Origin of the sequence: Paenibacillus sp. LHD-38, from assembly GCF_031157315.1 — a bacterium.
In the GTDB taxonomy this organism is placed as follows: domain Bacteria; phylum Bacillota; class Bacilli; order Paenibacillales; family Paenibacillaceae; genus Pristimantibacillus.
The window spans coordinates 1-57,671 of record NZ_JAVIFU010000043.1; the positions used below are offsets into that span (position 1 = coordinate 1).

Genomic DNA, 57,671 nt, shown 5'->3' on the forward strand with positions numbered 1-57,671 from the left:
GGTAACCAACCCACGGATAGCAGCGTGCCGACCGTCGCTCGCTTATTTGCCCCCGCGCCTAGTGTTTCGGTTAATGCAAGTACGAGGTATTGACAAAAACGTTCATAGCAACGTACCCGTTCAAGTGATGTAGCTAAACAGAAATAACTTCGCTTTTTCCAAATCTAATTTTTTAGTCGGTTGATTGCTTTTTGAAATTGTTTTTCATATTTCGCAGATTCATTCATATTTCCATGTGCCCAATAAAATACCATCATATTTTTTGCTTCATAAATACGAGGAAGCGTCATATCATATTTTTCTTTTTGTTTATTAAAGTCTTCCAAACCTTTTTTGCGTGCGTTTTCTGATTCAAAAACATAAATTGAAACTCTCTCTAGTTTAGTTGGATCTATATTTTCGGCAGGACTACCCACGGTAAACTTATTCGGTTTATTGTTGTTCAATATCCAATTATTAGGTTCTTCTACAACTGGCATTAATTCAAGTCCTTCTACCTGCAATGCTTTTTTGAAGTCTTCCAATGTCAGTTTCTCTATAATTCCTTTACCTTCATTATGTTCTTCACCTACCGGTTGACTAGTTTCGTTTTCTATAGAATCATTAAAACATCCTGTCAATGCAATTAACATTACACATGCCAGCAAAATGAATTTCAGTTTCAATCTCCCCCCCCCCCCTTTCATCTTTCCTACTGACGCTTATCTTGATTTATTAGTTACAATTTCTGTACAGGTATTTTATGGATATAGTGAATTTTCGATAAACTAACCTGCCCGTTAGCCATCCATGCCGCTCACGCGACACCACAGATTATGGAAGTAATTGCGTTCTTCCATGGGCCTATCAGTACATCTGTACAAAAATCCTTATTTTGTGAGCATGATGCCTCGGAGACGTCAAAACGCATTAAACAAGCAGAAAGGCCCTATTTTACCATTTTCCCTTTGTATTCGAAGTATTAAATTCGACCAATAAAAAGAAAATGGCTTATAGGGCCTTTTATATGTCTCTGGAGAGGTTTCACTTATGTATGCAGGCTTTTAAGGTAGCTGTTTTGTGTGCATGTCTTATTAAGCTAATGTACCCGTTAGCTCAACCTCGAGCTGATAATCAGCATTAAATTTATTGCATCAAACGTTTTGTGAAACCTCTTTTGTCAGTAGAATAACCAATTGATTCGTAAAATTTATGTGCTGATTCACGTTTGCTTGAGGATACGAGCATGACATAGCTGCACATGTTCTTTTGTCCAAAATCCTCAAGAGCTTTCATTAGCAGCTTCCCCACACCCTGACCTTGATATTCAGATGAAACAACTACGTTCTCAATCAACATAAACGGTTTACAATTGCCAACCAAATCATAGCAAACTATCCCCATCGATGTACCGATGACTCGATTACTATCACTAGCAACTGCAACGTAATAGTTAGGATTATTAGATATTATTTCAACCTGATTTTTCATAGCAGTTAAATTAGACTTTTCACCAATAAATTCAACGAACAATTCGGAAAGCCCAGTAACATCATCAATTTTTGCTTTTCTAATCGTTATATGATCCATAGATGCACCTCCTATGAGAAATATGGGTGATAACTTTTACCATTATATTTTATATAATAGTTAAATTATCCCGCCCGTTAGCCAACCATGCCACTCACGCGACACCGCAAATTATGGAAGTAATTACGTTCTTCCATGGGAGCGTAACAAAAGGCCATTGTAATTTATTGAATTTTGGCGTTTTTTTGTGCTGGGTTTAATCCATCAAGTTCTTTAGTAACGAAGTAACCATTTTCTCTTATTAGGACATCATCAAGCCATATTTGCCCACCGCCGTATTCTTCACGTTGGTTATAGACAATATCCCAATGTATAGAAGACATGTTTGAATCCTGACATTGAACGGCAGCACTGCCAATTGCCAAGTGAATACTACCCCAAATTTTTTCATCAAACAAAATATCGTTCATTGGCTCCCATATATATGGGTTTAGACCAATACCAAATTCACCTATATATCTTGCCCCCTCATCTATCTCTAATATCTCCAAGAACTTTGCCGCGTTATTTGCTTTTGCATCAACAATTTTTCCATGTTCAAAGGTTAAAACGATATTATCGAATGTAGTTCCTCTAAAGTTGACGGGAGTATTGAAAGATATCACTCCATTAATGGAATGTTTTATAGGAACGCTATAAACCTCACCGTCAGGCAGATTTTGTAGGCCAGCATCTTTTCTGACGGGCATTCCTTTAATTGACATCGTCAGATCAGTCCCTTCCCCCTTGATCCTCACTTTATCTGTTTTACTTAGAAGACTAACCAAAACATCCATTTGCTCTGACAATTTTGAATAATCTAGATTACACACGCTAAAGTAAAGATTCTCAAATTTTTCCGTTGACATCTTAGCGCGTTGTGCCGCAGCGGCGTTAGGGTAACTCAGAATACACCATTTTGTTTTTGCCCATCTAGGTTCATGAACATGGTGATAATATACCTTCCAGTATTGATCAATTTTTTCTGAAGGAACATCGGATAGTTCACTGTCGTTGGCATCTGCTCTAATTAGCACATAGGCATCCATATCATTCATGCGGACAAAATCATATGATGCTAATCGTTCTAATTGTTCCGATGAACTATGGATCAATTGTGTTCGAAGAATATCCTTATCTGTGAATACTACAAAAGGATAAGCGCCTGCGTTATAAGCTTCTAAGACAATTGCTTTAGCTAATAAGGTATCATGGCCCTCTACTTCAATTAACAACTTCTCTCCCTTTTGAAGATTTACAGAGTATGTAACAACGTTCCTTGCAAGTTGTTCTATTCTTAGGTCCTTCATGATATCCCTCCTGGAGTTGAATAATTCATATTACACATCAGATGGTTAAAGAGCCACATTATGAGTATTAGGGATATAGAATGAAAAAAGGAGCACTAATCCCTTTTTTTAAATAGAGGATTAAAAATGTGTTTCCCTTACCATTACTGAGGGCCAAAAACATTACTATTTGTTTCTTACATACTCAACCCATTGCTCATGCAGCTCTGACTCAGAACATTGAAAAATTTCATTAAAACCGTTGGGATTTCTAATTACTTTATTTAATGCATCTAATCCATATTTATCAACAATGAACTCCACAATTAAATAAGAAAATTGAAATCCTTTCATCGTTTCAAAATCCCAAGTATCATTATTTAACTCTTGAAAAGACGGGATAACAATATTATGAATGGTATCTAAAGTGCTGTTCTTGATGAATTCTTCGCTCATTCCTTTTGACTCATATCCTCCAATACCTTGACGCGCCCATTTTGGAGCACGCGGATTAATGTCAGTGATTAACCACATTGTGAACAAGTGTACGGTGGATTTAAGAATGGATTGATACGTATGCTCTGGTCCAGGATTCAAAGGAGAAACAATTTTTAAATAATTCTCCTCAAAGGTACCCATGAACCAATTGGGAGCATTTTCTTCTCCCACAGCTTGATGGAAGGTCGGAAGATCTGGATAAATTTCAATGATAATTTTTCTGGATGGCTGGTGTTTATATTTCAGTGAAATTCTTTCAACATTATCCTTAAGCTCATTAAATAAGTCTTGATGAACCTTCTTCAGACTATCAGTCATGTCATTTGTTTCACTTTTATTTACTATTGATATCATATCTAGAATAGACATTATGGCAATGTCACCCCATTCTTTTAATTCTCTTCTTAATTTCTCTAATGATCGGTACAACCTGTTCTTTACTGCACTCTCACGCATTCCAACGATCTTGGAAATTTCCGACAAGGTGCAGTCAACAAAAAAACGCAATGAAATAATCTGTTGGTCTAGTTCATTTAGATTTTTTAACGCTGAACTAATATCAATACGGATTTCAACATACTTAGCAAAATCAAGAGAGATAGACTGTGATTCGTAACCTGTAAAATCATATGGGATATCTTTTTTTCGTGATAAACTTCGAAATTCATTTTTCACTGTATTCTGAGCAATTTTGAAAATCCAAGTGAATAAACTGGAATTTTCTTTAAAAGTATGAATGTTTTCTATTGCCTTTAAGAAAACTTGTTGTGTTAGGTCATCCGCAACCATAGGATTTACTTTCAACGAGAGATATTTGCAGATTCTTTTGCGATATTGATCATAGGTGATTTCAAATTTTTTGATGTTTCCCTGTTCATCCGGATAAACAGGGCTTTTGTCATGAGCTCCAGACATTGTAAAGAACCTCCTCTTGACCTTACATTCAATTAGACACCGCAGGGAGATAAAAAGCCACAAATACAAGTAGAAATTTTTTTGGATTGATCTTGTCCCCCAAGGGAGGTCTAAAGACAAACTTTTAGACAGACCCAGGAAAGTAATAGTGAATTGAATACTATCGAGGAACCTTGGTTTTATAATCATCATTTAAAGTGGATGAATTTGCTTACGGGGGCATTGTTTTTAATGATGCTGGTGAAGTATTGATGAGAAGTCCTAGTGGATATTGGGGAGGCTATGTTTGGACTTTTGCCAAAGGGGGAAGAGATCCACAAGATCAATCTACTGAATTCACAGCATTGAGAGAAGTTAGAGAAGAAACTGGATATGTTTGTAAAGTTATTGCACCGATCCTAGGGGCGTTTGAATCAGATACATGCGTCACAAAATTTTAGTAAGACCCGACAGGATTAGTACATAATTTTGATCATGAAACACAGGAAGTTCGATGGCTTAGCAAGGCAGAGGCATTCGAGTTAATAAGTCTTACTTTGACAGAAAAAGGTCGATTGAGGGATATCAACGCACTTAAAAGTGACATAGAAGTATTGCAAACATTGTAGAGAGTGCAAGAACCAAAAACAGGCTGCCGGTTATTTGCCGGCAGCCTCGTCGTGTTGCATTATTGCGCTAACGTTAGTTCAACAGAGGATCATATCAAAATTAGTCTTGATTGTTTCATTATTCTAAGTGTCCTTGACTAATATCTCGTTTAGCTAAATCTAAAGCCACTGCGATTTTAATCTGATTCCATTTGCTGAGCCCCTTACTCGCAAGGGTAACCGATGGCATCGCGAAGCGGCATGACTCGTCTAAGCGACAAAGACCATCTTCAACGTGAAAATAACAGGAAGAGGAAGGCACCGGGCCTTCCTCTTCCTGTTGCTTATTATTTTCCAGACTGATTATGAGGCACAGTGACGGTAACAGATACAGCCGTTTGGTTGCCCGCTTTGTCGGTTGCCGTATACGTGATGGTATAGATGCGCGATTTTTCCGCACGCAAGCTGAACGAATCGACTGCTGTGCCGAATTCGGCCTGAATGTCGCCTTTATCGATGTCGGGTATATTGCACGTAATGGAAGTTAACACCACCGGTTCAATGCCCGATCCGGCATCGCTCGCATTCAGCGCGGCATGGACCGTCACCATTTTATGGTTCGCCGGCCAAATTGAATACTTATCCAGCTGAACGGATAGCACCGGCGCGATCTTATCAATGTTGCTGACCGTATAACTGGCTACCTTCGATACATTTCCTGCAGCATCCGTTGCTCTTGCATACACGGTCTCATTATCGGAAACAACGATCGGGGTGGTGTATGGCGTCCATTCCCCTTCTGCGCCCTTTTTGTACTCATTGACCACAGCATCATCGGGATATCTGACCGTTAAGGTAACGTCGCCGTTAGTCGGCGTTGTAACGTCCGCCGCGATGGAGGGATCGGCAGGGGCAGTCTTGTCCACATGAACCGTAACCGTATGCGGCTGTTCCACATTACCTGCAAAGTCCACGCTCCAATACACCAAAGTATGCGTCCCCTCTTCGGTCAAATTAACCGAGCTGCCGGTTTGCTGTGCGCCCCCGTTTACTGTGAAATAGGTAGCCGCTACCCCGGAACCGGTATCGACGGCATCGAAGCTTACCAACGCATCCTTGTTAACGGATCCGTTCGGCGCGTCATCCGATGTCACCGGCGGTATCAGGTCTGCCTCTTTCACTTTCCCATGCAGTCTCAATTCCGCCATATTGCCAAACCACGCATTCGGATTATAAATGCGGATATAACGGTAAGCTTCCGTCCCGCTGATCGCGTGCGATTGCCAATCCGCCGTTACAGCCGCTGGCTTCGAGATCGTTGTCCAATTCGTAAGATCGTTAGATCCCTGAATCTCCGTCCCCCTAATCCGGGCGTATAAATTATTATCCTGTCTCGCAAGCAGTTCTACACTCGATAATACGGCTTGATTGCCTTCCTTGAAATCGAACGTAATGAAGCCTCCCGCTCCGCCGCCGTTCATCCGGAAATCGGAGTTCGTAAGCGGATTGTTATCGAATAGACAATTTACCTGCTTTAATGTTTCTGCTGCTGATCTTCCGGAAGTAGAATCGATTAAATGGGCGATGCCGGTCACATTGCCGATCAAATCCGACTCGTCAGCGAGATACAGCTTGGTGTTATCGGTCGTAGTATACGTCGTGTCTCCTTCCGTTCCGTCGTTCGCCTTATAGTCAATCGCAAATTTGACCGAGCCCGTCTGGACGTCTCCGTTCAACGTCGCCGCGGCCGTCCAATAGATATTGTCCTGCGTACTCACGATTGCATCCCGGCCTTGGATCGTGACCTTTATGTTCTGGATCGGTTCTTTTGCTTTGATCGTTAATTTTGCCGTATTGCCCAGCACGATCCGGCCATTAACGCTCTGGTCCGAGCTAAGCGACACGGACTCCAGCTTGTTATTCGTCTCATGACGCTCGCCAAAGATTTTAAGCTCGGCCAACTCTAGCATATTCTGAACTTGACCGCGGAGAGCATCCGGCTGTGGATCAATCATTTGGATTTTAATATACCGGAATTGGGCATTTTTGTACGCATCGTCCACGTCAAGCGTTGCGATCCCGTCGGTATACGCCGTTTGTCCTGGTGTCAGCCGCGTCCAGTTTTCTCTGTCATTGGAACCGAATACCGTCGAGCCTGCCATCCGATCCACAAAATTCATTCGCCCCTCAAAAGCAAACGCATCGGCCGAAATCTTATAATCAGGTCCAAAATCGATGATATGATACAAATTCGGATACGGCGCCAGCGAATAAGCCGGGAACGTATTATCGTTGCCATCCGTTAGGAGTGAAATCGCGTTTCCAAAGGTGGATGTCACGAGGCCCGTATAATTCATACTTCCGTTAGCCGCGAATAAAGGAGTCAACAATTGAAGACCTTCGGCCGCTTTTCGCATGGCTAATAATTGCTGATAGAAAGCTTCATTCGTCGCAGCTTCCAGCTGACTCATCGTATCCTCGTATACGGCTTTAAACTGATTAAGAGATGCCGTCACATAAAGAGTACTCGGATTATAAAGCGCTGTAGCTGCTTGTACGGCAGAAGAGCGGTCTTGGCTTACAACGATATTGACATTTTTAGTTGAAAGCGTTGTGCCGTCGGAAGCCTGGACGATAAAAGAATACGTTCCGGCTTGCGTCGGCTGCCAGGCAAATGCGCCGGTGCCCGCATTAAATTCCGCGCCTTGCGGCATATTCGCAATCTCATATGCGAGGACATCCTCTTGACCGGAATCGTCAGCGGAAAAGTCCAGCTTCACAGGAGCGTCAACAAAAGCATAACTATTCACATTTGAAGCTCCGTCTTTAAACACAGGAGGGGTCAGTTGTTCGCCTGCTTTTACATTCAGGTGGTCAATATCAACTGTTGTGCCTGTTCCTTTCACCTTTACATAAAGGAGGCTGTAGTCGCCGTCAAGCTGACCGTAGGTAACTTTGTTAATGCCCATGTCATAGGTCATGTATTTCCACTGACCCTTCGTATCCGGCAGCGTCAGCGTATGGTAAGGCGTCGAACCGATTTCTTTGCTCAGCTCTAAGACAGCTGTGCCGTTCGTACGAAACTTGATGCCAATAAGCCGGGAATTCGTGCGATTGGCATATGACAAATTAAGAAGGACAAATTTGCTTCCATCTTCCGTTGCTTTTGTCTGCACATAAGAGGCAGCTCCTTCATGGACGGTAGCCGTATGCTGATCAAATACCGTGTACCGGTCTTCTACTTCGACCAGCGCATCGCTTGTCTGCTCTTTGGGAACATACTTCCCGCCTTCCGACTCCGCTTCCTTCGGAATGTAGATCCAGAAGTCTCCGCCTCCGTCCGGACTTTCCCATGCTTGCCTGAACGTCCCTTGATAATAATAATTGGACGGAATTTTCCTGGTGAAAGCTTCATAGAAATACGGAGCTTTCTCCGCTACGTTGATCCCTTTCTCGTAGGTGTAATAGTAGTACATGTCCCAAAACAAAGCCGTATTCATTCTTCCTCTATACGAGTCCGAGAACTTTTGGTAGATGCCTTTCACCGTTCCATCAGGAAAAATAGAAAAAGGAACCGGTACCCAAGGCGTGTCATAACCAAGCATGTATTTCCAGAAAAAGTCGGCCGCCGCTAAAACCCGATCATTCAGAAATTCATAATAGCCTACGGCATTATCCTTTGTGGATACGGTGCCCTCCACCGGGTCGATCTTGGTTCCCTGAGCAATAAACATACGCGACAGAATCGCCGCATTTGTTAAGTCTCCGGCTCCATGCGCCTGGTCCCGGCCCATCTCCACCTGCTGGACGACCGGCGTGTCCAATTTCTCCCCTGTCTCCGCATTGGTGTCGACCAATCGGAACAATTGCTTAATGGAGCCATTGAAGCCTTGATTGCTGGCCGTCTTATTCACAGTGGCCCATTCTACAGCCTCATTATACCTCTCTCGGTTATCGGTAAAAATATACCCCGCCATCGCTCCGAGCAGCGGATAGTTATGCTGGTTCATAAATTGGTTGTTATCATGCTGAAAGGTTTCGATAACCGGATTGATCAGATTATTCGTAAAATCAGCGGTATCCTTGTCGGTCCATTTCAGCTCTTCCGATTGATAGCTGGAGTACCTTAAAATTTCTGCCGCAGTGACCATCCTGTTGAGCGGAATGCCCGTATGGATATGAGCATCAGTAAAATACCTGTATTTCGCAGGATCCATCCGGGACCAAATACGGATAATGCTCATAGCATTCGCCCGGTACACCTCATCGCCGGTTATAAAATACATAAGCGATTGTGTATACGCTTTCAGACCATCTGCTATAAATCTCGAATTAAAGCCCTGACTGTCAAAAGCATTGATTGCCGGCATCGTCGGATCCTCAGCACTCTGGTTGCTCGATGTAACCGTCTTTGACGCCATCCCGGAGACGGTCATGGCCTTATAGTAGGAATACCAAGGCTCCTTTTGCGCTAGTACCTGATCTCTCATGTTTTCAAGTATTGCTTTGGTTACTCCGACACCTGGATGCGTAAACCCATTGGTAACGGTTTCATTTATTTCGACAGTAAAACCTGTGCTGGCGGCCCCGCCGTCATCCGCAGCCGAAGCCGTGCCGATCGGCACAAGCGCAGCAACAATGCTCACAGCAACAATAACCGCCAACAGTCGCCTCCATGAATCTCTGAAATGTAATGCAGCCTTGCGAGTCATCATGTTCCTCCTCGTTTGATAGAAATAGAATACATGCTTTTGAACGATCCCTATTTGGCATAAACGAATCATTCTGCTTCTTATTATAAATATCTGCTCAAAAACGAAAAGGAAGTTTTTTAAGGCATTACCGATGCTTTTTGCAGAACTTCATCCATAGATTCTATAAACTGCTGCAAGTCTTGGCGCAAAACAAAACGGCAGGTCAAGGCTTGAACCTTGACCTGCCGTGCTTTCCCGGGCATGAGCCCGGATCTATATTTCAACTTCGAGTATTGCTCCATACTGACCAGTCCAAACCGGTCTTGTTTAATATTCAGTAACCCAATGAAATCGGATCGGGAATTTAGAGTTCTATCATTTATTTAACGAATCACAAATATCCTCTAACTTTAGACCTCGTGATCCTTTAACTAATATGACATCATTTTTCTTTAATATTCGGTTACATTCAGATACAAGATCTTCTTTTGAGGTAAAATGCTTCACTACTCCTTCTAATTTTGAACCACTAAGTGTATCAGATATAATTCTGCTTAAATTACCAATAGTAAATACGGAGTGTATTTTCGATGTATCAATACTTTTAGCTATTTCTTCATGAAATTCATTTTCTTTATCTCCCAATTCCAACATATCACCTAAAACCAAAATCTTTTTATTAAAACCATCTAGATTTGAAACTGTCTCTATTGCTGCTTTCATCGAAACAGGGCTTGCATTCCATGCATCGTTAATAATTAAGAATCCTTTTGGGGCAGGGATCCGTTCCATTCTCATTCCAGTGACCTCTAAATTAGAAAGTCCAGACTGAATATCCTGTTGAGTTATTTGAAAACGATCTGCCAAGGCAATCGCAGCAAGTACGTTTAATACGTTATGCCTTCCAAGTAAAGGCACAGAAAATTCATCACTATACCTGTTCAATGTAAAAGAAATGCTGGATTGATTATGGTCAATTGTTAGTAGAAAGTAATCATTGGTATGAGATTCTCCAAATCGAATAACCGACAGTGTTTCTGGGAGTTTTATTTCCGTGAGTGCCTGTGTGAGTAATGGTTCATCCCCATTGATAATAATGGCCCCACTAGGGTTTAAACCTTCAAGTAATTCTAACTTGGCTAAAGCAATTCCCTCTCTCGATCCAAGACTCGACAGGTGTGATAAACCAATCATTGTAATTACTCCGAAATCGGGCTTCGCAATCTCCGATAGGGCTTTCATTTCACCGGCATTACTCATTCCCATTTCTAAAACAACAATCTCAGTATCTTCTTCAACTTCTAATAAAGATAAGGGGAGGCCATACTCTCCATTTAAGTTCCCATAAGTTTTTTGAACTTTATATTTTGTACTTAATATCGAAGTTACAATATCTTTAACTGTGGTTTTTCCATTACTCCCTGTTACCCCAATTACTTTACAGTTTAATTGTCCTCGATAGGATTGCGCGATATTTTGTAAAGCCTTTAACGTATCATCTACAATTATGAGTGGTAAACCTTCTGGGGGTGGAAAATGGTCTGCTTGCCACAAGGAAGCGACTGCTCCATTTTCAAAAGCCGGCTTTACATATTTGTGTCCATCATCAATTCTCACTATTGGGACAAATAAATTACCTTCTTTTAGTGTTCTCGAATCGATTGATACTCCCTGGATGTTTATGATTTCAGAAGATTTAAAAGACGCAGTTACTTCATTTCCTTCAACCATTGATAATATTTCTTCAATTGAACGTTTGATCACATAATCCCCCCTTAGGTCCTACACATATATTATGGCACAAAACTCTGTAAAATTTCACCAAGCTAGTTGTCGACTTTATTGCGCTAAACTGCCCGTTAACGGTTTGTTCGAGCTGACTCTACTCGTTAGCGAATTTTTGGTTCTATAAATGCTAAATAGTGTTCTTTAAGCGAAGCTAATTCAGATTTATTCACTGGGAGATTAGCTTTTTCACAGAATTGAATAAACTCACCACAAGCTCGACCAACCTCTTCTTCAAAAATGTCTTTAGGAATAATGGCACTCAATACTTCTCGTGTAGTCGAAGAGATTACATAATCATTTGCATCTACTACAAGGTCTAGCTCAAACGTCATTAATTGGTATCCTTCCTCTACTGGTAGTATATAAAAATCCACAACCATATCTAAAAAGGTAATCTGCGCTTTACCTTCTGATAGCCGCTCTTTAAAACAGGTAAAATCCTCCCAAGTCAATAATAATGAGGATGTGCCTAACCGACCACCCACAAATAGTTGACCATTGATATTGAGGTCAATGACACCATCAAAATATGTATCATCAGCTTGAGCTGCTAAGTTAGCTTGAGCCGTTTCAATTATACCCTCGTCGCTTAAATTTTTTGGGCGTTCATAATAAATTCCATTTTCATCATAAGTATTTATAAAAGTTGTCATATGGAATTGCAATTTAATCACTCCAACTAAAATCCTGACGTACTCTTCGAAATATTACCATAGCTTGAACAGTGTTGTTGCTATCTGCCCGTTAGCCATTCATGCCGCTCACGCGACACCACAGATTAAACTTGCAATTATTTATGGTACGGCTCGCCATGCTGTCTATAAGGACAAGTATAAAAACCTTTTAAATGCCTGCACTCAAAAAAGAAAAAGGCCCCCTAAGGAGTACCTTTTTCAAATTCAACGATTTAGCGCGATTTTCCATTAGGCATTACCTGCCTTAGAAGGTTTGTTGCTGGGTGCAAACCACCCAAGAAGGGCTATCACCACCAATACAACATAGAAGACGGAAGTCCAAGCCGTGCTATGGGGAAAATGATGATCCAAAACCCCAATATCCTCATGGGCAAGCGTAATGACGGCAAGCTTTACCCCAACCCAGGCAACAATCGCGTAAGCCGTTGTCTCAAGTGCTGGGCGTTGGCCAAGCAGTTTTACAAACCAAGTAGCTGCATATTTGATTAAGACTAAGCCGGCGATTCCGCCAAGCACCACTACAATAAATTGTCCACCGTCCATACCGCCGAAATCTCCAAGCGGCGAGTCTGGCAGTCCAAGCGCAAGCGCAACCGCAGCTAGAATGGAATCAATCGCAAAGGCGAGGTCTGCCAGCGCAATTTTTCCAACCGTAGGCCAAAAGCCTTTCCCTGCCGCTTTTTCCTTCAGTTCTTTGTGAATATTCTCATTCTTATTACCGAAACGCGCTTGGATGATATGCTTTAACCCTAGGTATAGAAGATAGGCTGCACCAATCGCCTGCACCTGCCAGACATTCGCGATAAAGGATATCGCAAAAAGGGCGGCAAAACGAAAGACAAAGGCCATAATGATTCCATAGTTGATCGCTCGTTTCTTCTGTTCGTCCGGTAGATGCTTCGCGATGACCGCTAACACGAGCGCATTGTCAGCCGACAGCAATCCCTCCAAACCGATAAGAATGAGTAAAGCCCACGCATACTCCAACCACAATGACTCCATCTTAAATTCTCTCCCCTCTATAACCATGGTAAGTATAGGCAGTCAACAATTATATATGTAGATAATATTCACTTGCCCGACAATAGATATACGTAAAAAGTCGCCGGTAGAGTTCCTATGCCTTCAAGCGGCTCCGACATATCCCGTCCTTGAACACAACAGTAGGCTCGAACGTGAAAAGCCGACCGAACAAGCGGAAGCGGAGAACCAATCGGCTGAAGATCCGTTGAAAAATTCCAATGATACTTTGGGCAAACGCAGCATGCATATAATTGCTAACCTTATACGAATTCTGCTCTTCTCCGTTCGATAAAAACTGAGCTTTCTTGAATTGCAGAGCTTCTTTTATTAAATTGATGACTTGGTGTGCTCTAAAATCCAAAATAAGATCCCATCTCAGCAAGCCAAGATGGGATTTTAAGTATCGAGTCAGGATCTATCTCGCATTCGGAAATATTCTTGCCACCATCTCATTAAATTCTTCCACAAATCCGACAACAGGCCTTCCTTGTTGAACGTCATCGACATATCCATTGATGCGATCCACAAATTGCGGATTCGTGGATACATAGACGTTCTGGATATCGGAATCCGCTGCTCTCACTTGTTTCGCGATCTGATCTTCAATATCGCGCGTTAGCTTTTTTTGGTCGTCATCAAGGGCTGCTGCAACGTAAGCATTACGCCGTGTAACAAGCACATTGGCCTGTCGGACGCCTTTTAATTTCGTAATGTTTTCTGCAGCCCGATCGGCTACATCGACCCGATCCTCAGCCGTTCTTAATCCATCTTTGTTGCCATTGCGAGTTCCGCCATTGTCCGCATTAAACAGGCCGTTCCGTTCGCCATTCAATCCGCCATTATCGACATCTCCGAACGGACGATTGATCCGGTTATCCGCATTGTTGCGATCGCGAAAGATTTCCGGCCCCTGATCATTGTCCCGGGTATTCTGTCTCACTCGATTATTATCAGTTAGCGTACATCCTGTTGCAAATAACATCAAGCTTGTCATCATAACGATTAAGACTTTTACGGTACTCTTGTTCTTATACATAGGTAGGTTCGCTCCTTTTTTTTGTTTATATTCTCTCTTACGGTTCACTATTCATACATGCCGGTTTATCCCATGGGCTTAACGAACAAGCTGCAACCTCCTCCAGTCATCACAATTATCAACACCTTAAATTATTTGTTAAAAGCCTAGCCTTAAATCAAAATTCATTTCCCACAATAGGAAAAAGTATGGACTTACCTTTTCAAAATTATTTATATACAATGCAAACATCAAACAGCCCCCACCTTTTTATCTGGTTGAGGGCTGTTTGATTCTTACATTTAATTAGGAACAACAGAGGTGAAACACCAAGTTAAATTTCCACCTTGAATGCATAAATATTTTTTTAGATTTCTTCACCATGCCACAGCTTGCGGAATGATTCATTGACCTGAAGCAACTCCTCTGCGGTTCCTTCGGCCTCGATCCGCCCATCCTTCAAAACGATAATATGATCCGCCTGCGCAAGCGCCGTCTTGCGGTGCGAGACGACGAGACAAGTGGCTTCGCCGCGCTCGCGGAAGAGGCGCGCCCAAAGCTTCTGCTCGGTTTCGACATCCAGCGCGCTGGAGAGGTCATCAAATACATAAAGCTCGCTGTCACGGACAAGCATGCGCGCCGCAGCTGTTCGCTGCGCCTGGCCGCCGGACAGCTTCACGCCGCGCGGGCCGATGACCGTGTCCAAACCATTTTGCAAATGCCCAAGATCATCCTCCAGCACAGCAGTATGCAGCGCCCTTTCCAACTGGCCGTCCTGATCCGAATGGCCGAGCAATATATTCTCGCGCAGCGTATCGCTGTAAAGCCTAGGTACCTGAGCCGTATAAGCGCTCCGCGGAGGAATAAAGAATGAGCCGGGGTCCTGCACCTCATGGCCATTCCAGCGTACCGTACCGCCGGTTTGAGGCAGAAGCCCAAGCAGCGTCCGCACAAGCGTCGTTTTTCCCGACCCGATCGGCCCGGTTATGACCGTAAAGGAGCCGCGCGTAAGCTTAAGATCAACGGCCGTGATGCCCCTTCCAGTTTCTGGATAAGTATAGGTCAAACCGTTTACTTCCAGCCGCTCAAGCTTTTCAGCTTCATACGACGTTGCCGCAGCTGGTTTACCCGCCGCATCCCCCTTCAAATGGAGGCTGTTCGCAACCGTCAGCACCTGAGCCGGCGCCCCTTGCAAAATGCCGGTCAAACGCAGAAGAGCCACCGTCATTTGTTTGAAATAGGTCAGAAATTTGCCGAAGTTAGAAATAAACTGTGTCACGAAGGTAAGATAATAGACGAATAATGAAAAGTCCCCTACCGTAAATTCTCCACCGCGCATTTTTTGCCCGGCAAGCAGCAGAATGAGTCCCGTCCCCAGATTGACTGAATTGGAAAAAATCGAGTCCAGCACCTCAGTCATCAATTTATCCTTCAGCATCGTTTTGCGGCGATTATCGTTCAACTGCCTGAATCTAGACATGACACGTTTCTCCGCGCCTGCGACTTGAATAGCCTGCACGCTGCCGAACATTTCACTGATTGCCCCGGTAACCTTGGCCGTAGAATCGCGGCTTTCCGAGCGATACTTTTGCAGCCGAGTCGTAGCGAGCTGCGCGGCAATAACCACGATAACAAGCGGCAAAAACACCAGCATCGTCATTTGCGCATCTATTCGAATGAGGATAAAGCAAGACACGACCGCGAAGCAGGTCATGCCGAACACATCGACGGACCAGCTTACCGCCTCCTCCGACTGATCGACATCATCGCGGAAATGGCTGATCGCTTCGCCCGGCGAGCATGGAATCGCCCTTGCTCCCGGCTCCTTCAAGATATGCTCCAATAAATTTCGCCGCAGCAGCATGCCCATTCGGAAACGAAAGTTAACATCCGTAATAAAACCGATCAATACCGTAGCGCTGCGGGCGAGGGCGGCCCCAATCAAGAGTGCGATTAAGCCCCATGTGCCGTAGCCGGCAGCTGAATTGATCGTAAGGGAATCGAAAAATGCCTTCGTAATGAGCCCCGGAAAAATCGGCATCAGATAAATAACCGTCCAGACGAGCGCATTGGTGATGTACCAGCCCGGCCGGTAGCATATTAAACGCCACATGTATGTAAATGTACTCATACCAGCACCTCCTCAAGCCCTGCCGCAAGCATCCTGCTGAACCTGGACGCTGGATCAGCGGCCAGCTTTATCCGAGATCCGCTTTCAACAATGCGTCCTTGCTCCAAAATCACAATCTGATCTGCGCGCTGCACCGTAGTTAAACGATGCGCAATGATAATGCAGGAGCGGTTGCTCAGCAGCCTGCCGATCGCCTGCTCCATCCGAAATTCCGTCAGCGGATCAAGCCTCGACGAAGCTTCGTCAAGAATAACAAGGCCGGGGTCTGTAAGGAAAACCCTCGCAAAAGCTAGCAGCTGCGCCTCGCCTGCCGACAAGCTGCCGCCGCCCGAAGCGAGCGGCGTATCCAGCCCGTCAGGCAGCGAGTCATACCAGCTTCGCAGTCCCAGCTCGCGCAGAACTAGAATGATGTCTTGGTCCGGGATGCTATCGTCATAGAAGGTCAGGTTATCTCTTACGCTGCCCTGCAAAATTTCGATGTTTTGCGTGACAAGCGCCACCCTGGATCGCAGCTCTATGAGCTTGCACTCCCTAATATCTGTTCCGCTCAGCTTAATACTGCCCTGCTGCGGGTCGTAGAAGCGCAGCAGCAATCGCGCCAGCGTCGTCTTCCCGCTTCCCGTTCGTCCAAGCAGCCCAAGCACCTCGCCCGGCTTGACATGAAGCTGCAGCTCCTCAAGCGTCGGATATTCATCATAGCCGAAAGTAACCGCATCCAACTCTACGGCAAGCGGACCAGCCGGCAGCTTCGCTCCTGGCCCATCCTCGATTCTCGGAACCGTAGCCAGCAGCTCGCGAATCCGAAGCAGGCTGGCATCCGCCTTTTGCAAATCCTCGATTTGCGTCCGGATTTTTTCAATTGGCTTCGCTAAAAGCTCCGTATAATAAAAAATTAAATAGACGGTCCCGATTGAAATGCTGCCTGCTTTCCAGAGATAGGCGCTAATCGCAAAAGCCATCGCGTTGCCCAGCGCAAACACAATGATCGTCGTAATCCACATGGAGGAGAAGCCAAGAAACGCCCTTCTCCGCAGCGGCAGCATTCGGCGCAGCAGCGAATAGAATCGATTCATGACGAACCCGGTTGCACCGTTTGCCCGCGTATCCTCCGTTCCCTCCAAATGCTCGCCGATAAAACCGTAAAACTCAGCATTGATTTGCCGCCACTTGGCCCATACGGGCACGGCAAATTTGCGAATCCATTGAATGACAAACATAGCGAATGCTACAAATAGAAGCATGCCTGCGCCGATCAGCACGTTTTCCCGAAATAATAAAACGATAATGCCCAGCATAAGCAGCAGATTGCCCGCCAAATGAATGATGAAGCTGGAGAAAAAATTCGCGAGCGCATTCACATCCCCGTCGACGCGCTCAATAATTGATCCGGAAGTATTCGATTTGTGAAACGACATATCCAGTCTCAAGCAGTGCTCGGCAAGATCTCCGCGCAGCTGGTTTGTCGCTTGCCAAGCGAGATTCTCGCTCACATAGGTGGCGATGACGGATACGAGCTGCTGAACAAGCGAGAAGCCGATAAACATCGCAGCTGCATAATAAAGCGGCTGCAAGGCATTTTCTGATTGCGCAGTATCAATGAAATAGCGAATAATTTGAGGATTAACCAGCTGCAGCAAAATCGAGGCAAATAGCAGCAGCGCGAGCCCGGCTAACGTTTTTTTCCGCGGAAGCAGATAGCGGCTCAGCATCATCCGATAATGGCTTAATGAATTCATTTTCTTGGTCTTGCTCATGTTGTTCCCCTTCCTGCTCTGCATGGCTTATTGATCCAACTTGCGCAAGCACTCCTGAATGCGAATGCTCGTTTCCTCTCCGAGAAAGGCATGCTTCTTATTCCTTAAAGCTTCCCTCTCAAACGCGCCCAGCTCATGCAATCTCCCCCAAATATGCTGCAGCTCATGCAGCAATGCTTTGATAAACGCCTTTTGGGGCAGCACGGCATACACGAATCTTTCCTTGTTATGGGCTAAATAGATGCTAAACGCCATTTCGTCCTTTCTGCATGCTTTCATTTGCATCTCGAAGTAATCGATGCCATAGAGTCCCTCCGCATATTGATTCGCTAGATAGCGTTCTATCATTGCTAAATAGTCAAACCAAAGACACGTACCCGAAATAGGCGGGTTGTCGAGCTCGACTACGTTTGCGCCGTTATATTGAATGACTATGATCATTGAAAAATAGTTAACATCAAACTTTTCGCAATCTATAATACTCGCGGCATTATCGTCATCAATAGGAATATAAAATTTCTCGCGTTCGTTTTTATACACTCGTTGATACCGTTCCAAATCATGGCCAAACTCGGCTTCAATCCGGCTTTGCGGCTTTCTTAAATAGGTTTTGAGCTTGAACATACGTCCTCCTTGATGATCTGGATAAAAATAGGATACACTCTCCGGGGCGACCTGTCCAAGCTTTCATTGGACCGTTGACAATAATATGAAGAATATGGTAACTTTTTATTGAACAATGTTCAAAAAAGGAGAATTTAATCTCATGACACCACGTAAGGCTGTTGATCAGGAGCTTAGCAAGGAACGAATACTGGAGACCGCAAGAGAACAGTTCTCGCTGCTTGGCTACCGTGACGTATCCATGCGCGGAATCGCAAAGTCGCTTGGCTATTCGCCGGGATCGCTTTACTACCATTTTCGCGAAAAAGCGGATTTGTTCAGCGCGATGACGGCGGCGGATTTTGAAATGCTCAATGCACTGCTTGATGATACTGTCAGTCAATCGCCCATTACCGGCCAAGAACAGCTGGAGATGATCTTTATCGCCTTTATCCGGTTTGGGCTTGAGAACAAACGATCGTTCGAGCTGATGTTTCTCATCCAGCAGCCAGATCTGGACTGCTACACCATGAAGCCGAAGACGGAAAGCTATGAGAAATTCGCAAAGGCAGTTAAGGAGTCCCTGCTCGCAATCAATCCGGAGCATGCTGAAAACGGTGCTATGATCTGGATCCTGTTCCTCTCCCTTCACGGCTTTGTCAGCTTTTTTATTTCGAGCACGCAATCCTTTGAAGAAGTCTCCACTTTGGCCTACATGCATGTGCAGCTGCTGCTGCGCGGCCTGCACTAATTTTTTAAAAATATAAGAAACTATAAATTTCATCCTTATACTATGCTTATATTTCAACGCGAAACGAGCTTTTGCCGCAATGACGGCGTCAGCCGTTTACGCTTGACTTTTATTGAACACCTATCAATTAAATCCCAAACAAAGAGAGTGTGATATTCATTATGGGAAAAAAGATCAATCGTGCGCTCGTGTTTTTCTTAGCTTTTGCGATAGCCGGTTATGCGCTTGTGCAGTACAGCTTATTTAAAGCCAGTGATGCCGGACTCGTTGCCGCTAAGCTTCAAGAGCCGGATTTCCAGCTGACGCCTTGGGTCTACGTGCTTTACATTCATATCGTAACGGCTGTGCTAGCGTTGGTCATAGGTCCCTTTCAAATTTTTCAAAAGCCGTCCAAACCTAGAGGCCGACTGCATAAAAGGCTGGGCTATGTCTATGTCCTTTCGATAGCTGTGAGCGGCATTGTCGGCATCTATTTATCCTTTTTCGCAACAGGCGGCTGGATTTCGGGACTTGGTTTCTTTACGTTGGATGTTCTATGGGTAGCAACGACATGGATCGGCTTGCGCAAAATTATGGCCAAGGACGCCAAAGCCCATCGCGAATGGATGCTCCGCAGCTACGCGCTGACGTTTGCGGGTGTTACCCTCCGCATTTGGCTTGCGCCGCTTGTCATGCTATTGGGGGATTTTGAGTCGGGTTACCTTGTCGTGGCTTGGCTTTGCTGGGTTCCTAATCTGCTCGTCATCGAATATATCATTCGCAGGAAGGCCTCCAAAAGGCTGCTGCCGGTCGATGACAGCCATTCGCGGCCGAATCTATGATAAACTAGTAAAAAACGATTCAGGTCGCAAGGAGATAGATCATGATTAAGCTGGTATCTTGGAATGTAAATGGTTTAAGAGCATGCGTAACGAAGGGCTTTTATGATTACTTCAAAGAAACGAACGCAGATATTTTCTGCCTGCAGGAGACGAAGCTGCAAGAAGGCCAGATCAGCATGGAGCTTGGCGAGGAATACGCGCAATATTGGAACTACGCCGTGAAGAAGGGTTACTCCGGCACGGCTGTCTTCACAAGAATAAAGCCCCTCTCCGTCCACTACGGCATTGAGGAAAACTCGGAGCCTGAGGGCCGCGTCATTACGCTTGAATTCGAAGGCTTTTATCTGGTTAACGTGTACACCCCAAATGCAAAGCGCGATTTGTCGCGGCTGGATTACCGATTGGAATGGGAAAACCGGTTCCGTGGCTACCTTCAGGAGCTTGACGCCGTGAAACCTGTGATCGTTTGCGGCGATCTGAATGTCGCGCATCAGGAAATCGATCTAAAACATCCGAAGCCGAATCTCGGAAACTCAGGGTTTACGCTGGAGGAGCGCGGCAAAATGTCGGAGCTTCTGGAGGGCGGCTTCCTCGATACGTTCCGGCATTTCTATCCTGATCGTTCCGAAGTATACAGCTGGTGGTCCTTCATGCCGAAGGTACGCGAGCGAAACGTGGGCTGGCGGATTGACTACTTCCTAGCCTCGGCAAGACTCGGCCCGCAGCTTATCGACGCGCAGATCGACTGTCACATTTTGGGGAGCGACCATTGTCCGGTTCTGCTCACAATGGAAGATCTCTAAGTCTTGCTCATTGGATAACGCCTGTACTTGTAATATGAACTTGAATACTTGGCTTCAACTTCACTTCCTTGTACTTGTTATTCCAATCGATGTTTTTCCATAGGTTCGAATGGTTAACTCTCAGTTTTCTGCCGATTCCGAGAGCATCGCAATTCGCTTTCTGCAATTTGCTTGCAACTTCTGCTGCCTGTTCGTTCAAGATTGCGGCTATTTCCTGATTTAACTGCACGCGATCGATTTTTCGCCCCATATTGGATGGGTAGCTGCTAATCGCACCATAAAGGTCAACTTTTAATGAACATTCGATTTCTTCAGTGTTTTCTCTTGCAGACACTTTAAATGACCTCTTTACTTTCCGAACTTCAAAAGTAATCATATTAACGGTCATTTCTTTAAACTTGCTCTCTTCAGAGCTCTGTTTTAGTGGTATATCCATGAATGCATGTTTGTTTAGCTTATCCATTAAAAGCAATAATATTGTACTTTCGTCACGAGACAATGACGCTCCGGTAAATTTAGTTCCATCAAATAATGCGATGCTATCCACGACTAAAGCTTTATTTTTCGTTTTATGTATCATGGGCAGAACCGCATCAACACCCGGGTCAGTGATTTGACTCCATAGGGTGAACAGATTTTGCTTCGGAACAATCGTCTTGCCTACCGATCCATCAACCATTTGTTTAATACTATAAGCGGCAGGACTACTTTCTGTAGTTTCAAAAGATAAAACTTCTGAAGCTAGTCCCTTGCTTATTAGAACATTCGATGCCAGATAACCTTTAGGATACCGGTAAAAAAACTCCAAAGGGGACATAATGCCACGCTTTGCTAAATCTTCCCCGATGATTAAAACATGAGTTTTGCTTGCTTCTATGGTGCCTGGAAGCATACTGTCAACAGTAGAACCAACATTAAAAACGGAGTCCCCGGTTGCTTGAAATTCTTCAGTCTTCACTTCGAATTGTCCGCTGCCTTTACTCTTCAGGATGACCGCACTAACAGTCCCAACCAATTTGCCATCTTTAGCAGCATCAAAGCTAATCCCGTTTATCATTTTTTTCTTAATTAACAATTGAAGGTCCCAACACCCCGTAAGGGTCATTGAAAATAATCCTATACAGATCGCAAGAAAACATTTTTTTCTCAAGCTGACCCAACCTTTTCATTATTTTTTAGAAAAAAGGACACCAGCAACAACAAAATTGGCAAGGGTGCAATCATAATAAGGTATCCATATTGCATCCATTTATAGAAAAAATCAATATTTTCCAAAGTGGATAAATACCACCCTATGAGATAGACAAGCAAGCCGCTGATCCACACAAGCCTTCGGTAAGAACTTTGATTTGTTGTTAGACTTTTTCCGGCTATGCATAGATAAGAAACGATGGTCGCGGTCATTGGAACAATCCAAATGGTTAAAAAGATTAGATCCATGCGGTCAAACAGCTGATAAGATAACCCTTTTAAGATATACAAAACCGGTTCATTCACTTGTTCTAATACTTTAGGACTAAATCCAATCAGGCAAATGAAAACAAAATAAGCATAAAATAATGTGACAAAACAATTAGCTAAAGAGACAACACGAAGCATACCTTTGTGATTGCCTTGAACTTGTGCAAAGAAATATAGGATCACTTCAAAACCGAGCATTGAAAAAAAAGTTTTTTCACTTCCCTTTAAAATTTGCACAAAACCTGATTCGCCTATCGGCAAAATATTAGAAACTTGCATATCATTATTAAAGTTTAAAAAACTGATCAAGATCAACAACCCGAATAGTACAGATGTTAATACAAAAAATCTTGCAATGACACGCAAATTTTCAAGTGCCAAATATAAGCCTGTCCCTATGATGAGCAGGAGGAGAACCCAACCGGGTGTCATTGAGAGCATCCAAGTTTGAACCAATTGGACATAGAGCGTACTCGCGTAACCCGCTATGAGAATAAAAAAACGCTCTTTTCGTAAATATTGTTGCTAAATACATGGATTAATAGAGTCCTCTTGCAACGAAATAGTTAGATATTCGAGTTAAAGAAATACTGTTTGATGAAATTTTATTTGTTCTCCTTCAATAGCTACGATTAATTGCTCAACTCCAACGATTGCCGTCTCTGGTTTCCCAACTGTTTCATCAATCCATTTGCTGATGGCTTGAAGAGTGTTCCCATGAAATTCCATAACAGCATCGACTGGTAAATCTGAGAGAGAAACGGGGTAAAAAGAAACCATAATCTCTCTTGAACGATTAATTGAAACAGAAACAACTACTGGACCTGCAACTTTAGGCTTGTTTGAGCACCTTGAATCAAACTCGAACTTTCTACGCAAGCCAAAATTAACAGTAAGCATTTCGTAGTGACCTAGAAAAGCTTTAACATCCTTTTTCGAGGAAATGTAACTTTCTGTTCTAGGTAGATTTCTCGTAAACGTAACCTTCATTTACATCAACTCCAGATTTAGCTATGCCGTTCTGAAAGTTTGCACGGTACTCCAGTTCGGTTTCTTGCAAGAATCGAGCAACATCACATTTTGAATTTCTGCCTCATCAAGCTTTTTGTGAAGCTCCAGGAAGCGAAACCAAAACAAGTAGTTATCTAAGTATTTCGTCGCAACGCCGTTGAACCTGCGAACCCAAGTTTTTAGCCTCGCGTGATAGGCATTTACGTGTTGAATGTGATAGATGCCTTTACGTATCAAAATGCCTTTCCGCAAATTAACGGCATGGTGTTCGATGTTCGACTTTGATGCAAATAGCTTATAGTTCCGAGCGGAATCAGTGCAAAGTTGCGATTTTGGTGCGATAGTTTTGCCGAGTACGGCATCAAGTTCCTTTGCCGTTACGCGACCCTTGCCCGCCACTTTGGAGACAACGCCATTCGTGCGGTCAACGGCAACGACGACACAGACTTGTTCATGACTAATACCTCGCATTTTCGATTTTCCGCCGCTTTTTCTAGGCTTCCGATGCGTAATCTTCTTCTTGCCCTTTAGGGACTCCAAGAAGAACGTTTCATCGGATTCGACGATGCCCTGAAGTTTACGGACATCCAGGCTACGGATGGCATTTAGGATTTTGTGCCGCCAGTAAAACGCGGTTGAGATGTGGATGTCCAGCTTCTTGGCGATTTTGGGCAGCGTTAATCCTTGTACCATGTATTCGAAATATTTTTTCCACTTGTCAGGATAACGCGTACCTGCAATCGGGGTAGCTGTGGCATCGTTGAACGTCGTACCGCAGTCTTTGCAAAGATATCTTTGCCGAGAACGGTACTTTCCATTTCGTTTCACACAAACGCTGCCGCAGTGTAAACATGCGACACCGTTGCTAAAGCGAGATTCCCGTAACTCTTTTGTGAACGCGTCTACGGGCGTTTTGGGCCCGGGGAAGATGGAATCCTTTATCGCATCAAACAGCCGCATTTTCTCACTTTTCGGCAAGTCTTCGAAAGCTTCGTAAACATTTAACCAATCCATTTATATATCGCCCCTGTATAAATTATCTATCTATTATACAGGATGCCCATATTAGCAACAATTAATACGAAAAGAGCGTAAAAAAAACATAATAAATGAGGTTTAGAGTTTTGCCTATATAAGCTCCAAAAACTCGTACCGTAATTTCACTTAAGGTGTGGTTGGGATATTTTTTAAGCAGCTGCCAATATACGATAAGCAATAGCTGAATGGCCGCCCCAGCCACAAGAACCGAGATCCATGCATCACCTTTAGCCGAACTTTGTATTTTTGAAGGCAAGGATAAGAGGCCTATTCCAATTTGTGTTTTGATGATCAAGAAAAACAATTGGGATCTGTTTATCGTACTATTCAATTTCGTTTCCACCTACCGAAAAATAACTGTTTTAAAGGACTGGTTTTACCGTTTTGCGAGTCTTTATTAACCGTCCATATCGGAAGTCTTAGGAAAATATCTTTAAAACTTTCCTTGTCGTAAAAAGGACCAAATGGTGTGAAATAAGGTATTCCCAAAGTCTCTATCTTGCATAGGTGAATGAAGATGACCATCATCATGATGGAAATTCCGAAAAAACCAAACAAAGCTGCGGCAAGCATGATTGGAAAGCCCAAAATTCTTAAGCTGGTTCCAAACTCGTTTAAAGGGGTTGCGAAAGAAGCAATCGCCGTCAATCCGATGACGACAATCATCGTATGAGAAACCAGTTGGGCTTCCACTACGGCCGTGCCTATGACTAACCCCCCGACAATACCAATCGTTTGGGCTATAGGTGAAGGTAATCGGATCGCTGCCTCTTTCAGCAATTCAAGGATGGTTTGCATAAGGAGTGCCTCCAAGATAGGCGGCAATGGAACGTAGGTTAAAGAAACCTTAACAGAATATAGAATTCCGATAGGAAGCACTTCGGAATGGTACGACACGATCGCAATATAGATCGCTGGTAAACAAATGGCCACAATAAAACTAATTAAACGAATGTACCGGTAAAATGAACCTATTAGCCAACGGCTGTTATAATCATCCGGGGATTGGTAAAACGAAAAAAAAGTAATAGGCAGAACCAAAACACTTGGGCTGCCGTCAATAACTACAGTGATTTTCCCCTCAATTAGGTAATCAGCTGCCCGATCAGGCCTTTCGGTCTGTATCGTTTGCGGAAAAGGAGAAAATGGGTGTTCTTCGATCATCTCATCAATGTTGCCAACGGAATACAAATAGTCGAGGTCAATAGCCGAAATCCTTTTCAAACATTCCTCAACGATTTTGGGATCGGCAATGTTATCCATATAAATGATAGCTACATTCGTATTCGTGACACTTCCCAAGGTGAAGTACTTCACCTTCAATTTTGGACTTTTGATTCGATTGCGGAGCAAATAAATATTAGTGCTTAAACTTTCGATAAAACCTTCATGAGATCCCTTAATAATTTGTTCGGTCCTGGGTTCTTCGATTGATCGGCCTTGCGATTGTGCGACTGGCATCATGACTGCGGCTGCATCATTCCCCATGACAGCAACGCAAAATCCATCAAGTAAAAATTTCCCTATTTGAACAACATTTGATGATTTCGCGACTTCGATTGAATTTACGAAAAGTTCAATATCTCCAGCGTTTGATTCCAGCAAAGGTTTAATAATACTGGTTTGAATTAACTCAATGTTTACAAGTGCTTCTAAATATAACAATGCGCATGCTTGGTTGTTAAATACATGCATTTGAATCTTCAGGTCCTCAGTATGAGATAAATGTTCCTGAATTTGAGCGATTTTTCCTTCAACTTCTCCTGATCTTAACTCAAGGGTAAGGGTTCCCGATTCCGATGATTTTAGGTTTCTATTTTTCAAGTATTTCAAGTAATCATCCCCTCTGTTAATAATCACTGCTTATTATTAACAAATATCCCCACAATTATTTTCATCATAAGGAGAGAGAGGGGTTCTAACGAAGCCCCCATCATTGTTTTCATTATGGGCTTTAGCCGCTTCCTGACAAACATGGTTCTTCATAGACTAATTCCGTAACTAACTCATTAGGAAGGGAGCAAAAAATGTATATCCCTGTTACCGGATTTGTGATGGGATCTTCCGAAGAGGATGATAGCCATCATTCGCATAAGCTATATATAACGTCTTGGAATGGAAACCCTGTCCATGTTCATGCCTTTTCCGGTGAAACCTCCATCGATGACGGACATTCTCATCAATATGCGAGTTGGACCGCGCCTGCACCTACCGGGGTGCCTCATGTACATGGATATCAAACTGTCACTTCACCGAATAACGGCCATACCCACCTTATTCAGGGAACGACCGGTCCAGCAATCGCTATTCCCGGTGGAGGGCACTATCATTTATTTGAAGGATATACCACGATTAACGGCACTCATCCCCATTCACATGCCTATCGCGGGAGAACAGGCAATGAAGTTAGCAGTATGTAAAAAAATTCACTGAATATAAAGGACATCCTACCGCTCTCACCATCTCTACAAATGAAAATAGGGGCGTGTTAAAGGCTAAAGCCTTTAACACGCCCCTATTCATGTGGTTTTAGGTTGGGAGCGTCTCCGTTAACGCGTCCCTTTCACGCAAAAAGGCGAGGGCCTTTTGCATTTTCACGATATACGCCGGCTCCTGGCCAGAGCACATAAACCGCACATCTCCGCTGCCGCCGCGGCCGCCCGCGACGCCGTATCGGCTCAACAAGGCTGACAGCCGCTTCACGGTTCCCACGTTGCCGTCTACGATCTCAATATGAGACGGCAGCAGCTCCTTTAATATATCCTTATAAAACGGGTAATGCGTACAGCCAAGTACAATGATGCCGTAATCGTTCAAATTATAGCTTGCAAGCTTTGAGAGAAAATATTCATTCATGACCGCTTTATCGAATTGCAGCGATTCGCAGTAATGCACCAGCTCCGGCAGAGGAAGCGAATCCACGATGCCCATGTCATCCACGCGGGAAACGAGCGCATAATATTTGGGCAGCTTAAGCGTTAATGGCGTTGCGAAGACGAGTACCCTTTTGCCCGTCGCGCGGTTCATTTCCACTGCCGGCTTCACCGCAGGCTCCATGCCGACAATGGGAAGCGAGTAACGCTCTCTTAAATCGTTTATGGCAATGCTGGTCGCTGTGTTGCAGGCTACGACCAACGCGTCTATGCCCTCGTTCATCATCATGCCGACCGTATCGAAAATATAAGCCTTCACGTCCTCCTCGGCCTTCGTGCCGTAGGGGACATGCAGCGTGTCCGCCATATAAAGAAAATCCTTATCAGGGAGCCTCCGAAGCGCTTCGGCCAGAACGGTAAGCCCGCCGATCCCTGAATCAAAAAAACCAATTCGCATGTCTCATCGATTCCTTACGTTTATTGGAATTGAATAATTAAATGTAGCTATATCCATATTAACTCATTGCTACCCGCCATTAAAGCTTATAATTTCTAATAAACGAAAAAACGCCCCTCGTCCTAGCGGACAAGGGGCATTTGCGCTGCTTTTATGGCGCTCGCTTCGGCAGCAAACGGACATAATCATCCGAAAGCTTCATCAGCTCCAAGATATAATCGTAATCCGCCCGGTATTGGCTGAACTCGGCCACGGGCTGCTTCGTCCTAATATCGATCGCCCTTCCGTCCTCAAAGCCTTTGCCTGGAACAAACAAAATGTCATTGTTGAAAAACGAGCCGGTTGGCAGATAATATCTCATGCCAATGACATTGTGAGAGCTATTCAGCAAATCGTGGCCGAATGCGGTATACCCTTCGTCCTTCAAGGATACGCCGAGCAAATTAGAGAGCGTTGGCATAATGTCTACCTGGCCGCCTACCTGATCGACAACCTTGCCTTCCGCGCCTGGCACATGGACAAACAGCGGGATGTTGAAGCGGCTGACTTCCCCGTCATAGTTTATGCCCAGCTGCTCGCTGACCCATGCCGGATCATTGTCCTTCGCCTGCAAGCCGGAATGGTCGCCGTAAGCAACCAAAACGGTATTGTCCCATATGCCGCTTGCTTTGAGCCCTTCAATAAATTCACCAAGAGCATAATCTGTGTAATTAAGCGACGTTAAATAGTCGCCCAGCTGCGTATCCTGCAGGGAATCCGGCATCGCAATCCGCTGCTGCCCGCTTGGCACCTTGAACGGATGATGGCTTGCTGCGGTTACGAACTGCGCGTAAAACGGTTTATTTTGCTGCTTCAGCGCTTGAAGCTTTTCTAGGCCAACCTTGTAGAGCTCCTCATCGGAGGCGCCGAAGGAATTAAAATGATCATTTTTAAATGACGGCTTATCATAGTATTTCGCAAATCCTAATGCAGGATACATCCGGTTGCGATCCCAGAATGTCACATCATTGATGTGGAAAGTATTGGTTTCGTACCCCTGTTCCCCCAGCAGTCTAGGAAGACTTGGCAGCACCTTATCGCTATAACCCGTAGACATGGCAATGACGCCGGTTGGATAGATGGAGGTGTTTGACATAAATTCGGCATCCGATGTGTTGCCTTGCCCGATTTGCTGAAAGAAATTCGGGAAATAGAAGCTCTTCTTCGCCAAATCGTTCAGCACCGGAGTAACCGGCTTCCCGCCCACCGAGAGATTAATCGCGAAATTTTGGAACGCCTCCAATTGAATGACGATGACGTTTTTGCCTTTGGCAAAACCGAAGTAATTAGGGCTTCCCGCTTCGACTGCAGTGCCGGCTTGATCAAAATAAGTGACCTGAAGCGCATCTGCGCTAGCTGCCGTTTCTTCCACACTTCCGTTTCTGAGCGCGGCTTGTTCCTTGTTCGCTTTAATGGCTGACGCTACCTGATAATCGAGAAAGCCCAGGCTCTCGGCTTGAACGATCTCATTCGGAATAGCGCTGCCCGACCAAATATATCCGCCCGATATGGCTGCGCACAGGATAACCGCAACGGCTGTAATCCTCGGTCTTGCGATCCGTTTGCGTCCTTCGCTGCGTAAACCTTTAATACGGTTAACGATGGCGATGACCGCAAGGATGATCACATCTATAAAATAGATATAATAAGAAGCTTGAATAATTGAGCCTACGCTTGTCCGAATCTGCAGCACCTGATCAAGGCCATGCAGCGCGGTGTAGGTAGGTACGGTCCCGTAATAGCTGAAATAGACCGTAGAAGCAAATAACAGCAGCGACAGCACCGCATTCAGCGTGCCATATACCGCTCCCCTCCATTTTGCGGAGGTAACCAGTTCAACAATCAGCAGCAGAGTCAATATGGCCGCCGCATCCGTCAGCAAGCGATCCGCCTGAATGCCTTGAAAAACAAAATGGCGGAAAAGCAGCATTTTCAGCATCATCATGATGAATATAACGATAAACGGTGATCGGCCGTAATGTTTCGAAATCCGTTCCAAGCCCCTTCACTCCTTAAATGAGACATGCTCGCGTGCAATAGAAAATAACCGTCATGTCATGACGGCTAATCTAAACACTAATGTTAAGGGAATGTGAAGGCAAATGCAACGTCAATAAATTGAAATAGAGGAACCTTTCGCAGCAGCGCTTGGCAATCGTCCATCCATCGCAACCTCAAATACGGATTCGACGATGACGGGCAGCTGCCCCCTTAATGAATTTGCGCCCAAGACCGACCGGGCATGAAGACCCTTATCGCCGAATACCTCCAGCATTAGATCAGAGAAGCCGTTCAGCACTTTATGATGCTCCTCAAAGAGCGGATCAGCATTCACAAAGCCTTGGACCTTCACAACCTGCTTCACGTTTTCCAAATCGCCCAAAGCATTTCTCAATACTGCGAGAACCTTTACCCCAGCCTGCCTTGCAAACTGATAACCTTCCTCTGTCGAAAACTCACGGCCAAGCTTGCCTTTCACCTTAGCAGCCGGTCCTTTTCCTGAAACGAAAAGCAGTCCGCTCGAAAATACATAGTTCGCATAGTTTGCTGCCGGATCGCTTGCCTGCGGAAGCACAATGCCTAATTTCGTTAATCTTTCTTCAATGGTACCTTTTATCTTGGTCATATTCTCCCTGCCCCCTTATCGTAGTAGATGATTGATGTAAGCCTTTGTCAAAGCATATACTAGGATTGACCCCTGACGAAGTGTCAGATATGCACTTAATTTAAGGGTCAGACTGCGAGTAATGAGAATGGAACTACTACTGCCCAGGGATGATCATCTCCCCTTATATTTGACCTTATATCAGCATATTCGAGGACTTATACAGGATGGCGCTCTTCAGGATGGCACTAAATTGCCGTCTATCCGCTCTCTCCGTGAACAAACCAAGCTGAGTAAAACAACCATTGAAACGGCCTATCATATGCTGCTCGAAGAGGGTTTTGTCTACAGCAAGCCGCGTGCAGGGTTATTTGTCATTCATCCGCAAGCTGCCCCAGGCGCCAAGACAAAACCGGCTAAGCCTTCTAATATTGAGCATATTCCGGCGCATCGGCATGCTGATCCGCTTCCCCTGCATAACGAGAAAGTAATTGATTTCAGCTTGCTTGCCGTAGATGGGGACTCCTTCCCCCTTCGTCCATGGAAATCCGTTCTCCATGACGCGCTGTCTCTCCACATTAGCAGCGTCCATCAATACGGAGATCCACAGGGCGAATATGGCTTAAGGCTGCAATTAGCCCACTATTTGAAGCGCGCGAGAGGCGTTAACTGCTTGCCGGAACAAATCGTCATCGGCTCAAGTTTCACCTACAGCACTCAAATCCTTGCTAAGCTTTTGGGTGGCGGCGGTAAGATTGCAGTTGAAGCAGCCGGTATCGCGCAAGTGGGAGCGATCTTTGCGCAGAATGGCTTCGATGCGGTCCCTGTGCCTTTTCACAACCAGGAACTGCTGGCTGCGGAATTACCGAAAAAGGACATCCAGGCGCTCTATGTCACCCCCTCACATCGGCCGTCGGCCAGCCCTTTGCCCTATGCAACCCGGCAGCTGCTATTGAACTGGGCGGTTACTAACAGCGCCTTTATTATCGAGGATGACTATGACGGGGAATTTCGATATTCCGGAAAAACAATTCCTTCGCTGCAAAGCCTAGATGATCACGGCTCCGTTATTTATATTGGAACCTATTCCAAAGCCTTCACGCCGGCATTGCGATTGAATTATATGGTTGTGCCCCTGCAGCTAACAGCTAAGCTCCAATCGATCCATTACGCGCTCTCCAGCCCTTCGCGAATCGATCAATGGGCGATGCAGCTGTTCATGGAACGAGGCCATTGGTTTGCTGCATATGGCGATGCGCCGAGAATCTACCTCGGTTTCGGAGGCTTGACGGATAGAGAGATGGATCAAGGCATCCGCTTGCTGGCCAAGGCTTGGTCGACCGTTTAGCTGCCATGAAAAAATTTTCATAGCTATAGCATGAACATAATGAGGGGGCCTTTTTTTTGGGAAACAAACATTTTCTAACCGATCTCGATGGAACACTGCTGCATTCCGATGCTTCGTTATCACCGTTTACTATTAACATCGTTAGTCATGCCTTGGAACAAGGCGTTGTTATCAGCTACTCGACGGCAAGAAGCTATATCAGCTCTCATAAAATCGTGTCCGTTATCCCATGGAAATACCCGATTATTTTGTATAATGGCGCTGTGATTTTTGATCCCCAATCCATGAAGGTCATTGGCGGCTGCTGGCTGGACAACAAAACGACCAATGAAATTATTGAACTGGGGAGAGCTCTGGGGCAAATTCCGTTTTTGTTTGCGCTAGACGAGGAGGACAAAGAACGTGTGCTGCATGAGAAGCTGATTCGAACCGGGGATTTATCTTTTTATAACAGCCGTCCGGGCGATCCACGGTTTGGAGAACTTCCTCGGCTGGAATGCCCGGATTCATTTAGAACGTTAATCGTGACCTATATCGGATTGCTGCATGAGCTCGAACCGCTAAAAGCTGAGGTTGAGCATCGCTTCGGTAACCGGGTGCATATCCATCTCATGAAGGACGCCTACATCGAGAACCACTACTTTCTAGAATTCAGTCACAGCAAGGCTAATAAAAAAGAAGGTCTAAAGCAATGGGCGGAGCTGGTGGGCTGCAAGACCGGAGATGTCACTGTGTTTGGAGATAATCTCAACGATTTGGGCATGTTTGAGGAAGCTGGAACAAAAGTGGCCGTATCCAATGCGCATCCTGCTCTCAAAGCGCTGTCCACGCTGGTGGCAGCGAGCAACGATGAAGATGGCGTAGCCAAGTATATTGATCGTGTGACGGGAGGTATGTCATCAGAGGCGATCGATTCGACCGCGGATGGGGAAGTTTAAATAGAAGTTACACTATACACCCTTAACATGTTCACTTGTGGGGAACTCGTCGTATGAATTAACAGGAAAATATGGCGCTAAATCCATCGGAAATTGATACTAATTACGTTTAGTGGTAAAAAACGGAGTTATTTCGGGTTACGAGCATGTTAATTTAAGTAAACGCGAGAATTAGCGCCAATAATTACTGTTAATTGGTTGGTAAGCCCGAAATCGACGAGATTAACGCCATATTTTACCACTATTTGGTTGGTAATTCGAAACAAGCGAGATTAGCGCCCTCTTTTATCGCTATTTTGTTAGTAAATTCGAAACAAGCGAGATTAGCGCCCTCTTCTTCCGCTATTGTTTATCGGTGTGTGATATAGCAGCTGTATAAAAGAATAGAATAAGCGCTTGGAAGAAACGAAGGAGCGGTCTGGTACTGGTTGAGGGTTTTTGTACTGGTGGAGCGGTTTGGTACTGGAGGAGCGTCAGCGTTCGCCTTTATCTCCCTATTTCTACCGCAAGCGGCGGTATATTCGAAGAAATAGGGAGACAACAGCGGCCGGAAGTCCAAACCGCGCCCTCCATCCTGCGCAAAAAAAGCTGCCCTAGGTCATCGACCTTCGGGACAGCTTCTTCATTTCAGCATATTATTTCTTAGCTACATATTTACGGATATCGAATGCAACGGCAACGACGATGATCAAGCCTTTGATAATCAGCTGCCAGTTTGGATTGATACCGATGTAAGTCAAGCCGTAGTTGATGACGGTGAAAATGAGAACACCAGCGATGATACCCTTCACTCGGCCTACGCCGCCTGTCGTCGAAACGCCGCCGACCACGCAAGCCGCAATGGCGTCAAGCTCATACATATTACCGTAGTTGTTCGAAGCCCCGCCTGTACGCGCTGCTTCCAGCACGCCAGCCAAGCCGTACAAAGCGCCGGCAATGGCATAAATCCACATCAAGTTGCGAGCTACGTTAATCCCGGATACGTGGGCAGCTTGGATGTTGCCGCCGATTGCGTACATGTTTTTGCCAAGGCGCGTTTTGTTAAAAACGACCCATACGATAAAAGCTACAAAAATAGCGATTAGAACGATATACGGAATCGAGAATTGACCGCCGCCGATCGCGCCTGTGCCAATTTCCGTGAAATCTTTGCGCAGACCGCCGATTGGCTGCGAGTTGTTCGGCGGCATATCGAAGTAAAGCGAATTCGCGCCGTATACCGCGACCATCGTACCGAGCGTCGCAATGAAAGGCGGAACGTTAAATTTAGCTACGATTACACCGTTGAGAAGCCCTACCAGCAAGCCGACCACAATCGCGATAACAATTGGGATAATCAGCGCCAGTTCCGGCAGGTTAGGGAAAAACTTGCTTGCGTAATCCGGCATTTGAAGCATGGATGCCGATACGACTGCACTGAGTCCGACCACGCGTCCAGCCGACAAGTCCGTCCCTGCAGTAATAAGTACAAAAGCAGCTCCCAGTGCAATAATAACCCGAGTTGAAGATTGCACCAACATATCTCTAAGCGTTGTTATCGACAAAAAGTTAGCATCGATAATTGCGATTCCGAGGATCAATGCGACAAGCACGATCCAGATTGCGTTTTGCGAAAATGCATGTTTTATTTTTAAGCCTTTAGCAGCATCCATTTGTCTTAACCTCCTTCAAATCCTCCAGCATTAACCCGTCTGTGCAGCAAGCCGCATAATACTTTGTTCCGTCGCCATATCACTCTCTAGAATACCGGTTGAGCGACCTTCCGACATGACCATGATGCGATCCGACATGCCGATTAGCTCCGGCATCTCCGACGAAATCATAATGATACTTTTCCCTTGCTTCGCAAGCTCGATAATAATGCTGTAAATTTCATATTTAGCGCCAATGTCGATGCCTCGCGTCGGTTCGTCCAGCAGCAAAATATCCGGATTCGTGAGCAGCCAGCGAGCCAGCAGCACCTTCTGCTGATTACCGCCCGATAGGTTTCGGATAAGCTGATCGACAGACGGCGTTTTCGTTTTGAATTTCTCGACGCCCTTTACTGCTTCTTCTCTCATCTTCGACTCGTTTAGGAAACCGAAGCGATTCTGGTACATGCCGAGATTGGCAATGGCTGTATTCTCCTTAACGGACAAGACTGGGAAGATACCCGTAACCCGCCGTTCTTCCGTCAAAAGAGCGATTTTATGTTTTTTGGCATCAATCGGCGATTTGATAGTGATCGGCTTGCCATCCTTATAGACGGTGCCCGATTTTACGGAACGAAGTCCAAACAGCGCTTCGACAAGCTCTGTCCGCTGAGCTCCAACAAGACCGCCAACGCCAAGGATTTCTCCTTTTCGCAGCTCGAACGATACATCCTTGAATGAATGTGCATGCGGTGAGGTCAAGCCTTCGACCCGCAGCATGACTTCGCCCGGCTTGTTCGTGCGTTCCGGGAAACGATCCGACAGATCGCGGCCAACCATTCGGGTAATAATCGTATCGATCGTCAGCTCAGGAGCCGGCCATGTCCCAATATATTTACCGTCACGCATAATCGTCACATCATCCGAAATTCGTAATATTTCTTCCATTTTGTGCGAAATATAAATGATAGAAACGCCTCGTGCCCGCAGCTTGTTGATAATGGCAAACAGCTGCTCCACCTCATTGCCTGTCAGCGAGGAGGTCGGCTCATCCATGACGATGATTTTCGAATTAAACGATACGGCTTTCGCAATTTCAAGCGATTGGATTTTGGAAACGGACAATTCGCCAACCAGCTGGTTCGGGTCAATCGCCATGTTCAAATCCTCAAACAGACTGACCGTGTCGCGGTGCATCTTTTTATGATCAATAAACCGGAAAGGAGCAAAGCCTTTTACCGGAAATCTGCCAAGCCAAATGTTTTCCATCACGCTGCGCTGCGGCACTGGATGAAGCTCCTGATGGATCATGGATACGCCGTAGTTTAGCGCGTCCTTCGAGTTTTTAATCTCAACCTTTTGTTCATCAAGAAAAATTTCGCCGGCATCCGGCTTGTAAATTCCAAATAAGCATTTCATCAATGTAGATTTGCCTGCGCCGTTCTCGCCCATGAGTGCGTGAACCGTGCCGGGACGTACTTTCAGCGTTACATCGTCTAGCGCCTTAACACCTGGAAACGTCTTGGTAATCCCGTTCATTTCAAGCAAATAAGGATGCTGCTTTTCCATCGTATAGCCTCCTTTTGTCGAGCCCGCCTAGCGTAAACGGGCGAAAAAAAACAGGGGCAACGCAAGTGACGTTATCCCCTGCTCTCGTTCATCCATCCTAATACCGTTATTATTTGCTCTCTTGCGTTACTTTTTGGTATGGTATCCATACATACTTGCCATCTGTAATTTCGAAGCCTGTATTTTCTTTTGTCGGTGTTTCTCCTGCTGCAAGAACGCTCATCAGTTCAACCGTTGCTTTACCTTGGTTTGCCGCATCGTTCAGAACCGTACCAAGCAATGTGCCTTCTTTCAACGCTTGCTGTGCCGGATCCGTAGCATCTACGCCAACAACCGGCATGAATTTATTGTCTTTGAAGTAACCGGCAGCTTTCAACGCTTCAATTGCGCCAAGCGCCATGTCATCGTTATTTGCTAGAACGGCTTCGATTTTGTCGCCTTTAGAAGAAAGGAACGCTGCCATTTTCTCTTGGCCTTTTACGCGATCCCACATCGCCGTATCTTCAGCAAGCTTTTCTACTTTAATGCCTGCATCTTGAATCGCTTGTACGGAGAACTTCGTCCGAAGCTCAGCGTCTTGGTGACCCGGCTCGCCTTTGAGCATAACGTATTGCAGTACGCCGTCGCCGTTTTTATCCGCTTCCGGATGCGCTTTCCAGTACTCAGCAACAATTTCGCCTTCCATTGTGCCGGACTCTTCTGCTTTAGCGCCTACGAAAAAGGCTTTGTCCCATTTCGCCAAATCGTCAGCAAGCGGCTCGCGGTTAATGAATACGACCGGGATATTCGCTTTTTGTGCTTTATCGATGATAATGCCAGCCGCTGTACGGTCAACCGGGTTAACCGACATTGCTTTTACTTTTTTTGTAATAAACAAATCAACTTTATCATTTTGAGTCGGCTGCGAGTTTTGGCTATCTACGATATCTACTGCCATTTTACCTTCTGCCGCTGTTTCGATGGCATTACGCACACCGCTCATGAATGTATCGTCAAATTTATAAATGGCAACGCCTGCTTTTGGCAAACCGCTTGTACCGCCCTCTCCATTCGCGTTTCCGCAACCTGCCGCTGTAACTGCTAATGCTCCGATAACGAGCGCTGCTGTCCACTTTTTCATTCTTTTTGGCCCCCTGGTGGATTAATTAAGTACAGCTTCATTATGTCGTAATTCACGAGGGAATCACATGTAATATCCTCATCATTTTTATTAATATCCTCATCTGTTTCCCATTCTATTTTTCCTTATTGCACAACAGGGAATAAAAGCTTCTGATTTTTTAGCCAAAACATATTTTCCTCCGTAATGAGCTCCATACTCATCTCTACGCGCTCAGGTACGGCCTTTCCTTGCGCAGCCTCCAGCGCATGCTTGACGCTCAGATAACCCATGCTGAACGGATTTTGTACAATTAATGTCTGCAGCTGATTTTCCTGCAGCAGCTCGAGCAGCTCCGGCGAGCTGTCGAAGCCGACCAGCTTAATCCGCTCGCCGGCTTGCCTGCGCTTGAGCTCCAGTGCAGCGCCGATCGAAGTTTCCGTATTGAGCGACATCACTCCGTCTATCTGCTGCTTGTCCATCATCTGACGAACCGCTTGCTGGCAAGCCCCGTATTCATCCGAGCAAAATTGACTGTCTACGATCCGGATCCCTGGATACTGCTTAACGGCATCACGGATCCCCTTCTCCCGGAGGCCTCCATTAATGCCGCCTTTGCTATAAGCTGCAATTACGACAGCGCCTTCCCCCCCAAGCTGCTCGGACATCTCTCGCATCGCTCGTTTTCCTGCCATATAATTGTCCATGCCGATATAAGAAGCAATTTCTCCCGACGTCAGCAGGCTGTCAATCGCGATAACGGGGATATCGCGCTTGGCAGCTTCGATTAGAAACGGCTCGAAAGCGGAATCCGCATTAGCCCCCAGCACGATCGCATCGGGCTTCGTCTCCAGCGACTGAATCGCCGTTTGGAGTTGTGTATCAATATCCCCTTCGTCCGCAGGTGCCGATATATGAAGATTAATGCCAAATTCCTTCACGGCTGCCTGCGCTCCCATCGTCACGTTTTGCCAATAGTTTCCTTTGCTTGAGCGGAGAATAAGCTGGATCGTCTTTCCCGTTTCCTCCTGCTTCGGCTGTGCAGAGCCGGGATTAAGGGCAGAATACAGCAACCAGCCAGCCGCAATGAGGAGCAGCCAGCTCAGTATGATTCCTTTATGCTTAACCATCAGGGCCGCTCCCCTTCCTCTATTTGTTCAGGCATTAGAGCAGGGAAACGGATCGTCACCGTTGTACCGACTTCCAGCTCGCTTTCAAAATGAAGCCCGTAAGCATCGCCGAAATAAAGTCGGATTCTCTCCTGTACGTTCATGACGCCTACGCCCGATCCTTTAGAGCTAACGACCGTTCCCGATAAGATTTTTTGCAGCCGCTCCTCCGGCATCCCCAGCCCGTTATCCTTGATTTGAATGACAATCTCACTGCCTTCAAGCTTTGCCGATACGGCAATATGGCCTTTATCGACCGAGGGCTCGATTCCATGCACGAGCGCATTCTCGATCAGCGGCTGTACGATTAACTTCAAAGTCGAATGAGACAGCGCCTCCTGCTGCAAATCAAAGGAATATTCGAATTTATTTTTGAAGCGCATTTGTTGGATAACTAAATAGTTTCGTGCATGCTCCATTTCATCGTCAATCGTTATTAAACTCTTCCCTTTTCCAATACTGATCCGGAACAGCTTAGACAACGCGGTAATCGTTGTAATAACTTCTTCGTTCTTGTTCATGCCGACCATCCGCACGACTGTATTTAACGTATTGTACAGAAAATGCGGATTAATTTGCGCCTGCAGCGCCTCCAGCTCATACTTCCGCTTACTCTCCTGCTCCGTTACGATTCGGTTCATCAATTGCTTGATCGTGCCGATCATAATGTTAAAACGATCCGCTAGATGCTTGATTTCAAGCGGCCCCTCGCCGCTGACCGTCTTATCGAAATCGCCGCGCTCCACGCTTTTCATGGACAGCTCAAGCCGCTTGATCGGTCTCGAAATCCGCCGGGCCACCATGCTCGACAATAAGAATACAATGAGTCCTAAAGCGATGAGCAGCTTGGACATCGACCGGTTCAGCTCCCAGCTTGTCGTCATCGCCTCGTCCATGTAGGATACGCCCACAACCTTCCAACCGACGTTGCCGATCGTTTGCACGCTTATCATTTTTGCTTCCTCTGCGGATTCATCAATAAAGCTGCCATAGGTATGCTTAAGCGCAAGCTCTACGTTCTCATCCTTTAGATTTGCATAAATAAGTTCAAGCTGCGGATGATACACGATGTTGCCGGCCGACTCATCCAGCATGTATACGTACCCTTTCTGTCCCAAGCTGATCCGCTCCGAAAGTTCGTCGATCGTATTAAAGTTCACATCCATCAGCAAAACGCCATCCACCTGCTTGCCGTTATGCCACACCGTGATGCTCTTGCTGATCGACACGACCCACCGGTATTGCTGCTTGTAGAAATTTTGCACATGGGGCAGCGAGATCGACAAATGGCCGGCCGTATCGAGTGCGCTTCGGAACCAGCCTTCCTCTGTAATTTGCAGCGTTTCCTTTAATTCCACATTCGGCAAATCGAGCAGCAGCTGCCCCTTATCGTCAAACAAGACGAGCGAAACGGTATCGGTCCGTGTCGACATCATCGATTCCAACTGCTGACGCATCATATCGGATTTCACATCATTGCTCTGGCCGAGTGCATGATGCATCATATTGAACAGGTCGGAAGTGACCTCTACGTAGTTTTCCAGATTGTAGCTGACCTGATCTACAATTTGCTGCGAATTGCGAAATGCATTTTCTTTAGCCGTTGCCGAGAACCGGCCGTACAACACGACGCTGACAATCAAAATAATGAAAATCGAGAACAAGGTGAAGGACACCGTCAAAATAAACTGTATGCTTCTGCGCTGCATCACTTCTCCTGCTCCGTCAAGCCGCTTCTATATTCTTTCGCCGATACGCCGGCATATTTTTTAAAGCTCAGGCTAAAATAATTCGGATCCGCGAAGCCGACCTTATCGGCAATCTCGAAAGCCTTCAGCTCCGTTGTCCGCAGCAGCTCTTTGGCTGCTTCCATTCGAAGCTGCAGCAAATAGGCGCCAAACGTCAGCTTCAGCTCCTTTTTGAATAAACCGCTGAAATACCCCGCGCTAATATGCAGCTGCCCGCATACCTTGGCGATCGATAAATCGCTTTCGTGGAAATGGCTCTTGGTGTAGCTGATCGCATCCTCTACAATTTGTTTATAAGTATGCTGCCTTTGGCTTGCGATGCGGCTGCGCACTTTCGCGCACATTTCACCGAACCACGCGCGCGTCTCCTGTACGCTGTTCAGCTTCTGATACTGATTTAGGATGCCGAATCCTCCTCCGAAAATTTCTTCGGTATCGCTGTCAAACACCTTCGTCATTTTAATAATCGCCGTGACCATTTCAAGCAAATAGTGCTGGTATTCATGCACCGGTGCCTGCACGCGCGCAATCTCGTCAAACAGCCCGTCAATGACCTCTTCAAGCTCCTTCTCCGTTCCCAGCTTTACGGCGCGAATTAAGCTTTGCTCCTTCCATTCATCGAACAGGAGCTTCTCATGAGAGAGATTTTCCATATCATCAATGCAAATGATTAGATTATTGCCGAGTATGCGCCGGTAATCCAGCGCTACTGCCGCAGCCTCATACGCATATTTCAGGTTATCAATATCCTTCGTAAACGTCCCCACGCCGATCATGACCGGAAAGCGCAAAAACTTCTCGATGCTTTGCAAAATTTCCTTTAATGCATCCTGCGTTTGCTCCATCATTTTCTCCTGATCGGAATGTGGGCTTACCGTGAACAATACGACCTGGTCCTGATGGATAAAAACTTTGCCAAGCTCATGCCGGGCCCAGATTTCACTTGCTACGTTGCTAACGGAAAACAGCTTTAAATCCAAATCGGATGATTCTGCCAGCGATATAGAGGGCGTCTCCGAAGCTGCCTCATTCTGATTATCCGAATGGTTAACGGCAATAATTGATACGACGTAACCTTCGCCTTCGAGCTGCATGCCGTATTTTATGGCTTTTAAAGCAATCTCCTTATGCGGCTGCTTACGCGTAATTAAGGAAGACAGAAACTTCTCGCGAACAATGGGCAGGCTTGTGCGGTAATGCTCCTCCAGCAGCTCAATATTCCCCCTCTGCTCCCGCTCCTCATCCATTCGCTTTGCCACTTCCACGATCGTATCGGTCAGCTGCCCTGCTGAGAACGGTTTCAAAACATAAGCCTCCACCTGCAGATGGATCGCCTGCTTCGCGTATTCAAATTCATCGTGGCCGGACAAAATAACGATACGGGTAATCGGGTACGTTTTCCTTACCCATTCCGAGAGCTCAAGGCCGTTCATATAAGGCATACTAATATCGGTAATGAGCACGTCAGGCTCCATTTTTTCAAAAAGCTCCATCGCTTCCTTGCCGTTCCCAGCTGTCTTCACCTCTGTGAAGCCGCAGCTTGTCCAATCGATCTCTACCATTAAACCTTCCGTAACTTCCGGCTCGTCATCGACGAGCAGCAGCTTGTACATGTGGCTCCCCCTAAAAACTTTGCTCTGAGCTCGACGCATGCTTGTAAGCTGCGTTCCGCCATTCTCATTTTGCCATAGATTTCACCATTGTAAATAAGAGATCGCCGATTAGATTATGGTTTCTCATTTAAACACCTTATTATTCATGCTAAACAGTGACTTAAGAGTTATTATTCAAGCCAAAAGAAAGACCGGCAAGCTCAAAACGAGCTACCAGCCTTATTTGATTCAAGGTTTTCTTCGCCGCCTGATGAGCAGCAAAGTAACGGCGGAGATAATAATGAGCACAACGGCGCCGTTCAGCGGTGACGTATTTGTATTTGTACTTGTGCCAATTCCTATTGCAGGTTCTTCTCCTTTTGGTTGTACGGGAACATTCTGCTCCTGTGTGTTAGATACGCTTGAAGGTAACTCGCTATTGTTAAGAGGCTTTGGCGCATAACCGTCCCCCAGCACATTGAGTTCTGCTTTAGTCAAAGGCATCGAGTCGGTTAAATCACAAACCCCCGTCAGCAGTTTTCCATCGCTTTCGTACGCAGAAACCAGATATGCTTTGCCTACTTGAAAGTGTTCATACCCGCAGCTCACCGAGCTTCTTGCCGTATAAACGACCAGCTGCTGCTCCAAATCCCCCTTCCATACCGTCGTCACATCGAGGTTTATGGGGACCAGCTCGTCGCTGGAAACGCTTCCGGTCTGGCTGCGCTTCGTTATCTTGGTGACTGTACCAGCAAAGATCGCAGTCTTTCGTTTTAGCTCCTCCTTTATGGCTGACTCCGAAGTTATTCTATAAGCGCAAGAGCACGCGAAGACGCCCTCAGGCTTGGCGGCAGCAGCTGTGCTTAGCAGAATGATCCAGCAAAGAACAAAAAGCAACATTTTATTGGACATGATCATCACCTCATCCTCTAGACGAAGAAGCCTTACAATTGGTTTCCATATTCCTGAATGATTCGATAGAAATTAACGGCCGGACGGAAGCAATCTGTTTTCGTTGCTGGCTATTTCCTCTTTATATTGATATATTACCTAAGGTGAGCAATATTCTTACAGGACATACAGCTCCTTAGACTAAAGAACGCGCAGGTGACGAACATGATTGAGGTAAAAACTTCTACGCTCAGCGATGGAGAGTTAAATAGAGGGGTATTTGCGACACACGATATAGCAAAAGGCGATTTGATCCATGAAGCACCCGTCATTCCCTTCCCGAACGAAGAGCATGAACACATAGAGAAAACCATTCTCGCGGATTACGTATTTGAATATGGCGCTAATCACACGGCTATCCTGCTTGGATACGGCATGCTGTTTAACCATTCCTACACACCTAATGCTTATTATGATTTGAATTTCGATAATCATACCGTCGACTTTTTTGCCCATACGGCCATCGCCGCAGGGGACGAGATTCTTATTAACTATAACGGCGAGGTCGATAATGATGATCCGCTTTGGTTTAATGAGGATAAGGAAGAAGCAAGAAGCGATCCCTTCTAATAAGATTTCCCCCTATAAAAAACGAGGCTGTTCCACGCAAAATGTGGAACGGCCTCGTTTATTTTCAGCTTATTTTATCGATTATGGCCTGCTTCATATCTGTTTGTTGGTAAACCTTTATTCAGAATAATAAGTACGCAGCTCATCCATGATTCCCAATGTGTTTTTCCGAAGGTCCTTCGCGCTAAAAAATACGTCGCCTTTGATTTCTGCATATTTTTTATTGTATTTTAGCTGATTAATCATCTCCTGAGCGCTTTGCCAGCCCGCTTCCTTTGTTCCCAGCTTATAAGGTGAATGTCCGATATATAGGTCTACATCCGTACCTTTAACTTCCTGCGCCCACCAATCTACTAGTTTATCGTAACGTGCAGCAGTAAAGGATAAACTCCAATAAATCTGAGGCGTAATATAATCAACCCATCCCCGCTGAATCCACGTCCGAACATCTGCATACATATCGTCGTAAGCCGTGATGCTGGCTTTGGTATCGGAGCCGGTCTTGTCTACTGCCTTATTTCGCCACACCCCGAATGGACTGATTCCATATTTCACCTTCGGATTAGCCTTATGAATCGATTCCCCCAGCTGACGTACGAACTCATTAATATTGCTGCGCCGCCAATCTGCTTTTGCTGCAATTTTAGCAGGGTTATAGGCTTGGAAAGCCGAATCGTCGGCAAACACGATATTCGATGGATAGAAATAATCATCTAAATGGACACCGTCAACTGCATACCCGTTCACAACCTCCATAATGGTATCTATAATATGCTGGCGAGCCTCCGGAATGCCGGGATTGATATACAGCTTGCCGCCTGCATTCACGATCCAATCCGGGTGCTGCTTCGTCACATGGTTAGCAGCAAGCTGATCGGTTTTGTTGTCTACGCTTGCCCGAAATGGATTGAACCAGGCATGAAACTCCATGTTCCGCTTATGAGCTTCTTCAATCATAAAAGCAAGCGGATCATAAGACGGCGCCAAGCCCTGAACGCCTGACAAATACTTCGACCACGGAACGAGATCGGACGGGTAAAAAGCATCGCCTGCCGGGCGTACCTGAACGAATACCGCATTCATTCCCATACTCTGCAAATCATCGAGCAGGCTTACGAATTCACCCATCTGCTTCACTTCATTTAAGTAGGAGGCTGAAGAAGGCCAATCCAAATTGTACACCGTCGACACCCATGCCCCGCGCAGCTCCTCAGTTTCTTCAGGGTCCCCATTCGGATCCGGGTCTGGAGCCGGCGGTGTGATTCCGCCTGACAGCAGCGTAATAGTCTTATTGCTTTGGCTCCAATTGACCGTGAGGCCGAGCTGTTCGCTGACAAAGCGCAGCGGTACCATAGCCCTTCCCGCTTTTACCTGGACAGAGGCATCCAGCTTAACGCTTTCGCCATTAACAATCGCCGCAGTGCTTCCGCTATCCATCGTAATCGTCTTATTCCCGCTGCTTTTAATCGTAACCCGCCGCTCGGCAGAGCTCCAAGTCACGCTCGCCTTCAGCTCCTCGCTGATGACCCGAAGCGGAACCATCGTTATATTGACCTTCGGGAGAATGTACGGCGCTACCTCACTCTCGATCACCTTTCCATTCAAAATAATGCGAATGCCCGCAGCCTCGGCCGCTTGGCCGACAGGCGCAGCTGCACTCAGGCAAATAACCGCAAGAAGCAGCAAAATAGACCATTTTCTTATTTTCATATATTCCGGTTCCCCTATCATTTTGCAAGTTTTCTACCCTACCGGAAGTTAGACGCTTTCTACTGGCCATTGGTTGCTTGTTTTTGATTGGATAAAAAAATTTTAATAAAGGGTCTATGGAGAAAGTGTCAGAAGAAATTAAAGTTCTAGACTGAGAAATTAAAGTATTAGACTGACGATGCTTCATTAAGCTAACGGGCAGTATAACGCGAATCTATAAAGGGAAAGGTTAATTGTAAATATTTCACTAGGGGGGGACTATTTAGATGAATGATGTACTTATTTTGATTATAGGCTTGGCATTGGTTATCTTTGGGGTATCTTATGTTGCTTCTGTATTCAGCTTAATTAAAGAGGAGAGAAAAGCTGTTGAGAATGGAGAGGACATTAGAATTTTTTTACTGTTTGAAATGGCTTTCTTACATCATACGACTACCTTCCTGAAGGGTTTAGGCAGTATACTCTTCGGTTTGCTCATTATTTTAGCATTTATATTAATGTCATTCCGTTAGATTGAATTATCGGGGAACCATAGTTCAATGCCGAATGGCTGACGCGTGGTAGCCCTTCGCTCAACTAACGGGCAGGATAGTTTAGGAATGCGTCAGATTTCTCAACAGAAACATAGCAATCGATAAGAAATTACATCAACTGTACCATGGTATATTAAAGGGAGATTTAAAAATTCTGAATATATGCATCACGGTGACAAACAAGGGACTAACTACAAAAATGAATCTCCTCGCAGCAAGCTGCGAGGTATCTTCTTCACATCGAGTTAGTTCAACGCAGCAAGCTGCGGGGAATTGGACCCGAAGCGATTAAATCCTTACAACGAAGGGGAATGAGCAATATGGCAAATATCGAGCACTTACAGACTGTGAATGTTCCCGCTTCAAAGGTATATGAAGCATTAACCACTGCAAAAGGGCTTTCAGAAATATGGACAAATGAACTAATAGTCAATGATCAGATAGGTTTTACAAATGAGTTCCGATTCGGTGGCAAAGGCTTAACAAAGATGCGAGTTGATGAGCTTGTTACCGATAAAAAGATTTTGTGGCAGTGTGTTGATTCAGATCCAGAATGGATAGGTACGACTATTTCCTTTGATATCGAGGAAAAAAACGGGAAGACTTCAATCATTTTTCGTCAGATGAATTGGGAGGAAGTGACCGCATTTTATCGCGTATGTAATTATAACTGGGCTATTTTTCTATATAGTCTTAAGCAATATTGCGAAGAAGGCGAGGGTCTTCCGTATCATAAACGGAAGTTTTAGAACCATTGAAAACAAGGATGAGTCGACTAAAGTACATGCTCCCGACAACTGATTTCGCAAGTATTGGGTAAGTACAGTGGAGCTGTCAGCCAATTCTTAACAACCTTCGTTCAACTAACGGAGAACGATAGATCAATAAATAATTACGAAGAGACGGCAGCCGGGTATGTGGCTGCCGTCTTCTCAACTAACGGGCAGGTTAGCGTGGTATCAGTCAGAGATATCTCTCTTCTTTGTAACGTGGTAATATTAGTAAAAACAAAAAAACCTAACATGGATTAGAGGGAAAGCAAAGCTTCTTCTACCCAGAATTTTTTTAGGAGGTCTTATTTTGGGGAATGAACTAGAAATGAGATTGAAAGATGTATGTAAAGATCTAGTATTGCAACTAAGGGGTAATCAAGGTGAATACAGTAACGCAATTGAGTTACTTCACTCTTATCTTGATTCTTATAAAAGCTCAATAAGAAATGATGACATGGTTTCCAAAGAATTAGTAGGTATTTTACTGTATACTTGTAACAGATTTTACGTTCAAAGTAAGTACTCCAAAAACCACAAGGAATTGTTAAAGGAATTCGATAAATTTAACAGTAAGTTATACGACATCTTTAATGTGGGTGGTTGATTAAGCTAACGGGTACATTAGCACAACAATAAGACAGCTGCCGGCAATCAATCGGCAGCTGTTTTTCATTGGACTATTGGGCAGGATAGTTCCAATATGTGGTATTACATGAGTGTGATAAGAGGTGCGTTATTTGTCTGTTCCAATTTATAGAACTGACTAGACGATCAATAACTCTTGCCGCTCTAATCTTTCCACCTCATCATCATGTAAAGCTGCTCGACGCTTTAGGAGCTCATATGTCTCACTCCACTCGTCAGGGTATCTTGTCCATTGAATTCGCTTATACAATTCTCCTAGGGCATGCTCTACTTCATTTCTAAATTGTTTCCATAGCATCTTAGCTTTGTAATAGTCACCGTTATTACGAGTAGCATTCACTACGTCATAACAGAGTTTATCTTTTCTGGAAATCTCCATACTGATTTCATCAACTGTAAAAAGAATTTCTTTTTTGAGTTTGGCGTCATTCTCCATAGTTGCGATCATTTCGGCCATAATAGAAATTATATTGGGATTATTTTGAGCTGAGTGATTAATATATTCAGCGAGTTGGATAGTCATAAATTTCTCCCTCCTAGCAACGTGCTGTTACCATTCTGGTTTTATATAATACTTTTCGTTAGAAGGTGTTTTTTTTAGTCTCTAAGCAAGTGAAGACAGCTGCTAGTAACAAAAGGGGGAGTGAGCTTTGAAAAAGTTAAACTAACGGGCAGGTTAGCTGAATAGTGACTAGTTCTTAGAATTAGCAACCTATTCATGAACGTGTTCGTCTGATTATAACGAGTTGATATTAATGATGAAAATGAATAGCTTTATCATAATGTTAGTTTTAGTAGTGTGCATGATTTTTGCAGGCTGTACAAAGTCAAATACTGAGTCAGAACCAATACACACTGAACCATCAGCCGCAAATACTTCTACAAATAAACCATCAGATTCAAACAGTAATACAAATCAATCTGATTTAGTCGGTCCGTTAAGGTGGAAAACTTAGGTACCGATACTAAAATAACTTATACTTTCAAAAATCAAAGTGAAAAAAAAGTGACTGTTATTGGCGGAGCAAGTTATAAGTTGTTAAAAGACAACAAAGCAGTAGACAAAGGTGGGGTTCCAATAAAAGACTACCTAGATTTGGAGCCTGGTCAGGATTATACAGATATAAAGATATTTTCGATATTGGAGCCTGGCTCATACACAATAAATGTGGATTGGAACAATACCATTGTATCTGCTGAATTTGTTCAAAACTAAAAATTGGTTAAGCTAACGGACATGATAGTTGTAACTTAAATAACGCAGTAAAATGTGGAACGAGGAGTGGTTCTATGGGTTCTCGGTTAATGCATTTAATAATTGGTGAGTTGGTCGCTTCTAGCCTTGATGTAAACAACAAGAGAGGTTTTTTAATTGGTTCAATTGCTCCAGATGCTGCTTTCTCGTTTGAAAGGAAAGTTATTACTCATTATTTCGAAGGAGATGTAGATAAGAGAACTAGGCAGGTATTCCACAAACGATTAAGCTAACGGATAACGTTAGTTCCATGAAACAGCGACAGACTAGGACTTTATTTTCTTGTCCTTGGCTGTCGCTGTTTCAATTTCTGAGTTCAGTCTAAAACTTATTTTATGGAGTCTGACGGTATGACAATTCGATAAATCGCGTGGAATAAAGACATCCAGTCTAATACTTTATTTTCTGCTCACAGTAAGAAGACTGTCGCCCTCTCTTCTCAACACACGATCCCTAGGATGCTCAGACAGGACGGAATCAAATAACTCGCGTACCGCGGGATGCGCGGATGCTGCAAGCTTAGATTTATCGCTGCACAGCTCCACGATCTGTCCTTTGTCCATTACAGCCAGTGAATCCGAAATCACATGGGCCGCCTTTATATCATGCGTAATAAACAGATACGAAAGGCCCAGCGTCGCTTTCAATTCACTAAGCAGACTCAGGATCCGGGTTTGATTCACCGTATCCAGGCTGCTGACAGCTTCGTCCAATACGATCAGCTTCGGCTTCAAGGCGATTGCCCGCGCGATATTAATACGCTGGAGCTGGCCGCCGCTGAATGTATGCGGGTATTTCCGCATATCTTCTGCCTTTAACCCGACTGCCTCCAGCAATTCTCCGACCCGTCTTTTCCGTTCGTCCCGGGTGAGTTTCCCGTAATTATTCAGCGGCTCTGCGATGATCTGCTCAGCCGTCATTCGCGGATTAACCGAGGAATAACAATCTTGAAACACCACCTGCAAATCCCTGCGAAGCTGCCTTGTTGCTTGTGAATCTGCGTTGTACAGGTCATGGCCCTGGAAGATAATCCGCCCCTGGCGCGGCTGTTCCAAGCCAAGAATAACCTTGCCCAGTGTACTTTTGCCTGCTCCGCTCGTTCCGAGCAAACCCAGGCATTGACCGCGTTCAATCTCAAATGACACATGTGAAAGCACGGTCGTTAGACCTCCTGACCCCCACAGCCGTTTGGATGAACGGTACGCATGAGAGATATCCTCAACCTGTAAAAGACTCATCCAATCCTCTCCTGTCTTCTTGATGCCAGCAGGACAAGCAGAAAAGCTGCTAGCCCGATCCCGATACAGCTCGAGAACATAACTCGATACGAATAGCTATCCGCGATGAAACTAAGAACCATTGTGCCGACAGACGTGCCGAAATCAGCTGCTGCAATAAACAGCCCCAGCCCCTTGCCCCGGGCACGTTCAGGCACGATAAACGTTACATAGGTCACCAGAGTCGGATACAGCATTGACAATGCGCAACCGCTGCAAATGGCAGCAAGCACCAGTAGAACCGGCGATCCGCCAAACCGGATCAGCGTCGCTGATACCGTGATGAGCAGAACGAAGAGCGCGATCATGCGGGTTGGAAAATATCCGTTTGTCGGAATCTTCTTGCGTCCTATGAAACGCAGCGATACCAGAACAATCGTCTCGGTCAAGAAAAACAGTCCGGCGTAAGGCATACTCTTCTGCTGCAAATAAAGAGGCAGAAAAGAAGCTACTGTTCCGATGATTACGGAAGCAAGGAGCATGATCATCGAAGGATGCAGCAGCTTGGGATCGGCCCACGCTCTGTACGGCTTTTCATCCGCCGCCCCATCCGTTCCCGGCTGAGCGTTCATGATGCGTTCCGGAAGCTTGATGGTCATCCCGACAACCAGCGTCAGCAATGCAAGCGGGATGAGCGCACCGAAGAGATAGAACATCGGTACGCGATCCGCGAAATAAATAACCAGAAAGGGGCCGTACGTATAAGGCAGCATGGAGGAGAGTGAGAAAAGCGACATCCCTTGTCCCCTGCTCTTCTCCGGCAGCGCCTCCACGATCATCAGATGCAGCACCATAGAGACGAAGGAGAGAATAACACCCTGTGCCATACGCAGGGCAGCAAACACCGCTAATTCGTCGATCAGATATAGCGAGACAACAACTGTATGCAAAAGCAACGCAGCAGTAAATACCCGTCTGGTACCCAGTTTATCGACAATTTTTCCGGCTACCGGCCGCAAAAACATTGAGGTAAACATGTACGCGCCCATAATCAGACCAATTTGTGACGGGCTCGCTCCAAGCTTGTGCGCGTGAAGCGGAAGAAGCACAAGCAAAGTGTGGCTCGCCGTATAAAACAACAAGGAAACGATATAAATCCGAATGGCATTCGTTCCAAAGGGACGATCCTCCACGTCCATCTGTAACTGCTTTTGTATCTGCTGGCTCATGCGTGTACAAGCTCCGTTAATGGCTCAGGCACACTTGACTTCAAATTTGGCCGTGCCTGCAGAAGCTGCTTCGTGTACTCATGCTTCGGATGATCGAACAGCGTATACACATCCGACCTTTCGACAATCTGCCCGTGCTGCATAACGATCACATCATCGGCAAGTTCCGCAATAACACCCAAATCGTGAGAGATCAACAAAACCGCGGTGCCTTGGTTTTGGCGCAGCCGGTCCAGCTGTCTCAGAACCTGCAGTTGATTCGTTGCATCCAGCGCTGTCGTTGGCTCATCCGCGATGATAACCGCAGGCTTCAAGCACATGGAAATAGCGATCATCACACGCTGCAGCATCCCCCCGCTCAGTTGAAACGGGTATCGCCGCATCAACTCAGCGGGATTCGGCAAGCGGACATCCTCCATCGAGGCGATGGCCAGCTTTGCCGCTTCACTCCTGGTCATGCGGGAATGCGTTCGAATTGTCTCAACGAATTGAGAACCAATCGTAGCGACAGGCGAGAACGCATTCATCGGATTTTGCATAATAAGCCCAATTTCTTTCCCGCGAATAGATTGCATGGCATTAGGCTTCATGCCAATCAATTCGGTTCCATTCAGTCGAATACTTCCCCCAACGCTCGTTTGTTTCCGATCAAGGAGTTGGAGCAGCGCAAGACTTGTCACGGTCTTTCCGCTGCCGCTCTCGCCTACAAGGCCAAGCACCCGGCCAGGCTGCAGCTCGAAACTGATCCCATGGACGAGAGAAGCGATGTCATCTGGCGTTTTCGTTTGCACCTTCAGTCCGTTTACTTCCAATACAGGCTCCGATTGAACCATTAAAGCTCTCCGTCCTTCCCAAAACGCTTCTTGACGCCAAGCCGTTCCGACAACGCTTCACCAAGTAGATTAAACATGACAACAACAAGCAAAATGAGAAGCCCCGGGTACATCATAAGTTCCGGGTTACTTCGAATATAAGCTTTTCCTTCATGAATCATAGAGCCCCACTCAGGCGATGGAGGCTGTATGCCAAGCCCTAGAAAGGAAAGTGCCGCGATGTCCATAATGGCCCAGCCGATTTCCAGCGTCCCCATAACAACAATCGGCGGAAGCACGTTCGGAATGATATGCCTCCGAATGATATTCCACCGCGAGGATCCGCTGATCCGTGCTGCGGCAATAAAGTTTCGCTCCTTCAAACTAATTACCAACCCCCGGAACATACGGGCATAATATACCCACTGCACGAGCACCATTGCCAGCACGACCTGCGCAAGGCCTGGACCGAAAACGCCGACCAAACCAAGCACAAGCACGAGTGTCGGGAAAGCCATGACACCTTCGCAAAAACGCATGAGAACATAATCCATCCATCCGCCAATGTACCCCGACAGGGTTCCGATAAGCAGCCCGATCCCAAGCGATGAAATGAAAATGAGAGAAGCAAATCCAAGCGAAACACGTGCCCCGTATAACAGACGAGACAGCGTACAGCGTCCCAGATGATCTGTGCCCAGCGGATACTCCCATGAAGGCGGATTTAGCTTAAGCGCCAGGTTCACCTGTATGGGATCATGCGGCGCGATCCAAGGCGCAAAAATCGTCAGCAGAAACAGCACCAACAAAACAACCGAACAAGCTATTGCGATTTGGGGGCTTCTGATGCCGGCTCGTATGGTCGCTATCATTGCTTAGCCCCCCCTTCCCTGGATATGCGAGGATCGAGCACCATTTGCAGAAGATCTACGATCAAGTTGCAGACGATGAACAAACAAGCCGAAAGGAGCACATAGCATTGAATAACCGGAATATCCCGATTAAAGATAGCTTCAATGAAGTACCTCCCGAAGCCCGGCCAGGAGAACACTTCCTCTACGATGATCGTACCGCCGAGCAATTTGCCCATGTTCATCCCGAGTCCTGTCAACATGGGCGAAATCGCAATTCTTAGCACATGCTTGCCCAGAATGACCCGCTCTTTCATGCCTCTTGTTCTCGCATACAACACATAAGGCTCCTCCAATTGCTCCAGGACAGTCGTTCGCAACAGACGGGAATAAATGGCGATCAACCCCATTGCCAATGTGAACGAAGGCAGCAGGAGATGCAGCCACGTACCGGTCCCCTGTACAGGCAGAAGATCCAGCTTGACGGAGAAAAAGAAAATGAGCAAGTACCCCAGCCAAAACTGAGGTATCGATGCTCCAAAAAAAGCAATAAGCCTGCTTATATGGTCGACAATGCCGTTCTTATACATAGCCGAGATGAAACCGATTGGAACGCTAATGATTACGGCTAAAACTATGCTGCCAAACGCCAGTTTAAGTGTGGCAGGGATACGCATGGCTATCTCATCCCAGACCGGCTCATTCGTAAGATAAGATGTGCCGAACTCAAGTCGGCACATCTTCATCAGGAATTGGGCGTATTGAACGGGAAGCGGCTGGTCCAAGCCGAACTCATGTCTTTTCTGCTCGAGAATCTCGTCGGTCGGATGAATATGTGCCGCTACCAGATAGGCTTCGGCCGGATCGACCGGCGAGAGATGGACTAAGATAAACGCCAGCAGCGTCGCAAAGAAAAAGAGTGGTATGACTGCAAGCAGCCGTTTTCCAATAAAGCTGCCCATAATGGCCTCCCTGACAATTACTCGTTAATCTGCAGACTAGAGAATGCATTGGCATCCCGATTTTCCGGGAATTCAACACCGCCCAGTTTTTTGTTGGCAACGACCATTTTCTTCACATAGGAGATCGGAACGATCGCTGCCTGCTCTTGAAGTGTCGTCAAAATGGAACCGTACAGCTCTTCGCGCTTCTTCTCGTCCGTCGAGCCGAGCGCATCATGAATTTGCTGGTCGAGCTGTGCCTTCATCGGCAGTTTAGCCAGAGCTTCCGCAATGCCAAAGCCCTTCTCAGCCGTAATCTGGATAAAGGAGTGCGGATCATATGGCGAACCATAGTTGCTGAAGAAGTTTAGGTCAAAGTCATTTGCGCGGAACCGTTTAATTTGCTCGGTCAGATCAAGACCGGTAATGTTCAGCTTAATGCCGATTGCGGCCCATTCGGCCTGTAACGTCTCGGCCATCGGCTTTTGAATTTGCTCGGCTTTCTCATAGATCAGCTCAAGTTCAAGCGGTTTGCCATCCTTCTCACGAACCGTTTTGCCCTCGGGCAGCTTCCAGCCTGCTTCATCCAGATAGGACTTGGCTTTCTCTACGTCGTAAGGAATAGGTGTAACGGTAATATTCGTATAAGGCAGGTTAGTGGACAATAAATTATCGGCCTTCTCTTCGAATCCCGACGTAACGCCGTCGACCATCGCCTGTTTGTTAAAGCCCGCCTGCAGTGCAAGACGCACGTTCAAGTCTGCTAATGCTGCATTAGCCGTATTCAGTATCAACTGTCTCGTTGCAACTGGTTCGGAAAGTTTGGTCTCATATTCGCCGGTCGCCTCAAGCTGCTTGTATGCATCCAGGCTGATGATTCCTTCACCATAAATCAGGTCGAGCTCGCCTTTTTCGAAAGCCAGTACGCGCGTATCACCGTCTGGAATGATCTTGATGACGATTTTGTCGACCTTCGGCTGCTCGCCCCAATAGTTCGGGTTACGAGTGAATGTCGCATATTCGTCCGTTTTATAATCGCTCAGCATCCATGGACCTGTACCGATCGAGGCTTTCACGCCTTTCGATGTGTCACCGTCATCAGGGAATCCGGCCTCTCCAAGAAAGCGGACAGGACGTACGACAGACAGTTCCTGGATCGTCGGATAGTAGGCTTCTCTCAAATTCATCTTAAATGTATATTCGTCCACTGCTTCGGTCTTCTCAAGAAGAGCGATAAAGCCGAGCCAGCTATGATTGTCAACATTTTTCATGATAGCATCGAAGTTCTTCTTAACGATCGTTGCGTTAAAAGCAGAACCATCGGAGAACTTTACGCCTTCCCGGATTTTAAATGTATATTCCTTGCCGTCCTCGGAAATCGTCCAAGACTCGGCCAATGCAGGCTCCAGCTTGCCGCCTTTTCCGTAATTGACCAAAGGCTCGAAGATCATCGATTGTCCAATGAGCTGCGACGGATTGTACACATGCGGATTCATAGGCCCGATATCACGCGGCCAAGATAGGGTAACGACTTTCTCTGCTGACGTTTCGCTTGTCTCAGCATTCTTTTGCTCCGGCGCATTGCCTCCATTGGAACAGCCTGCAAGGGCGGTGGACAAGAGCAGCATGATTGCCGCTGCCAGTAGAACCATTGATTTTCTCTTTCCTGCAACCATTTGTAAAATGACCCCTCTCATTCTCTCTATCCTTATTTTCGATGATAATTATTATCAGCACTTTGAGAATGATAACCCCTATCATATAATTATGTCAACAAAAAATGCCCTCCGCTGCCGCGCGTGTAAGACCTCTTGCTTTCGACGCATAACCGCAATAGCTCCGAATGGACGAATTGCAGCCCCCAATTTGTATTAATCTTCCTATAAACGCAATGAAGCTGCCGATCGTGCCGGCAGCTTCGGTCTACTTATCTAGTTTTACTCTTCTATACACCTATGTAACCATTATTATAAAAATACTCATGACAAAAGCAGTAATAGTTACTTCAACAATTCCACATTTGCTACAAACTCTCGAACGTCTTTCGGAGACTTTAAAATGATTATGTTCTTTTCATTCGATAACCTTCGTAGCTTCTCCAAGATCTTTGGCTTTTGTTTTTCAGGGTATTCCCAGACCCACTTCAAAAATTCCAGACTGACCCTTTCTTCGCAGCCTTCGGCCATATCCGTTCTCTTCTTGTTACGGTATTGGAATCTTCTCTTCAACACGCGTACAATGCAGATCCACCTCGACAGATCAAAAAATATGATCGTGTCAGCCGCCTGTAACCTGATGTCTATAGTACCCCCATAATTGCCGTCGATAATCCAACTGTTATGACTTACGAGCTCCTCTTGAACATCTTTTTGCTCGTATTTTGGCGTACTAATCCAGCCTGGTTTCCAAAAGATTGCATCCAGATGATAAACTTCAATTGATAAAATCCCGCCCAGCTTGCGAGCCAAAGTTGATTTGCCTGAACCACCGGAACCTATAAGTACAATTCTTTTCATATTGACCCCCGTCATTTTTAAATTAATAGATTGTTTCTTGTTAACCAGAAACAGAAAAAGGATCCGCCACGGCGGATCCCTTACGATTGCTGCTCCAAACGATCCACGCGCCTGCGAAGGCGTTCAAATTCATTGGTCAACCGTTCCACTTGACGTTCCAAGCGCGTTACCCTTCGTTCTAGGTTATCCGGTACGGGTGGGGTAGGCGGAAACGGCGGACTGGGTATAGGGATGTATAGCGTTAATCCGACATAAATATAGTTGGGGTTCGTCAGGCCGTTCACCTGCATGATTGCTTGAACGGAAGTTCCGAATCTCGACGCGATCGACCAAAGTGTATCGCCGGGTTGCACTACATAATTCATGAAATGTTCCTCCCGATAATTAAATCCTTACCGAGATAGTGTATGTGCCTAAGGCTTTTAGTGATTGAGACTAATGCCTATTGCTTTACGTTTATTGTCTGAAGTAAGTCTCACTTTTTCACCCGTATAAACTGACGATCCTTCCACTCGAACTCATTCCCCAAACGAAATGTGGAGAGCTCGAGCACGAGATCGAGCTCCTTTTTAGGAGTCTCTAAGAATCGTTCCCTCCCCTGCGCCCAGCAGGAATAGAGTTCTAGCTCTTCACCTATCTCCATATGAAGACGCAGGTAATCGAATAGTTCCGTTAAACATTTTTTGTTGCTCTTGTAGGAAGACAGGGAAATTTGTTTTATTTCGTCATTAATGTGGAAAGAACCGCCTTCAGAGTTCACTTGGTACACCAATGGGTGACGGAACAAATGTGAGGAATCTTGATTGGTGATGTGCCCGGTTATAAATAAGCCTGCTGCATCCTCTTCCGTCTCGTAGATTTCCATAAGCTTATCACTCTGTGGATATTTCTCTAGCAGTATTTGCATAAAGGGATGATCCTTCGCTGCAGGATTCATATGCGTCACATAATGAATTAGCGTCATAGCGGTTTTCTTCTGTCCGAACGAGCCCGTCGGAAGTTCATGGCTTGCAGCAATATAGTAGAACTGGGTCACAGGTAATATCAACTCCCTAGCTTTAGAAAGCCTGTTATTCAAAATATAATCAACCAAGAGCGGATAAATAAAAAATCCAAAGGACATGCTACTCCTAACTAAAAGAGGGGGGATAATAATGCCAAACAAAAAAATAGTTGTAGAAACCGATGGAGATCCAAAAACAGCTTATGAAGATACCGCGGCTCATGAGCGAACAGGCTTTATCATTGACGCTACGGAGCAGTTAGGTAATGAAAACGAGGAACAATCCAATATACCAAACAACAGCTGATTAAATAGTTCTTGAGTTAAGAAAGGCTGCCCATATGGCAGCCCCTTATTGTCAGCGCAATTAGTCCAGCCATACCTTCACCCCATGTAAGCTCATTTTACGCTTTCTCTTCGCCAGCAGCCTCCAACCGCTCCATAACCAGAGGGCAAAGACAACCATTAGTACAAGCAAAGCTTTAATCGTAAAATAATGACGCTTAATTATGCCTTCATCAAATTGAATGTTGCCCAGCTTCTTCTCCGCGTGTTTCATGAGGGATAGCTGCAGCGCCGGATCATTGGCCATACCTCCAGTATTCAATCGAAATCCGTTGGTTTGTCCGGGCTTGTTTAAACCCATCTTTACAGTCAGCGTTACATCAATTCCTAACTGGTCGCATATGTCCAGAAGTGACTCCGAGAAGCCTCCAAAAGGAAAAGCAAGCACATTGTTTTGGATTCCCAGCTTCTGCTCGAGTATGTCATTCGCCTGCTTAAGGTCGTTAGTAACACGCAGCTTATACTCTTCCTCCGTTTCCTTCCGCTGCATGTCCTTCAGGTAAATCCGACCGGCAAGCATTGCCGTTTCCTCGGTACTCGTGGAGTCCGTTTTGGCATACTTGTGCGAGTCATATGTATGACTGAAAAATTCAATACCGTTTCTATGCATCAGCTCAACCTGTTCCCAGGTCACCTTCGGAATCCCTTTATACTCCGGATTGTCGATTGCATTGACAATGAGGAAGTTTGACACAGGGGCTTGATATTTCTTAATAAGCGGATAAGCATACGTATAAAATGATTCATAGCCATCGTCAAAAGTAAGGAGCACCGCGTTGTCCGGTACAGGGGCGGAGTGCAGTATGAAATCCGTGTATTGCTTCATC

54 protein-coding genes (1 of these 54 running past the window's edge) are annotated in these 57,671 nt (G+C 45.5%); 14 read left to right on the forward strand and 40 right to left on the reverse strand.

Features of this window, described 5'->3' with window-relative positions:
• Window positions 1-164: 164 nt before the first annotated feature.
• The 4 genes from RCO25_RS26565 to RCO25_RS26580 all read right to left on the reverse strand — a co-directional run bounded on the left by RCO25_RS26565 (window position 165) and on the right by RCO25_RS26580 (window position 4,250).
• Window positions 165-665 (reverse strand): hypothetical protein, encoded by a 501-nt coding sequence (locus tag RCO25_RS26565; RefSeq protein WP_308999094.1) that lies wholly within the window; start codon window positions 663-665, stop codon window positions 165-167.
• Between the two features lie 460 nt (window positions 666-1,125).
• The gene (locus RCO25_RS26570; protein WP_308999095.1) at window positions 1,126-1,569 is read right to left on the reverse strand and encodes a GNAT family N-acetyltransferase; all 444 of its coding nucleotides are present in this window, start codon (window positions 1,567-1,569) and stop codon (window positions 1,126-1,128) included.
• Between the two features lie 164 nt (window positions 1,570-1,733).
• On the reverse strand, window positions 1,734-2,858 hold the full coding sequence (locus RCO25_RS26575) for an aminopeptidase (RefSeq protein ID WP_308999096.1): 1,125 nt from the start codon (window positions 2,856-2,858) through the stop codon (window positions 1,734-1,736).
• Window positions 2,859-3,023: 165 nt separating this feature from the next.
• Window positions 3,024-4,250 (reverse strand): RNA polymerase sigma factor, encoded by a 1,227-nt coding sequence (locus tag RCO25_RS26580; protein WP_308999097.1) that lies wholly within the window; start codon window positions 4,248-4,250, stop codon window positions 3,024-3,026.
• Between the two features lie 197 nt (window positions 4,251-4,447).
• Here RCO25_RS26580 and RCO25_RS34920 point away from each other — a divergent pair, with 197 nt between their 5' ends.
• Window positions 4,448-4,690: an NUDIX domain-containing protein gene (locus tag RCO25_RS34920; RefSeq protein WP_374992170.1), complete on the forward strand. Its 243-nt coding sequence runs from the start codon at window positions 4,448-4,450 to the stop codon at window positions 4,688-4,690.
• A gap of 494 nt (window positions 4,691-5,184) precedes the next feature.
• On the opposite strand, the gene RCO25_RS26585 is transcribed toward RCO25_RS34920, so the two are convergent.
• The 8 genes from RCO25_RS26585 to RCO25_RS26620 all read right to left on the reverse strand — a co-directional run bounded on the left by RCO25_RS26585 (window position 5,185) and on the right by RCO25_RS26620 (window position 18,561).
• The gene (locus tag RCO25_RS26585) at window positions 5,185-9,501 is read right to left on the reverse strand and encodes an OmpL47-type beta-barrel domain-containing protein (RefSeq protein WP_308999098.1); all 4,317 of its coding nucleotides are present in this window, start codon (window positions 9,499-9,501) and stop codon (window positions 5,185-5,187) included.
• A gap of 405 nt (window positions 9,502-9,906) precedes the next feature.
• Window positions 9,907-11,295, reverse strand: a complete 1,389-nt coding sequence (locus RCO25_RS26590; protein ID WP_308999099.1) for a UDP-N-acetylmuramoyl-tripeptide--D-alanyl-D-alanine ligase — start codon at window positions 11,293-11,295, stop codon at window positions 9,907-9,909.
• A gap of 125 nt (window positions 11,296-11,420) precedes the next feature.
• On the reverse strand, window positions 11,421-11,993 hold the full coding sequence (locus RCO25_RS26595; protein WP_308999100.1) for a hypothetical protein: 573 nt from the start codon (window positions 11,991-11,993) through the stop codon (window positions 11,421-11,423).
• Window positions 11,994-12,242: 249 nt separating this feature from the next.
• On the reverse strand, window positions 12,243-13,016 hold the full coding sequence (locus RCO25_RS26600) for a TerC family protein (protein WP_308999101.1): 774 nt from the start codon (window positions 13,014-13,016) through the stop codon (window positions 12,243-12,245).
• A 436-nt stretch (window positions 13,017-13,452) separates the two neighbouring features.
• Window positions 13,453-14,073, reverse strand: coding sequence for a YhcN/YlaJ family sporulation lipoprotein (locus tag RCO25_RS26605; RefSeq protein WP_308999102.1), 621 nt, complete (start codon window positions 14,071-14,073; stop codon window positions 13,453-13,455).
• Window positions 14,074-14,419: 346 nt separating this feature from the next.
• Window positions 14,420-16,183, reverse strand: a complete 1,764-nt coding sequence (locus RCO25_RS26610) for an ABC transporter ATP-binding protein (protein ID WP_308999103.1) — start codon at window positions 16,181-16,183, stop codon at window positions 14,420-14,422.
• Entirely contained in the window at window positions 16,180-17,937 is a 1,758-nt protein-coding gene (locus tag RCO25_RS26615) for an ABC transporter ATP-binding protein (RefSeq protein WP_308999104.1), read from the reverse strand. The genes RCO25_RS26610 and RCO25_RS26615 overlap by 4 nt, the downstream gene beginning before the upstream one ends.
• A gap of 27 nt (window positions 17,938-17,964) precedes the next feature.
• Window positions 17,965-18,561, reverse strand: coding sequence for a hypothetical protein (locus tag RCO25_RS26620; protein ID WP_308999105.1), 597 nt, complete (start codon window positions 18,559-18,561; stop codon window positions 17,965-17,967).
• A 142-nt stretch (window positions 18,562-18,703) separates the two neighbouring features.
• On the opposite strand from RCO25_RS26620, the gene RCO25_RS26625 reads away from it, so the two are divergent.
• The 3 genes from RCO25_RS26625 to RCO25_RS26635 all read left to right on the forward strand — a co-directional run bounded on the left by RCO25_RS26625 (window position 18,704) and on the right by RCO25_RS26635 (window position 20,915).
• Window positions 18,704-19,291: a TetR/AcrR family transcriptional regulator gene (locus RCO25_RS26625; protein ID WP_308999106.1), complete on the forward strand. Its 588-nt coding sequence runs from the start codon at window positions 18,704-18,706 to the stop codon at window positions 19,289-19,291.
• Between the two features lie 161 nt (window positions 19,292-19,452).
• Window positions 19,453-20,112 carry a DUF2306 domain-containing protein gene (locus RCO25_RS26630; RefSeq protein ID WP_308999107.1) on the forward strand — a complete coding sequence of 220 codons (660 nt, stop codon included), beginning with the start codon at window positions 19,453-19,455 and terminating at the stop codon, window positions 20,110-20,112.
• A 44-nt stretch (window positions 20,113-20,156) separates the two neighbouring features.
• Entirely contained in the window at window positions 20,157-20,915 is a 759-nt protein-coding gene (locus RCO25_RS26635; protein ID WP_308999148.1) for an exodeoxyribonuclease III, read from the forward strand.
• A 7-nt stretch (window positions 20,916-20,922) separates the two neighbouring features.
• Here RCO25_RS26635 and RCO25_RS26640 read toward each other — a convergent pair whose 3' ends face one another.
• From RCO25_RS26640 to RCO25_RS26660, 6 genes are all read right to left on the reverse strand, one after another.
• A complete protein-coding gene (locus RCO25_RS26640; RefSeq protein ID WP_308999108.1) occupies window positions 20,923-22,065 on the reverse strand; it encodes a Ger(x)C family spore germination protein in 1,143 nt (380 codons plus the stop codon).
• Complete coding sequence (locus tag RCO25_RS26645) at window positions 22,062-22,871, reverse strand: GerAB/ArcD/ProY family transporter (RefSeq protein ID WP_308999149.1); 810 nt, start codon at window positions 22,869-22,871, stop codon at window positions 22,062-22,064. The genes RCO25_RS26640 and RCO25_RS26645 overlap by 4 nt, the downstream gene beginning before the upstream one ends.
• 84 nt (window positions 22,872-22,955) lie before the next feature.
• Window positions 22,956-23,366, reverse strand: a complete 411-nt coding sequence (locus RCO25_RS26650; RefSeq protein WP_308999109.1) for a hypothetical protein — start codon at window positions 23,364-23,366, stop codon at window positions 22,956-22,958.
• Between the two features lie 21 nt (window positions 23,367-23,387).
• On the reverse strand, window positions 23,388-24,401 hold the full coding sequence (locus RCO25_RS26655; RefSeq protein ID WP_308999110.1) for an IS1595 family transposase: 1,014 nt from the start codon (window positions 24,399-24,401) through the stop codon (window positions 23,388-23,390).
• Between the two features lie 61 nt (window positions 24,402-24,462).
• On the reverse strand, window positions 24,463-24,768 hold the full coding sequence (locus RCO25_RS34925) for a GerAB/ArcD/ProY family transporter (RefSeq protein WP_374992171.1): 306 nt from the start codon (window positions 24,766-24,768) through the stop codon (window positions 24,463-24,465).
• Window positions 24,753-26,258 (reverse strand): spore germination protein, encoded by a 1,506-nt coding sequence (locus tag RCO25_RS26660; RefSeq protein WP_308999111.1) that lies wholly within the window; start codon window positions 26,256-26,258, stop codon window positions 24,753-24,755. Before RCO25_RS26660 ends, RCO25_RS34925 begins: the two co-directional genes overlap by 16 nt.
• A gap of 194 nt (window positions 26,259-26,452) precedes the next feature.
• Here RCO25_RS26660 and RCO25_RS26665 point away from each other — a divergent pair, with 194 nt between their 5' ends.
• Window positions 26,453-26,845, forward strand: a complete 393-nt coding sequence (locus RCO25_RS26665) for a YmaF family protein (protein WP_308999112.1) — start codon at window positions 26,453-26,455, stop codon at window positions 26,843-26,845.
• 109 nt (window positions 26,846-26,954) lie between these two features.
• Here RCO25_RS26665 and murI read toward each other — a convergent pair whose 3' ends face one another.
• From murI to RCO25_RS26680, 3 genes are all read right to left on the reverse strand, one after another.
• Window positions 26,955-27,755: a glutamate racemase gene (gene murI, locus RCO25_RS26670; protein WP_308999113.1), complete on the reverse strand. Its 801-nt coding sequence runs from the start codon at window positions 27,753-27,755 to the stop codon at window positions 26,955-26,957.
• Between the two features lie 151 nt (window positions 27,756-27,906).
• On the reverse strand, window positions 27,907-29,793 hold the full coding sequence (locus RCO25_RS26675) for an LTA synthase family protein (RefSeq protein WP_308999114.1): 1,887 nt from the start codon (window positions 29,791-29,793) through the stop codon (window positions 27,907-27,909).
• 111 nt (window positions 29,794-29,904) lie between these two features.
• Window positions 29,905-30,420: a RidA family protein gene (locus tag RCO25_RS26680; RefSeq protein ID WP_308999115.1), complete on the reverse strand. Its 516-nt coding sequence runs from the start codon at window positions 30,418-30,420 to the stop codon at window positions 29,905-29,907.
• Window positions 30,421-30,547: 127 nt separating this feature from the next.
• Here RCO25_RS26680 and pdxR point away from each other — a divergent pair, with 127 nt between their 5' ends.
• Both pdxR and RCO25_RS26690 read left to right on the forward strand, forming a co-directional pair.
• The gene (gene pdxR / locus RCO25_RS26685) at window positions 30,548-31,747 is read left to right on the forward strand and encodes a MocR-like pyridoxine biosynthesis transcription factor PdxR (RefSeq protein ID WP_308999116.1); all 1,200 of its coding nucleotides are present in this window, start codon (window positions 30,548-30,550) and stop codon (window positions 31,745-31,747) included.
• Between the two features lie 56 nt (window positions 31,748-31,803).
• Complete coding sequence (locus tag RCO25_RS26690; RefSeq protein WP_308999117.1) at window positions 31,804-32,685, forward strand: HAD hydrolase family protein; 882 nt, start codon at window positions 31,804-31,806, stop codon at window positions 32,683-32,685.
• Between the two features lie 635 nt (window positions 32,686-33,320).
• Here RCO25_RS26690 and mglC read toward each other — a convergent pair.
• The 7 genes from mglC to RCO25_RS26725 form a co-directional block, all read right to left on the reverse strand.
• Entirely contained in the window at window positions 33,321-34,337 is a 1,017-nt protein-coding gene (gene mglC / locus RCO25_RS26695) for a galactose/methyl galactoside ABC transporter permease MglC (RefSeq protein ID WP_308999118.1), read from the reverse strand.
• Window positions 34,338-34,367: 30 nt separating this feature from the next.
• Window positions 34,368-35,885 (reverse strand): sugar ABC transporter ATP-binding protein, encoded by a 1,518-nt coding sequence (locus tag RCO25_RS26700; RefSeq protein ID WP_308999119.1) that lies wholly within the window; start codon window positions 35,883-35,885, stop codon window positions 34,368-34,370.
• Between the two features lie 109 nt (window positions 35,886-35,994).
• Window positions 35,995-37,005 (reverse strand): galactose ABC transporter substrate-binding protein, encoded by a 1,011-nt coding sequence (locus RCO25_RS26705; RefSeq protein WP_308999120.1) that lies wholly within the window; start codon window positions 37,003-37,005, stop codon window positions 35,995-35,997.
• A gap of 125 nt (window positions 37,006-37,130) precedes the next feature.
• Window positions 37,131-38,114 (reverse strand): substrate-binding domain-containing protein, encoded by a 984-nt coding sequence (locus tag RCO25_RS26710; protein WP_308999121.1) that lies wholly within the window; start codon window positions 38,112-38,114, stop codon window positions 37,131-37,133.
• Window positions 38,114-39,862, reverse strand: coding sequence for a cache domain-containing sensor histidine kinase (locus tag RCO25_RS26715; RefSeq protein WP_308999122.1), 1,749 nt, complete (start codon window positions 39,860-39,862; stop codon window positions 38,114-38,116). Before RCO25_RS26715 ends, RCO25_RS26710 begins: the two co-directional genes overlap by 1 nt.
• The gene (locus tag RCO25_RS26720; protein WP_308999123.1) at window positions 39,862-41,514 is read right to left on the reverse strand and encodes a response regulator; all 1,653 of its coding nucleotides are present in this window, start codon (window positions 41,512-41,514) and stop codon (window positions 39,862-39,864) included. Before RCO25_RS26720 ends, RCO25_RS26715 begins: the two co-directional genes overlap by 1 nt.
• A 228-nt stretch (window positions 41,515-41,742) precedes the next feature.
• Window positions 41,743-42,405, reverse strand: coding sequence for a hypothetical protein (locus RCO25_RS26725; RefSeq protein ID WP_308999124.1), 663 nt, complete (start codon window positions 42,403-42,405; stop codon window positions 41,743-41,745).
• A 204-nt stretch (window positions 42,406-42,609) separates the two neighbouring features.
• Here RCO25_RS26725 and RCO25_RS26730 point away from each other — a divergent pair, with 204 nt between their 5' ends.
• A complete protein-coding gene (locus tag RCO25_RS26730; protein WP_308999125.1) occupies window positions 42,610-43,014 on the forward strand; it encodes an SET domain-containing protein in 405 nt (134 codons plus the stop codon).
• A 117-nt stretch (window positions 43,015-43,131) separates the two neighbouring features.
• Here the strand turns inward: RCO25_RS26730 and RCO25_RS26735 are convergent, their stop codons facing one another.
• On the reverse strand, window positions 43,132-44,724 hold the full coding sequence (locus RCO25_RS26735; RefSeq protein WP_308999126.1) for a family 10 glycosylhydrolase: 1,593 nt from the start codon (window positions 44,722-44,724) through the stop codon (window positions 43,132-43,134).
• 266 nt (window positions 44,725-44,990) lie between these two features.
• On the opposite strand from RCO25_RS26735, the gene RCO25_RS26740 reads away from it, so the two are divergent.
• From RCO25_RS26740 to RCO25_RS26750, 3 genes are all read left to right on the forward strand, one after another.
• Window positions 44,991-45,236 (forward strand): hypothetical protein, encoded by a 246-nt coding sequence (locus tag RCO25_RS26740; protein WP_308999127.1) that lies wholly within the window; start codon window positions 44,991-44,993, stop codon window positions 45,234-45,236.
• Window positions 45,237-45,577: 341 nt separating this feature from the next.
• Entirely contained in the window at window positions 45,578-46,006 is a 429-nt protein-coding gene (locus RCO25_RS26745; RefSeq protein ID WP_308999128.1) for an SRPBCC family protein, read from the forward strand.
• A gap of 331 nt (window positions 46,007-46,337) precedes the next feature.
• Window positions 46,338-46,634, forward strand: a complete 297-nt coding sequence (locus tag RCO25_RS26750; protein ID WP_308999129.1) for a hypothetical protein — start codon at window positions 46,338-46,340, stop codon at window positions 46,632-46,634.
• Between the two features lie 159 nt (window positions 46,635-46,793).
• On the opposite strand, the gene RCO25_RS26755 is transcribed toward RCO25_RS26750, so the two are convergent.
• Window positions 46,794-47,198 carry a hypothetical protein gene (locus RCO25_RS26755; protein ID WP_308999130.1) on the reverse strand — a complete coding sequence of 135 codons (405 nt, stop codon included), beginning with the start codon at window positions 47,196-47,198 and terminating at the stop codon, window positions 46,794-46,796.
• A gap of 420 nt (window positions 47,199-47,618) precedes the next feature.
• Here RCO25_RS26755 and RCO25_RS26760 point away from each other — a divergent pair, with 420 nt between their 5' ends.
• On the forward strand, window positions 47,619-47,891 hold the full coding sequence (locus tag RCO25_RS26760) for a hypothetical protein (RefSeq protein WP_308999131.1): 273 nt from the start codon (window positions 47,619-47,621) through the stop codon (window positions 47,889-47,891).
• A 74-nt stretch (window positions 47,892-47,965) separates the two neighbouring features.
• A complete protein-coding gene (locus RCO25_RS26765) occupies window positions 47,966-48,163 on the forward strand; it encodes a hypothetical protein (protein ID WP_308999132.1) in 198 nt (65 codons plus the stop codon).
• Between the two features lie 165 nt (window positions 48,164-48,328).
• Here the strand turns inward: RCO25_RS26765 and nikE are convergent, their stop codons facing one another.
• From nikE to RCO25_RS26810, 9 genes are all read right to left on the reverse strand, one after another.
• Window positions 48,329-49,168 carry a nickel import ATP-binding protein NikE gene (gene nikE / locus RCO25_RS26770; RefSeq protein WP_308999133.1) on the reverse strand — a complete coding sequence of 280 codons (840 nt, stop codon included), beginning with the start codon at window positions 49,166-49,168 and terminating at the stop codon, window positions 48,329-48,331.
• Entirely contained in the window at window positions 49,165-50,376 is a 1,212-nt protein-coding gene (gene cntE, locus RCO25_RS26775) for a staphylopine family metallophore export MFS transporter CntE (protein WP_308999134.1), read from the reverse strand. The genes nikE and cntE overlap by 4 nt, the downstream gene beginning before the upstream one ends.
• Window positions 50,373-51,209, reverse strand: a complete 837-nt coding sequence (locus tag RCO25_RS26780) for an ABC transporter ATP-binding protein (protein WP_308999135.1) — start codon at window positions 51,207-51,209, stop codon at window positions 50,373-50,375. Before RCO25_RS26780 ends, cntE begins: the two co-directional genes overlap by 4 nt.
• Window positions 51,209-52,060 (reverse strand): nickel ABC transporter permease subunit NikC, encoded by an 852-nt coding sequence (gene nikC, locus RCO25_RS26785; protein WP_308999136.1) that lies wholly within the window; start codon window positions 52,058-52,060, stop codon window positions 51,209-51,211. Before nikC ends, RCO25_RS26780 begins: the two co-directional genes overlap by 1 nt.
• A complete protein-coding gene (nikB, locus tag RCO25_RS26790) occupies window positions 52,057-53,001 on the reverse strand; it encodes a nickel ABC transporter permease subunit NikB (RefSeq protein WP_308999137.1) in 945 nt (314 codons plus the stop codon). Before nikB ends, nikC begins: the two co-directional genes overlap by 4 nt.
• Before the next feature lie 17 nt (window positions 53,002-53,018).
• Window positions 53,019-54,656 (reverse strand): nickel ABC transporter substrate-binding protein, encoded by a 1,638-nt coding sequence (nikA, locus tag RCO25_RS26795; RefSeq protein WP_308999138.1) that lies wholly within the window; start codon window positions 54,654-54,656, stop codon window positions 53,019-53,021.
• A 324-nt stretch (window positions 54,657-54,980) separates the two neighbouring features.
• Window positions 54,981-55,496, reverse strand: a complete 516-nt coding sequence (locus RCO25_RS26800) for a DNA topology modulation protein (protein WP_308999139.1) — start codon at window positions 55,494-55,496, stop codon at window positions 54,981-54,983.
• A gap of 80 nt (window positions 55,497-55,576) precedes the next feature.
• Window positions 55,577-55,861, reverse strand: a complete 285-nt coding sequence (locus RCO25_RS26805; protein ID WP_308999140.1) for a LysM peptidoglycan-binding domain-containing protein — start codon at window positions 55,859-55,861, stop codon at window positions 55,577-55,579.
• Between the two features lie 110 nt (window positions 55,862-55,971).
• Entirely contained in the window at window positions 55,972-56,532 is a 561-nt protein-coding gene (locus RCO25_RS26810) for a hypothetical protein (protein WP_308999141.1), read from the reverse strand.
• A 118-nt stretch (window positions 56,533-56,650) separates the two neighbouring features.
• On the opposite strand from RCO25_RS26810, the gene RCO25_RS26815 reads away from it, so the two are divergent.
• Window positions 56,651-56,806: a hypothetical protein gene (locus RCO25_RS26815; RefSeq protein ID WP_308999142.1), complete on the forward strand. Its 156-nt coding sequence runs from the start codon at window positions 56,651-56,653 to the stop codon at window positions 56,804-56,806.
• Between the two features lie 60 nt (window positions 56,807-56,866).
• Here the strand turns inward: RCO25_RS26815 and RCO25_RS26820 are convergent, their stop codons facing one another.
• Window positions 56,867-57,671, reverse strand: partial view of a polysaccharide deacetylase family protein gene (locus RCO25_RS26820; protein ID WP_308999143.1) — the 3' portion only. Its footprint extends 191 nt past the window's final position; only the last 805 of its 996 coding nucleotides appear in the window; the start codon falls outside the window, past its right edge; its stop codon occupies window positions 56,867-56,869.

What these genes read in the sequence shown, in the direction of transcription:
- RCO25_RS26570 (WP_308999095.1), bottom strand. Translation starts at nt 1,569, where the DNA reads ATGGATCATATAACGATTAGAAAAGCAAAAATTGATGATGTTACTGGG.
- RCO25_RS26575 (WP_308999096.1), bottom strand. Translation starts at nt 2,858, where the DNA reads ATGAAGGACCTAAGAATAGAACAACTTGCAAGGAACGTTGTTACATAC.
- RCO25_RS26580 (WP_308999097.1), bottom strand. Translation starts at nt 4,250, where the DNA reads ATGTCTGGAGCTCATGACAAAAGCCCTGTTTATCCGGATGAACAGGGA.
- RCO25_RS26600 (WP_308999101.1), bottom strand. Translation starts at nt 13,016, where the DNA reads ATGGAGTCATTGTGGTTGGAGTATGCGTGGGCTTTACTCATTCTTATC.
- RCO25_RS26605 (WP_308999102.1), bottom strand. Translation starts at nt 14,073, where the DNA reads ATGTATAAGAACAAGAGTACCGTAAAAGTCTTAATCGTTATGATGACA.
- RCO25_RS26610 (WP_308999103.1), bottom strand. Translation starts at nt 16,183, where the DNA reads ATGAGTACATTTACATACATGTGGCGTTTAATATGCTACCGGCCGGGC.
- RCO25_RS26615 (WP_308999104.1), bottom strand. Translation starts at nt 17,937, where the DNA reads ATGAGCAAGACCAAGAAAATGAATTCATTAAGCCATTATCGGATGATG.
- RCO25_RS26620 (WP_308999105.1), bottom strand. Translation starts at nt 18,561, where the DNA reads ATGTTCAAGCTCAAAACCTATTTAAGAAAGCCGCAAAGCCGGATTGAA.
- RCO25_RS26625 (WP_308999106.1), top strand. Translation starts at nt 18,704, where the DNA reads ATGACACCACGTAAGGCTGTTGATCAGGAGCTTAGCAAGGAACGAATA.
- RCO25_RS26630 (WP_308999107.1), top strand. Translation starts at nt 19,453, where the DNA reads ATGGGAAAAAAGATCAATCGTGCGCTCGTGTTTTTCTTAGCTTTTGCG.
- RCO25_RS26650 (WP_308999109.1), bottom strand. Translation starts at nt 23,366, where the DNA reads ATGAAGGTTACGTTTACGAGAAATCTACCTAGAACAGAAAGTTACATT.
- RCO25_RS26655 (WP_308999110.1), bottom strand. Translation starts at nt 24,401, where the DNA reads ATGGATTGGTTAAATGTTTACGAAGCTTTCGAAGACTTGCCGAAAAGT.
- RCO25_RS26665 (WP_308999112.1), top strand. Translation starts at nt 26,453, where the DNA reads ATGTATATCCCTGTTACCGGATTTGTGATGGGATCTTCCGAAGAGGAT.
- murI (WP_308999113.1), bottom strand. Translation starts at nt 27,755, where the DNA reads ATGCGAATTGGTTTTTTTGATTCAGGGATCGGCGGGCTTACCGTTCTG.
- RCO25_RS26680 (WP_308999115.1), bottom strand. Translation starts at nt 30,420, where the DNA reads ATGACCAAGATAAAAGGTACCATTGAAGAAAGATTAACGAAATTAGGC.
- pdxR (WP_308999116.1), top strand. Translation starts at nt 30,548, where the DNA reads ATGGAACTACTACTGCCCAGGGATGATCATCTCCCCTTATATTTGACC.
- mglC (WP_308999118.1), bottom strand. Translation starts at nt 34,337, where the DNA reads ATGGATGCTGCTAAAGGCTTAAAAATAAAACATGCATTTTCGCAAAAC.
- RCO25_RS26700 (WP_308999119.1), bottom strand. Translation starts at nt 35,885, where the DNA reads ATGGAAAAGCAGCATCCTTATTTGCTTGAAATGAACGGGATTACCAAG.
- RCO25_RS26705 (WP_308999120.1), bottom strand. Translation starts at nt 37,005, where the DNA reads ATGAAAAAGTGGACAGCAGCGCTCGTTATCGGAGCATTAGCAGTTACA.
- RCO25_RS26710 (WP_308999121.1), bottom strand. Translation starts at nt 38,114, where the DNA reads ATGGTTAAGCATAAAGGAATCATACTGAGCTGGCTGCTCCTCATTGCG.
- RCO25_RS26715 (WP_308999122.1), bottom strand. Translation starts at nt 39,862, where the DNA reads ATGCAGCGCAGAAGCATACAGTTTATTTTGACGGTGTCCTTCACCTTG.
- RCO25_RS26720 (WP_308999123.1), bottom strand. Translation starts at nt 41,514, where the DNA reads ATGTACAAGCTGCTGCTCGTCGATGACGAGCCGGAAGTTACGGAAGGT.
- RCO25_RS26725 (WP_308999124.1), bottom strand. Translation starts at nt 42,405, where the DNA reads ATGTCCAATAAAATGTTGCTTTTTGTTCTTTGCTGGATCATTCTGCTA.
- RCO25_RS26730 (WP_308999125.1), top strand. Translation starts at nt 42,610, where the DNA reads ATGATTGAGGTAAAAACTTCTACGCTCAGCGATGGAGAGTTAAATAGA.
- RCO25_RS26735 (WP_308999126.1), bottom strand. Translation starts at nt 44,724, where the DNA reads ATGAAAATAAGAAAATGGTCTATTTTGCTGCTTCTTGCGGTTATTTGC.
- RCO25_RS26740 (WP_308999127.1), top strand. Translation starts at nt 44,991, where the DNA reads ATGAATGATGTACTTATTTTGATTATAGGCTTGGCATTGGTTATCTTT.
- RCO25_RS26745 (WP_308999128.1), top strand. Translation starts at nt 45,578, where the DNA reads ATGGCAAATATCGAGCACTTACAGACTGTGAATGTTCCCGCTTCAAAG.
- RCO25_RS26755 (WP_308999130.1), bottom strand. Translation starts at nt 47,198, where the DNA reads ATGACTATCCAACTCGCTGAATATATTAATCACTCAGCTCAAAATAAT.
- RCO25_RS26765 (WP_308999132.1), top strand. Translation starts at nt 47,966, where the DNA reads ATGGGTTCTCGGTTAATGCATTTAATAATTGGTGAGTTGGTCGCTTCT.
- nikE (WP_308999133.1), bottom strand. Translation starts at nt 49,168, where the DNA reads ATGAGTCTTTTACAGGTTGAGGATATCTCTCATGCGTACCGTTCATCC.
- cntE (WP_308999134.1), bottom strand. Translation starts at nt 50,376, where the DNA reads ATGAGCCAGCAGATACAAAAGCAGTTACAGATGGACGTGGAGGATCGT.
- RCO25_RS26780 (WP_308999135.1), bottom strand. Translation starts at nt 51,209, where the DNA reads ATGGTTCAATCGGAGCCTGTATTGGAAGTAAACGGACTGAAGGTGCAA.
- nikC (WP_308999136.1), bottom strand. Translation starts at nt 52,060, where the DNA reads ATGATAGCGACCATACGAGCCGGCATCAGAAGCCCCCAAATCGCAATA.
- nikB (WP_308999137.1), bottom strand. Translation starts at nt 53,001, where the DNA reads ATGGGCAGCTTTATTGGAAAACGGCTGCTTGCAGTCATACCACTCTTT.
- nikA (WP_308999138.1), bottom strand. Translation starts at nt 54,656, where the DNA reads ATGGTTGCAGGAAAGAGAAAATCAATGGTTCTACTGGCAGCGGCAATC.
- RCO25_RS26800 (WP_308999139.1), bottom strand. Translation starts at nt 55,496, where the DNA reads ATGAAAAGAATTGTACTTATAGGTTCCGGTGGTTCAGGCAAATCAACT.
- RCO25_RS26805 (WP_308999140.1), bottom strand. Translation starts at nt 55,861, where the DNA reads ATGAATTATGTAGTGCAACCCGGCGATACACTTTGGTCGATCGCGTCG.
- RCO25_RS26815 (WP_308999142.1), top strand. Translation starts at nt 56,651, where the DNA reads ATGCCAAACAAAAAAATAGTTGTAGAAACCGATGGAGATCCAAAAACA.